Raw genomic sequence first — 55296 nt, forward strand, 5'->3', positions numbered from 1 at the left:
CAGGTCCGCCATCGCTACCTCCAGGCCGCAAAACGGCCGCCTGGAATCACAAAACGACAAACCCTGCAACGCCTTGGTTCGGTTCACACCCTAGGGCGTCGTCCGAAAAGCGGGAGAGGCCGGTGGCTGCCCCCGGCCCGCGTGAACCGCAATTTAGTCGACAGGACCCGGACTTTGGCCCGGTATGCCGGCCCGGACACGGTTCCACGGTCGACGCGAATGAGAGTCCTGGCACCGTCTTTCGTGCTCGTGGTCGCGGCCGGTGCGGCGGTGGCGCTGCCCGCCGCGGAGACGGCGCGGTCGTCGGAGGCGCGCCCCCTCGCCGATGCCGTCTTCGTTCGGCCGCTCTACGGCGCGTACCGGCATTGCGGCGGATCCTGCCTGAAGAGCGGCGCGCTCTCGTGGTTCTGCTTCGCGAAGCAGAGCTGCCATCTGAGCTGCGCGACCGCCCCGCCTCTGATGAAATGCGCGGCCCCATGAGGCCCCGATGATCAGCGGACCTGCGTGCTGAAATTCGGCTGGGGCCTCAGGCTCCCGTTCTCGCTCTGATCGGCGACGGCGGCGGGCAGGAACTCCGCGAGCACGGTGGGAACGCGCGCGTCCGGCACGCCGAGATCGTAGGCGAGGCGCTCGGTCACCGCCTCCGGCAGGCAGGCCGCCAGCGCAGAGGCCGGAACCGGCTGCCGCGTGCCCGGCGAGAGCCACGAATCGACGGCCGCGCCGTGTCCGGTCTCCCTCAGGCGGTCGAGGAAGGCCGCGAGGCCGCCGGGATAGAATTTCGCGAGCGCCAGGGCGAGCTTGCCGCTACCGGTCTCCTCAAAGGCCCGGTCGGCCGCCGCGACCACGTCGCCGATCAGGTTCTTCGCACCGTCGAGCAGTCCCATCGTTCTCCACCGTCGCGCTTCTTCGTCACAGGAGAAGTCGGGCGCGACGCGGCGGCGGCAAGCGCGTGCGGCAATTGCGCGGCGAACCCGTTAGGATCGCCCCGTGGCGAGGGGGAGTCGTTCATGGAACGCGTGCGGGCCGGCGTGCTGGACATCGCCTATCGGGAATTCGGTCCGCCGGACGGGCCGCCCGCCGTGCTGCTCCACGGCTTCCCCTACGATATCCAGGCCTGCGAGGCGGCGGCCCTGCGTCTCGCCGCCGACGGGGTGCGCTGCCTCGTCCCGTACCTGCGCGGCTACGGGCCGACCCGGTTCCTGGACCCCGCCACGCCGCGCTCGGGCGAGCAGGCGGCCCTCGGGGCCGACCTGCTCGCCTTCCTCGACGCCCTCGGCATCGGGCGCGCCGTGCTCGCCGGCTACGATTGGGGCGGCCGGGCCGCCTGCGTGGTGGCGGCGCTCTGGCCGGACCGGGCCCGGGGCCTCGTGAGCTGCGGCGTCGGCTACAACATCCAGAACATCCCGGCCGCCGGGCGGCCGGTCGCGCCGGAGACCGAGCACCGTCTCTGGTACCAGTACTACCTCCACGGCGAGCGCGGCCGCGCCGGCCTCGCCGAGAACCGGGACGCCTTCTGCCGCCTGCTCTGGCGGCTCTGGTCGCCGACCTGGGCGTTCGACGCGGAGACCTTCGCGCAGACCGCCCGCGCCTTCGACAATCCCGATTTCGTCGACGTGGTGGTGCATTCCTACCGCCACCGCTTCGGGCTCGTGCCGAGCGATCCGGCGCTGGTGGAGATCGAGGCGCGGCTCGCCGCCCAGCCGGCGATCGCCGTCCCGACGGTCGTGCTGCTCGGGGCCGATGACGGCGTCGGGCCGCCGCCCGCCACCGATACGGACGCCCGCCACTTCACGGGACCGTACCGGCGTGAGATCGTCGCGGGGGTCGGGCACAACTTTCCCCAGGAGGCGCCGGAGGCCTTCGCGGCGGCGATCCGCGCCCTGCTGTGAGCGCGCCGCATCGGCCTGTCGCTTCGACGTTGCTTTCGGGTAGCCCCTGGCTATAGTCCGCGCGCTTTTCGACAGGTCTGCGGGCGCCTCATCCGGCGGCAGACCTGCATGCCATTCGCAGGAGACGCTCGTTGATCACCCCCGCCTTCGCGCAAGGGGCCGGTGCGGCCGCTGGCGGAGCGGAGATCGCCTTTCAGGTGGTCCCGTTCGTTCTGATCTTCGTGATCATGTACTTCCTGATCCTGCGGCCGCAGCAGAAGCGGGTCAAGGACCACCAGGCGCTGCTGAAGTCCGTGCGCCGGGACGATACGGTCGTCACCAACGGCGGCCTCGTCGGACGCGTGACCAAGGCGTCGGACGACCAGCCCGAGATCGAGGTCGAGATCGCCCCGAACGTGCGCGTTCGGGTGGTCCGGTCGATGATCTCCGAGGTCCGCGCCAAGGGCACGGTGAAAGCCGCCTGAGTTCCCGGTTGAACCGGCCGGCGTCGTGCGCCGGCCCAAAAGAGAAAAAGACGGCCGATGCTGCGCTTCTCCCGTGCGAAGATCATCGCGACACTGGGCTTGATCCTGGTGGGGCTGATGCTCGCCGTGCCGAGCTTCTTCTCGCCCGAGCAGCGCAAGGGCTTCGTCGCCAGCCTGCCCACGTGGTTCCCGAGCTGGATCGTGCCGACCCGCGCCATCGTGCTCGGCCTCGACCTGCAGGGCGGCTCGCAGCTCCTGCTTGAGGTCGACCAGAACGAGCTGGTCGCCTCCCAGGCCAAGGCCCTGCGCGACGACGTGCGCCGCGTGCTCCAGCAGGAGAATGTCCGCGCCGACGGCGGCATCGGCCTCCTGCCGCGCGGCGTCCAGGTGAAGATCGACGACGCCGCCGCCCGGGCCAAGGTCCTGCCGAAGCTTCAGGAACTGTCGCAGCCGATCACCACCTCGATAGGCCAGACGGCGGCCCGCACCCTCGACATCTCCGAGCAGCCGGGCGGCGTGATCCGCCTCATGTTGACCGATGCCGGCATCACCGACCGGACCCGCCGGGCCGTGAGCCAGGGCATCGAGGTCATCCGGCGCCGCCTCGACTCCACCGGCACCACCGAGCCGTCGATCCAGCAGCAGGGCGCCGACCGCATTCTGATCCAGGTGCCGGGCGAGCAGAATCCCGAGCGGCTGGAAAAGCTCCTCGGCTCGACCGCCAAGCTCGAGTTCCGCATGCTCGCCGACAGCCCCTCGGGCGACGTCGACATGCTGCCCTCCAAGGACGAGAAGGGCGCCAAGGTCCCGGTGGAGCGCCGGGTCATGGCCGATGGCGGCGAGCTGACCGACGCGCAGCCCGCCTTCGACCAGCAGTCCCACGAGCCGATGGTGAGCTTCAAGTTCAACCTGCGCGGCGCGCAGCGGTTCGGGCAGGCGACCTCGGAGAATATCGGCCGGCGCATGGCGATTGTGCTCGACAACGAGGTCGTCTCCGCCCCCGTGATCCGCTCGGCGATCACCGGCGGTTCGGGCCAGATCACCGGCAACTTCACCGTCCAGCAGGCCAACGACCTGGCGGTCCTGCTCCGGGCCGGCGCGCTGCCGGCCAAGTTCACCGTGGTCGAGCGCCGCGTCGTCGGCCCGGGCCTCGGCCGCGACTCCATCGAGGCCGGCAAGCTCGCGACCCTGGTGGCGGCGGGCCTCGTGGTGGCCTTCATGTTCGCGACCTACGGGACGTTCGGCTTCATCGCCAACATCGCACTGATCGTCCACGTCGGGCTGATCCTGGGCCTGATGTCGGTGCTGGAGGCCACCATGACGCTGCCGGGCATCGCCGGCATCGTGCTCACCATCGGCACCGCGGTGGATTCGAACGTCCTGATCTACGAGCGCATGCGCGAGGAGAGCCATGCCGGCCGCTCGCTGATCTCGGCGCTGCAGGCGGGCTTCGACCGGGCCTTCGCCACCATCATCGACTCGAACTCGACCATGGCGATCGCCGCCCTGATCCTGTTCTTCCTCGGCTCGGGCCCGGTGAAGGGCTTCGCCGTGGTCTTCATCCTCGGCATCCTGACGACGGTCATCACCGCGGTGACGCTGACCCGGATGATGATCGCGGTGTGGTACAAGACCTTCCGGCCGAAGACCCTGCCGTTCTGAACGAGTTCACTTTCGGGAGACGCATCACCGGCGGAAGAAGGCCGCTCCAGACCCTCACCTCATCCTGAGGTGCCCGCGTCAGCGGGCCTCGAAGGGGCCCTCCAGACGGCGCTGCGATCCCTGGAGCCCTCCTTCGAGGCCTCCGCTTCGCTCCGGCGCCTCAGGTCGAGGGTGAGGGTGGGACGAGCGGACCGGTGCTGAGATCTCCCAAACGTTAGGTCCGTTTCCATGCGCCTGCTCCGCCTCTGGCCCGATGAATCGCATTTCGACTTCATGCGATTCCGGCGCTTCACCTTCCCGCTCTCGGCGGTGCTGTCGCTCGTCACGGTGGCGCTGTTCCTGACGATCGGGCTGAACTTCGGCATCGACTTCAAGGGCGGGACCCTGGTCGAATTGCAGGCGAAATCCGGCACCGCGGATGTCGCGGCGATCCGCCATACGGCGGCGGGCTTCGGCTTCGGTGAGCCGGAGGTGCAGGAACTGGGCAACCAGGGTACCGTGCTGGTCCGCCTGCCGCTCCAGCCCGGCGAGCAGGGCCAGACCGCGGTGATGAACAAGGCGCACGCCGCCTTCGACAAGGATTACGAGTTCCGCCGCACCGAGACCGTCGGCCCGCGCGTCTCCGGCGAACTCGTGCAGTCCGGCACGCTGGGCGTCGTGCTCTCCGTCGTGGCGGTGCTGCTCTACCTCTGGTTCCGGTTCGAGCGGGAACTGGCGCTCGGCGCCATCGTCGGCACGCTCCACGACATCGTGCTGACGGTGGGCGTGTTCATCATCACCCGGATCGAGTTCAACATGACCTCGATCGCGGCGATCCTGACCATCGTGGGCTACTCGCTCAACGAGACGGTCGTGGTGTTCGACCGGACCCGCGAGCTGATGCGGCGGTACAAGACCATCCCCACCGTCGACCTGCTGAACCTGTCGATCAACTCGACCATGTCGCGCACGGTGATGACGTCGATCTCGTCCTCCCTGTCGCTGCTGGCGCTGGTCCTGTTCGGCGGCGAGGCGATCAAGGGCTTCGCCGTGGTGATGCTCTGCGGCGTCCTGATCTGCACCTACTCGGCGATCTTCATCTCGACTCCGGTGTTGATCTATCTGGGCCTGATGCTCTCGGGCGCCCGCGCCGCGTCCGAGCGGTCCGGCGTCCCGCAACCGGCGGAGTAGTCTTTTTTCCGAGATGGCCGATCAGCCAAGTCCGAAGACCTTCGACTCCGGCTTCGTGCCGGGTCGCCACATCATCGACACCTACGGCAATGGCGGCTTCCGCTTCGCCGGGATGTCGCATCGCGGCTCGATCCTGCTGCTGCCCTCGGGGGTTCGGGCCTGGGAGGTGACGGAGCCGAGGGCGATCGACCGGACGGCCCTGCGGCCGGTCCAGGCGGAATCGGAGGGGATCGAGCTGCTGCTCGTCGGCACCGGCCTCGACATCGCCGCCATCGACCCCGCCTTGCGGGGCTGGCTCAAGGATTTCGGCGTCGGCCTCGACGTGATGCAGACCGGGGCCGCGGCCCGGACCTACAACATCCTGGTGGCCGAGAACCGCAAGGTCGCGGCCGCGCTGATCGCGGTGGCCTGATGCCGGAGGTCGAGGGCAGGACCACCGAGACCGGGCTCGCCTTCGCGCAATCCCATTGCGAGGATCTCGTGCGGACCGGCGATCCGGACCGCTACTACGCCACCCTGTTCGCCCCGGCCGCCGCCCGTCCGCATCTCTTCGCCCTCTACGCCTTCAGCCTGACCATCGCGCGGGTGCGCGAGGCGGCCTCGAACCCCCTGGCCGGCGAGATCCGCCTGCAATGGTGGCGCGACGCCCTCCAGGGGGAGGCCCGGGGCGACGTGCGCGCCAATCCGGTGGCGGCGGCCCTGGAGGAGGCGATCCGGGTCAACCGCCTCGGTCGCCAGCCCTTCGTCGACCTGATCGACGCACGGGTATTCGATCTCTACGAGGACCCGATGCCCCGGGTGAACGACCTGGAGGGCTATTGCGGCGAGACCGCCTCGGCCCTGTTCCGGCTGGCGAGCCTCGTGATCGGCAACGGCACAGAGCCGGGCGGCGCGGGGGCGGCCGGCCATGCCGGGGTTGCCTACGGGATCACAGGACTCCTGCGTGCCCTGCCCTGGCACGCCCGCTCGGGGCAGGTCTACCTGCCGGCGGACATCCTCGGCCGCTACGGCGTCACCCGCGAGGACATCGTCACGGGCCGCGGCGGTCCGGGCCTGCGCCGGGCCTGTGCCGACCTGCGCGACCTCGCCCGGCAGCACCTCAAGGCCTTCGAGGCGGCGCGTCCGACCATCGCCCCCTCGGCGGGCGCCGCCTTCCTGCCCACGGCCCTGGTGGAACCCTACCTCGCCGCCATGGAGCGGGCCTCCTACGACCCGCTCAACACGCCCGTCGAACTGCCGCGCTGGCGCCGGCTGTGGCGCCTGTGGCGGGCGGCGCGGCGGGTGGGCTAAGGGTCGCTCCACCGTCCTCGCGAGGGGGCAATCCAGCGGCGCCGCGCTCGCAAATGTCGCCCGGCCCTCGGTCGCTTCGCGGCGCGCGCTCTGTCGGCTCGGCGTCAGAGAACCCGCGCCAGTCCCGGCATCAGCGCCGTCAGCCGCACCGGCGCCCCCGGTTCCGGCTCGGCCTCCGGCGTCGGCAGCACCGCGACCCGGCAGCCGCCCTCGCCCCTGAGGCCCGTCACCAGCCGTCCGCCGGGTTCGAGGGCCGCGCGCCAGTGCTGCGGGATCGCCGCGACGCTGCCGTGGACCAAGATCCGGTCGAACCCCCCGTCCGGCAGGTCCGGGGCCAGCCCGTCCGCCCGGACGACATGCACCTCGGACAGGGCCGCGAGCCGCCGCGTCGCCGCCCCGGCCAGGGAGGTGTAGCGTTCCAGGCTGAGCACCGCCCCGGCCCCGAGCTGGGCGAGCAGGGCGGTCACGTAGCCCGAGCCCGTGCCGATCTCCAGGACGCGCTGGCCCGGCTCGAGCCGAAGCAGCGCCAGCATCACCGCCACGGTGGAGGGGGCCGTCATCGACGCCCCGCAGGACAGCGGCAGGGCGATGTCCCGCCGCGCATGCTCCCGATGCTGCGGCGGCGCGAAGGTGTCCCGGGGCACCTGTTCCATGGCCCGCAGCACCGCGGTGTCCCGCAGGCCCCGGCCCCGGAGCGCCATGACGAAGGCCGCGTTGCCGGCAGCCTCTTCCAGGCTGCCCAGATCGATCACTCGGCGAAGGCCTGCGCGAAGCGCGTCAGCGTCGGCTCGTCCGTGAGATCGAGGCGCAGGGGCGTCACCGAGATCCGCTTCTCGGCGATGGCTTTCAGATCCGAACCGTGGCCCGGCTCGAACCGGGCCTTGGCGAAGGCCAGCCAGAAATACGGATTGCCGCGCCCGTCGACCCGGGCGTCGATGGACAGCAGCGCCTGATTGCGGAAGCCCTGCGCGGCCACCGCGATGCCCTGCACGTCGGCCGGTTCGCAATCCGGAAAATTCACGTTGACCAGGATGCCGGGTTCGATCCCGGTCTCCAGGATCTTCCGGACGACCTTCGCCCCGTGCGTCCGGGCACAGTCCCACTTGAGGGCGCCGCGTCCGCCCACCCCGTAGGCTTGGCTCAGCGCGATCGAGCGGATGCCGAGGATCGTCCCCTCCATGGCGGCCGCGATCGTGCCCGAATAGGTCACGTCCTCGGCGACGTTCTGGCCGCGGTTGACCCCCGACAGGACGAGGTCCGGCCCGTGGTCGCCCAGGATGTGGCGCACGCCCAGGATCACGCAGTCCGACGGCGTCCCCTTCACGGCGAAACGCTGTTCCGAGACCTGCCGCAGGCGCAGCGGGTCGTTGAGCGACAGCGAGTGCGACACGCCGGACTGGTCGCTCTCCGGCGCCACCACCCAGACGTCGTCCGACAGCTCCCGGGCGATCTCCTCCAGGGTACTGAGCCCCGGCGCGTGGATGCCGTCGTCGTTGGTGACCAGGATGCGCATCAGCGGGTGCCCTCGATCCGGTTGAGCCCGCCCATGTAGGGGTGGAGCACCGACGGGATCGTGATGCTCCCGTCCGGGTTCTGGTAGTTCTCCATCACGGCGATGAGCGCGCGGCCGACCGCCACGCCCGAGCCGTTGAGGGTGTGGACGTAGGCCGGCTTGCCGTCCTTGCCCCGGTAGCGGGCGTTCATCCGCCGGGCCTGGAAGTCGCCGCAGACCGAGCACGACGAGATCTCGCGGTGGGTGCGCTGGCCCGGCACCCAGACCTCGATGTCGTAGGTTTTTTGCGACGCGAAGCCCATGTCACCGGTGCAGAGGGTCATGACCCGGTAGGGCAGATCCAGCTTCTTCAGAACCGCCTCGGCGCAGGTGAGCATCCGTTCGTGCTCGGTGGCGGATTCCTCCGGCGTGGTGATCGAGACCAGCTCGACCTTGTTGAACTGGTGCTGGCGCAGCATGCCGCGGGTGTCGCGCCCCGCCGACCCGGCCTCGGCCCGGAAACAGGGCGTCAGCGCGGTGAAGCGCAGGGGCAGCTCCTCCTCGCGGAGGATCGACTCGCGGACGAGGTTCGTCAGCGGCACCTCGGCGGTGGGGACGAGCCAGAACTTCTCGGTGCTGCCGGAGGCCGGGTCCGCCGCGGAGTCCAGCGTCTTCACGGCGTCCAGCCCCTTGAACACCGAGAACTGATCGTCCTCGAACTTCGGCAGCTGCGCGGTGCCGAACATGGCGGCGTCGCGCACCAGAACCGGTGGCGCCACCTCCAGGTAGCCGTGCTCCTGGGTGTGCAGGTCGAGCATGAACTGGCCGAGCGCCCGCTCCAGCCGGGCGAGCTGACCTTTCAGCACCACGAAGCGCGCGCCGGACAGCTTGGCCGCCGCCTCGAAATCCATCAGGCCGGCGGCCTCGCCGAGTTCGAAATGCTCGCGGCCCTCGGTAAGCCGCTCGCGGGTCGCGGCGTGGCTGCGGTAGAGGACGTTGCCGTGCTCGTCGGCACCCTCGGGCACGTCGGGTTTCGGCCGGTTCGGGATCGCGGCGAGCTTGTCCGCCAGCGCCTTGTCGGCCGCGTCCTGCGCGGCCTTCAGTTCCGGCTCGGCGCCCTTCAGGGCCGCGACCTCCGCCATCAGGGCGGCGGCGCGGTCCTCGTCCTTGGCCTTCTTGGCGCCGCCGATCTCCTTGGCCAGGGCGTTGCGCCGCTCCTGGTTGGCCTGCGCGGCCGAGACCGACGCCTTCCGCGCCTCGTCCAGCGCGATCAGCGCGGCCGAGAGCGGCGCGAGGCCCCGGCGGGCGAGGTCGCTGTCGAAGGCGTCCGGGTTCTCCCGGATGGCGCGGATGTCGTGCATCGAGTCGGCTCGGGTCTTCTGCGCGGCGTCGAGCGCGCGGGCTCCGCTTTGCCGCATCGCGTCCGGTGGGACAAGCGCGGGGGCGCGTCCGGGCCGACGGTCAGGTCTTCGACGGCGCGATCTTGAGCTGGTCGATCGTCCAGAGCCACGTCCCGTCCGCCTGCTCCCGGGCGGCCTCCACCGACAGGGCGCCGTTCGGCAGCCGTGCGAAGGTCAGGGCGAGGGGGCCGTTGCGCAGGGGCGGCAGCGTCTCCGGGGCCGGGAAGTCGGATTTGCGCGCCAGCAGGTCGGCGTAGAAGCTCCGGATCTCGGCATGGCCCGTGGCGACGACCCGGCCGGCGGCCAGCACCGCGTCGGGCTCGTAGAGGGCGACGAGGCCCTCGACATCGCCGGCATTGGCGCGCTGGTTGAACAGGACGGCAAGGTCCTCGGGGGCGCGGGCGGGTTCTCGCGTCTGATCCGACATGGCGTCTCCTCGTCCGGCTCCGTCGGCCGGTTGGTGCTGCGGCAATGCGCCGGGCGGCCGATCTTTCCCCGGGGCGCCGGTCATTTCAGGCGCGTGCCGTCGCGATCGGCCACCGACACGGCAACCGGGATCCCGGCCTTCACGCTCTCCGAGACGGTGCAGAACCGCTCGAACTGCTCCAGCACCCGGTCGATCCGCGGCATGTCGGCCGCCGCCGCGCCGAGGCGGATCCGCACGTCGATCGCGGTGACGCGGAGCCGCCCCTCGGCATTGCGCTCCAGCCGGCAGGACGCCTCGGCGGCCACACCCCGCGCCTCCTGGCGGAATTTCCCCAGGGCGAAGACCAGGCTGGCGCAGAGGCAGTTCGCGACGCCGGAGATCAGCAGCTGCTCGGGGAACGGCCCGGTCCCGCCGCCGATCGGGGGCGCCTCGTCGGTGAGAAGCGTCGGCAGGGCCGCGCCGAAATCCACCGTGAAGACGTAATCGGCGACCTGGGTGATCCGGATCGTCGGTCCCGCGTCCATCATGCCCCCCGGCCGTTACGGCACCCGTGCTGCCGCGATGATCAACGCCCGATCCGGGTTCCCGTTCGGAAGGCCCGGGCCATGCATCCGGATACGGATGATTTCCCCGGATCTTCCCCGTAGAACCGGCCGCCTGACCGACCCGCACGCGAACCCCCCGATCCGATGACGAGCCCCGCGACCCTGGATACCCTGATGCCGCTCCTGGAGCGCATCGCCACCGCGCTGGAGCGGGCCGCGCCCGCCGCCCCGCCGGCCTTCGATCCCGACGCCGCCGACGCCTTCCTGTGGGGCCCCGAGCGCCGGCTGACCCCGGTGCCGCAGGTGGCGCGGGTGGAGATGGGCCTGCTCACCGGCATCGACCGGGCGCGCGACACCCTGGTGGAGAACACCGAACGCTTCGCCCGCGGCCTGCCGGCCAACAATGCCCTGCTGTGGGGGGCCCGCGGCATGGGCAAGTCGTCGCTGGTCAAAGCGGCCCATGCCGAGATCAACGCCCGCAGGCCCGCCGGCAGCCGGCCGATGAAGCTCGTGGAGATCCACCGCGAGGACATCGAGGCCCTGCCGGACCTGATGGCCCTGCTGCGGCCGGACCCGCACCGCTGGCTGGTCTATTGCGACGACCTCTCCTTCGACGCCGACGACACTTCGTACAAGTCGCTCAAGACCGCGCTCGATGGCGGCATCGAGGGGCGGCCGAACAACGTGCTGTTCTACGCCACCTCGAACCGCCGGCACCTGCTCGCCCGCGACATGGTGGAGAACGAGCGCTCCACGGCGATCAACCCCGGCGAGGCGGTCGAGGAGAAGGTCTCGCTCTCGGACCGGTTCGGCCTCTGGCTCGGCTTCCACAAGTGCAGCCAGGACGAGTACCTGGCGATGATCCGCGCCTATGCCGAGCGCTACGGCCTCGCCGTGCCGCCGGAGCAGCTGCGCGCCGAATGCCTCGAATGGGCCACCACCCGCGGCTCCCGCTCGGGCCGCACCGCCTTCCAGTTCATCCAGGATCTGGCGGGGCGGCTCGGCAAGACGCTCGACTGAGGGCGCCCCTACCGCCCGCTCGACCCGAACCCGCCCGACCCCCGCTCGGAGCCGGGGCCGGGCTCGCCCTCCAGCACGGTCAGGACCGGCCGGGTGATCCGCGTGAAGACCAGCTGGGCGATCCGCTCGCCCGGCTCGATCCGGACTGGCTCGGATTCGTCGCGGTTCCAGGCGGAAACCATCAGCGGCCCCTCGTAATCCGCGTCGATGACGCCGGTGCCGTTGCCCAGCACCAGACCCTCGCGGTGCCCGCGCCCCGAGCGCGGGAAGATCAGGCCGCACCAATCGGGATCGCGGATCAGGACGCTGAACCCCGCCGGGATCAGCGCCGGCTTGCCCTGGGGCTGGAGCACCAGCGGCGCGTCGAGGCAGGCGTGCAGGTCGAGGCCGGCCGCGGCCGACGAGCCCCAGCGCGGGAAGCCCCAGCCCGGCAGCCGCGGATCGAGCAGCCGCAGGCCGATCTCCGGCCGGTCGCTCACGCGCCGAGACGCGCGATCGCCTCGGCCATGGCGAGGGTCCGCCGGGCGGCCTCGACATGGAGGCGCTCGACCATCTTCCCATCCACCGCGATGACCCCGCGCGCCCGGTTCTCCGGCGCGTCGAAGACGTCCATCAACGACCGCGCCTGCGCGATCTCCGCGGCATCCGGGCCGAAGGCCGCGTTGGCCGGGCCGATCTGGCTCGGATGGATCAGCATCTTGCCGTCGAAGCCGAGGTCGCGCCCCTGGACGCACTCCGCCTCGAATCCGGCCGCGTCGGCGAGGTCGGTGAAGACGCCGTCGATCGCCTCGATCTCGTAGGCCCGGGCGGCGGCCAGCACGGTCATTAGCCAGGGCATCAGGGCAGCCCGCCCCGGGGGCCGGATCCGGGACGCTTTCAGCAGGTCGTTCGGGCCGATCACCAGGGCGGCGAGCCGCCCGTCCACGTCCCGGGCCGCGCCCGCGATCTCGGCGGCGTTCACCACCGCCATCGGCGTCTCGATCATCGCCCAGACCCGCGTCGCCAGGGGCGCGCCGAGCCGGCGCAGCCGGGATCCGACCGCGATCAGCGTGTCGGAGGTGCGCACCTTGGGCACCAGAATGGCATCCGGTGCGGCCGCAGCGAGCGCCACGAGATCGGCCTCGCCGTCCTCGGTCTCGGGCGCGTTGATGCGCACCACCACCTCGCGGGCGCCGAAGCCGCGCGCCGTGACCGCTGCGGCGACCTGGGCACGGGCGGCCGCCTTGACCTCCGGGGCCGTGCCGTCCTCAAGGTCGATCAGGATGACGTCGGCGGGGAGCGACCGCGCCTTTTCCAGCGCCCGGGCGTTGGAGCCCGGCATCGCCAGCACGCTGCGACGGGGACGGATCTCGCTCATCACGTTTCTCCCGGGCCGGCGGCGCCCTCGGCGACGCGGATAGCTTTCCCTGCGCATCCCGGCAAGAACGCCCGCCGCGCGTCGCGCGGGGAAGGAACGGCATGGCACGCTGGATCGCGGGACTGGACGGCTGCCGCGGAGCCTGGGCGGGCGCGCTCCTCGACCTCGACGATCCCGACCGGCACCGCTCTGCCCTGTTCCCCGACGTCGCCGCGCTGCTCGACGCCCCGGAGCGGCCCTGCATCGTCGGGATAGACGTGCCGATCGGCCTGCCGGACCGGATCATCGGCGGCGGACGTGCCGCCGACCGGGCGGCCCGCGCCCGGCTCGGGCCGGCGCGGGCATCGGTGTTTCCGATGCCGCCGCGGAGCGCGGTCTACGCCCCCGACTATGAAGCCGCGAAGGCCGCCTCGCGCGAGGCGAGCGACCCGCCCTTCGCGCCCTCGATCCAGGGTTACAACATCTTCCGCGCCGTCCGCGCGGTCGACACGCTCCTGCGGGAGCGGCCGGAGGTGCGGGCGCGGGTCCACGAGGTCCATCCCGAGGTGGCCTTCCACACCCTCAACGGCGGCCGGCCGCTCGGCCTGCCCAAGAAGGGCCGGCGCGCCCGGGAGGGGCTCGACCTGCGCCGGGCGCTCCTCGCGGCGGCGGGCCTGCCGGCCGCGCTGATCGAGGCCCGGGCGAAGGGCGTTCCGGAGGACGACCATCTGGATGCGCTGGCCGCCCTGGTGGTCGCCCGCGACATCCGCCTCGGATGCGCCGTGCCGCTGCCGGATCCGCCGGAGCGGGACGCTTTCGGGCTTCCCGTGGTGATCTGGGCCCCGGCCTTGCGCGCGCCGTCCTGAGCGGCCGTCCGCCCAAGGATCGCAACCGGCGCCGTGCTCGACCCAACGTGCTGTTTTGCACGCAGCCTCGCGCACAGGCGGTGTCCGTTCACCGCGCCCGCTCTAGCTCTCGCTGCATGAGCGCCGCGAACCCCCTGCCCGTCCGCCACATCGCCCGCGCGATCGTGCTCGATCCGCAGGATCGGATCCTGCTCATCGCCTACACGTCGGTCCATGCCAAAGGGCCGGACGGCGCGCCCCTGCGGTTCTGGTTCATGCCGGGGGGCGGCCTGGAGCCCGGCGAGGACCACATCACCGCCTGTCGCCGGGAGCTCGAGGAGGAGATCGGCCGCGGCGATGTCGCCATCGGCCCGCAGGTCGCCGCCTGCGACGGCCCGTTCCACCTGTTCCGGCAGGCGCGGGACGCCCGCGAGCGCTACTTCCTCGTCCGCCTGCCCGACGACCGGGTCGATACGAGCCGCCTCGCCGAGACCGAGGACAACCCGCTGATCGGGACACGCTGGTGGCCGATCGACGAATTGCGCGCCAGCGGCGAGCACTTCGAGCCGGCCGGTCTCGCCGATCTCGCCGCGGACCTCGCGAACGGGACTATTCCGGCCCACCCACGCGTTCTTGCCTGGCGAGAACTTTGAGTTCACTTCCTGCCGTCGCGGGATTGTCTAACTGGAGACGCCTTTATGTTCCCCGTCTACCTGACCGAAGGCTACCGGTCCTTCCTCCTCGACCGCTTCCCGACCGAGCGCCGGCGCTTCGCGCAGCTCGCCTCCACGCAGAACCCGGAGATCCTGGTCATCAGCTGCTGTGACAGCCGGGTGTCGCCCAGCGCGATCTTCAACGCCGGGCCGGGCGAGCTGTTCACGATCCGCAACGTCGCGAACCTCGTGCCGGTCTACCAGCCGGACGGTCAGTACCACGGCACCTCGGCGGCGCTGGAATTCGCCGTCCAGGCTCTGGAGGTGAAGCACATCGTCATTCTCGGCCACGCCACCTGCGGCGGCATCAAGGCCTACGCCAACAAGGCCAAGCCGCTCTCTCCCGGCGACTTCATCGGCAAGTGGGTCTCGCTCGTGGGTCAGGCCGAAGACAAGGCCGGCGATCCCGGCGCGCCGGACTACCTGACCAAGCTGGAGCATGCGGTGGTCGTCCAGAGCATGGAGAACCTGCTGACCTTCCCGTTCGTGAAGGAGCGGGTCGACGACGGCCGTCTGGAGATCCACGGCGCGCATTTCGGCGTGGCGAGCGGCTCCCTGCTGGTGCGCGACCCGGAGACGGGCGTGTTCAAGCCGCCGATCGACACGACGGGCCAGACCGTTCGCTCGGTCGCCGCCATCGCGTGCGATTGAGCGCGACGGGCACCGAAGAGCGGGGTCGGCTAACCGGCTCCGATCGGTAACTTTGCGGGAACGGCCGGCTGCGCATCGCGCACCGGCCGTTTTCGTTTGGGGCTCCGGTCGGCGCGCGGATCTCGGCAGTGCCTCTGCGCGGACCGTCCGTGGCGCAAACGGATGGCGCAACGTGCCGGCCCGTGAACGCGGCGCGCCCGCGGGTTCGCCGGTGGCCGGGGCGGAGGGGCCGGACATGAAAACGGCGGCGGGCTCGCACCCGCCGCCGGAGGTCTGGCCCGGCGGAAGCCGGGCCGTCCCTGACGATGACCCTTACATCGCGCCGGGGAGGCGCTGAGCCTGGTTGTAGTGCATCTGCAGGGCCGGAAGGGCCTGCTGGGCGTAGTTGCGCAGGGCCGGGTTCGGGCCGCCCTGGGCGTAGGCCTGCGTCATCGCGATGGTCATCTGATGCGCCTGGAGCTGCTGGCTGGCATAGAGGCGGTCGAAGCGCGGGCCGGCCGGGGTCGACGACAGCTCGGCCAGCATCGCCTGCTGCTCGGGGCTCGGCGCCACCATCGTGGAGGCGCCCGTGGCCATCATGTCCCCGCGCCCGATCTGACCGCCCGCGGCGGCGCCGCGCGCCGCACCGGCGCCGGCGCCCTCGAGGCCGCCGACCGGTCCGCCCGCGAGGGTGCCGCCGACCACGCCGGTCGCCGCGCCGACGCCGGCGCCCACGGCGCTGCCCGCCACCGCGATCGGCGCCGTGATCAGGCCGCCGACGCCCGGATCACCGGCCACGCCGTTCATCTGGCCGCCCGCCAGGGCGACGTTGGCGGCCCGGTGGTCGCGGAGGACCTCCTGGGCGTAGGAGCGGACCTTCGGGTTGCGCGACTTGGATAGGGCGATCTGCGAGGACTGGATTTCGAAGGCGTTCGCCTGCATCGACTGGAGGCGGAAGTCGTTGGCGCTCTGAGCCAGGGCCGGGGTCGACAGCGCCAGGACAAGCGCGGACGCGGCAGCATAGTTCTTCAGCATCGGGACCTCTGTTCGAAATGGATACGCGAACTCTGGCAGGTCGCATACGCAGCACGAAGGATCGGGCGCAGGCGGGTTCGCGAATTGGTCGGTCAACGAGGTTATGGGCTTATGGTTCCTGCCGTTTTCGCCCCGGACGGGGCGGTGGCCGAAGGGCGGCGGTCCGCGGGGTGAGCCGCCGGTCCGCAGACTCGGCCGCCGGACCGATCGCCGTCCGGCCCGCCTCCGACCCCGGCCGCAGCCGCGGCGGAACCGCATGCGCGCCCTGCTGGCGGGGCGCGGGGCGAGGCATGGTCGCCCGGTGATCTTCGTCCTGCTCCAGGTCCTGCGCGCCGCCGCCGCCCTGATGGTCGTCTGGCATCATGCGCGGCACGAGGCGGGGCTGCTGGCGGAGCGCGGCTTCGGCCACGCGCCCGCCCCGGAAACGCTCCTGCCCTGGTGGGGCGGGGTCGATCTGTTCTTCGTGATCTCCGGATTCGTCATCGTCCATACCGGGATCCGGCTGGCCGGCAGGCCGGGCGGGCGGGCCCGCTTCCTCGCCCATCGGATCGCCCGGGTGGTCCCGCTCTACTGGCTGGTGAGCCTCGTCTTCCTCGCCCTCGCGCTGGCCCGGCCGGATCTGCTCGGCGACGCGGCGGCCCTCCTCGGCGATCCCGCAGCCCTCGTGGCGAGCTTCCTGTTCTGGCCGGTGGCCCGGCCCGACGGCACCGTCCAACCGCTCTATGGCCTCGGTTGGACCCTGAACTACGAGGCCTTCTTCTACGCAGTCTTCGCGGCAGGGCTCGGCTTCGGCCGGCGCGGCGCCGTCGCCTGGCTGTGCGGGGGCCTTGTGCTCCTCGTGGCTGTCGGAGCCCTCGTGCCCGGTCTTCCGGTGCCGCTCCGCTTCTGGACGGATCCGATCGTGCTCGAATTCGTCGCCGGCGCCGGTCTCGCCCTCGCCTACCGCGAGGGTTTCCGGCCGGGCCTGCCCCTGCGGGTCGGTCTCACGGTTCTGGGCGGCGTCGGGCTCGTCCTGGCCGCGCGCGTGCTCGCCGGCCAAGGCGGGGCCGACGGATTTCTGCGGCCCCTCCTCGTCGGCGGCCCGGCCGCCCTGCTGGTGGCGGCCGCCCTCGGTCCGACGCGCGATGCCGCCCAGGTCGCGCGCCTTCCCGTCCCGGTGCGCGGGCTCGTCGGGCTGGGCGACGCCTCCTACGCCCTTTATCTCGTGCATCCCTTCGCGCTGCGCCTCGTGCGCGAGGGGCTGCTCCGGCTCGGGCTGGCGCCGGCCGTGCAGCCCTGGGGCAGCATGGTCCTGATGCTCGCCGGCAGCGTGGCGGCCGCGCTCGTGGTCCACCGCCTCGTCGAGGCGCCGCTGACCCGGATCCTGCGGGCGCGCCTCGATCCGCGCGGGCCGCAAAACCGTGTGCGCGCCGCGCTGGCCCCGGTTCCACCGGGCGGCCGGGCGGATTAGCCTCTCGGAACCGGGGAGATTGCCACCATGAAGACCCTGCTCGTACCCGTCGCGATGCACGACGCCCTGCCCTCCGTCTTCGAGACCACCCGGCTGGCGGCGACGCGCTTCGGCAGCCTGATCGAGGGCGTGTCCCTGCGCCCGGCCCTCGCCGAGTACGTCCCCGTCGACATGGTCGGCGGCATGACGTGGCTGCGCGACGAGGAGGCCGACCGGGCCGAGGCCGAAGAGGCGGGCGGCCGTTTCATCGCCTTCATGGACGGTGCCGGCATCCCGCGGCATGCCCGCGACGGCCTGTGCATTCCGGATCGCGTGCCGGATGCCGGCCCGCGCTACCGCTGGCGGCAGGACGTCCCCACCGGCGACGCGTTCCTCGGCCAGTATGCACGGCTCTTCTCGGCCACCGTGGTCGGGCGTCCGGGCACGACCGACAATGCCCCGCGCATGACCACCTTCGAGACGGCCCTGTTCGAGAGCGGCCGGCCGATCCTGCTGGCCCCGCCCAGCGCCCCGGCGAGCCTCGGCGACGCGGTGGTCATCGCCTGGAACGGCTCCACCGAGACCGCCCGGGCGGTGGCCTTCGCGATGCCGTTCCTGCGGCGGGCCGAGCGGGTGCTGGTGCTCAGCGTCGAGGGCGGCATGGTGCCGGGCCCGACCGCCCAGGATCTCGCCCAGGCGCTGGCCTGCGAGGGCGTGGACGCGTCGCACCGGGCGCTGCCGGCCGGCCGGCGGGTGCCCGGCGAGACCTTCCTGGCGGAGTCCAAGGCCTTCGGTTGCGACCTGCTGATCAAGGGCGCCTACACCCAGAGCCGCCTGCGCCAGATGATCTTCGGCGGCGTCACCAGCCATGTCCTGGCCCATGCCGACATGCCGGTGCTGATGGCCCATTGACCGCTGCGCGGACCGGGCCGGCGGCAACCTGGACCGCGCCGGGAACCGGCGCCGGCCCGTGGCGTTCGGCTCCCGCGTCCGGATGGTGCGACGCCGCGAAAGGAGTCCCGTGACGAGCCCCGTGAGACGCCTCTTCCTCGCCGGCCTTCTGGCGATCTCAGCCGTCGGCGCCGCCCGGGCGGAGCCGACGACGGTCCGGTTCCGCGGCACGGTGGTCCGGGCCGACTCGGAGCGCCTGGAGATCCGCCGCGCCAGCGGCGGCACCCTCACCGTGCGGATGGTCCCGCGCACCCGGATCTACGCGGTCAATGCCGCGAGCCTCCGCAACATCAAACCCGAGAGCTACGTCAGCGTCATCGGCGAGGCCGGCCCCGAGCCGCGGCAGGCGACCGCGGTGACCCTGTACTCGCCCTCGGAGCGCGGCTTCGAGGCGGGCAGCCAGCCCTGGGACACGGCGCAGGGCGCGAGCCTGACGGCCGGCTGGGTCGCCGACCTGCAGAGGGGGCCGCCGATGCGCGTGACGCTCGCCTACAAGGACGGGCAGGCGTCCTTCGCGATCCCGGACGGCGCGCCGGTGACGCAGTTCGCCCCGGGCGAGAAAGCCATGCTCCAGCCCGGCGCCGCCGTGACGATCTTCGCCCGCTCCCACCCGGAGGGCGGCCTCGTGGCCGGCACGATCGCGGTCGGCCGCCAGGGCGTCGTGCCGGGGCTCTGAGGCGGACGAGACCCGCGCCGCATCATCGGCGGCGCACCAAACCCGCGCGCCGATGCGGAAGCTGCGCTACATCGTGTCCCGATGACCGAGCCCGCCTTCACCCTCGACCCGCGCCTCTCCGCCGACACGGCGGAGGTGGGCGACCTCACCCTGTGCCGCGTGCTGCTGATGGACGATGCCCGGTTCCCCTGGCTGATCCTGGTGCCGCGCCGCCCGGACCTCTGCGAGATCACCGATCTCTCCGAGGCCGATGCCGCCGCGCTCTGGCAGGAGATCCGTCTCGCCACGGGGGTGATGCAGGCCCTGTCGAAGCCCGACAAGGTGAATGTCGGCGCCCTCGGCAACGTGGTGGCGCAGCTCCACGTCCACGTCATCGGCCGATTCCGGTCGGATCCGGCCTGGCCGGGTCCGGTCTGGGGGTTCGAGACCCGCAAGCCCTACCCGCCCCACGCCCGCGCCCAGCTCCTCGAGCGCGCCGGCGCCCTGTTCTCCGCGGCCTGACCCTGGCATGACCGATCCCCGCGACACCCTCGGATTCGTCCGCAACCGCCTCGACCGCCACTCGTCCGAGCAGCCCGAGGAGGCGGTGCCCGCCTTCGACGCGCCGGACGCGCGCCTCGTCCTGATCTGCGGCGACCGGATCGTGCTGCGCGGATCGACCGCGCTGATCGCCCCCGCCGAGGCCGCGGGCCTCGACGGCGGGACGCGCATCTTCCTAGGGCACCGGGACGGGCAGCCCGTCTTCGCCGCCGCAGCCCCCGCCGAGGCGGCCGAGCGGTTCGCCGAGGCGCCGGTCCGCACCCTCGACCTGCGGTCGATCGCCACCGAATCCGCCGTGGAGGCCGAGGAGCTCGGCCTGCTGGCCGTGGCCAAGTCGATGCTCGACTGGCACGCCCGCCACGGCTTCTGCGCCAAGTGCGGCACCGCCACGGTGGCGAAGGCCGGCGGCTTCCGGCGCGAATGCCCGGGTTGCGACGCCCACCACTTCCCCCGGGTCGATCCGGTGGTGATCATGCTCGTGCGCCGGGGCGACACCTGCCTGCTCGGCCGGGGACCGCATTTCAAGCCGGGCATGTTCTCGTGCCTCGCGGGCTTCCTGGAGCCCGGCGAGACGATCGAGGACGCGGTCCGCCGCGAGGTGTTCGAGGAGACGCGGATCCGCGTCGGCGCCGTTACCTACCGGACGTCGCAGCCCTGGCCGTTCCCGTCCTCACTGATGCTTGGCTGCGCCGCCGAGGCCCTCGACGCGGCCATCGTGACCGATCCGAACGAGCTGGAGGATGCCCGCTGGTTCGACCGGGACGCGGTCGCGGCGATGCTCGACGGGACGCATCCCGAGGGGATCCAGGCCCCGCCGCCCATGGCGATCGCGCACTACCTGATGCGCGCGTTCGTGGCGGGCGAGACCTGAGCCCCCCGCCCGTTTCTAGCCGGGCTTGCCGGCGTCCCGGCTCGGATCGTCGGCGGGGTTGATGTAGTTCAGCCCGAACGGCCCGGAGCCGTTGACCTGCAGTTCGACCGGCTCGTCGGTGGTCCACAGCGAATGCGGCATGTCCTCCGGCAGGTAGACGAAGCCGCCGGCCTTCAGCACCGAACCCTTGGTCTTGTCGAGGGTCCGCCCGTGCGCGTGATGGATCGAACCCGAGAGGATCGTCAGCGTCTCGGGCTTGGAATGGGTGTGCGGCGCGATCACCGTATTGGCCGGTACCTTCACCCGCAGCACGAAGGCGCCGGGCTTCGACGGATCGCCCGCGATCCGGCTGATCTGGGTCCCTCTGGGCAGGTTGGGCGGGCCGGGCTCGTAGGTGGCGGAGGCGCCATCCGGAACCACCACCAGCCCGGCGTGGTCGGCCGCCGAAGCCGGCCCGAAACCGCCGAGCATCGCCAGCGCCGCCGCGGCGCTGATCCATGACCGTGTCATTCCACCCTCCGTTTCTGCCCAAGGCCTGGGCCCACGGGCAGTTCTGGGTCCGGGCGGGCCGTTTCCCAGGCAGGGCAACCGTTTCAGATCGTCGCAAGCCGCGCGGGGCACGCGGGATCCGTGCGGTCAGACGACCATCCGGCTCTGCGCCCCGTCTTCCGTCACGGCGCTCCGCATCTCCGAGAAGGCCGTACCGACCATCAGCAGCGCCGGCCCTTCGAGCCCCGCCGCCTCCACCCGGTCGGCGAGGTCGGCGGCCGTGCCCCGCACGGCCTGCTGGTTCGGGCGCGTCGCGTTGAACACGAGCAGCGCCGGCGTCGACGGCGCCAGACCTTCCTCCACCGCGCGCGCCAGCAGCGCCCGCAGGGTCCGCTTGGGCATGTAGATCACCGTGGTGACGCTCGGATCGGCGAGCGCCCCCCAGTTCAGGTCGTCCGGCAGCGCCCCGCGGCGGTCGTGGCCGGTGACGAACTGGAGCCGGCGCGCGGCGTCCCGATGGGTCAGGGACACGCCGAGCGCCGCCGCTGCACCCTGCGCGGCCGAGACCCCGGGGACCACGGTGACCGGGATGCCGGCGGCCCGGCAGGCCTCGATCTCCTCGCCGGCCCGGCCGAAGACCAGCGGGTCGCCGGATTTCAGCCGCACCACCTGCTTGCCCGAGCGGGCGAGCTGGACCATCAGCGCGTTGATGTCGTCCTGGCGGCAGGACGGGCCGTGGCCGGTCTTGCCCACCAGCATGGTGCGCGCCTCGCGGCGGGCATAGTCGAGGATCTCCGGGGCGACGAGGTCGTCGTAGAGGATCACGTCGGCGTTGCGGAGCGCCCGCAGCGCCTTGAGGGTCAGAAGCTCCGCGTCGCCGGGGCCGGCCCCGACCAGGGTCACCGCTCCGCCCTTCGGGGCGGCTTCCGTCTCGCCGAGCAATTCCGCGAGATCCGTGTCGGAGGGGGCGCGGTCCGGCTCCGCGAAGGCCCGGTCGGTGAAGCGCTCCCAGAAGGCACGGCGCTCCGCGAAGCCGTGGAAGCGCGCCGTGACGCCGTCCCGCCAGTCGCGGGCGGCGCCGACCCAGCGGGCGAAGCCCCGGGGCAGCATCGCCTCGATCCGGGCGCGCACGGTCTGGCCGAAGACCGGGGCGGCGCCCTCCGTCGAGATGCCCACGACCAGCGGCGAGCGGTTGACGATGGCGCCGAACTTCACGTCGCAGAGATGCGGGCGGTCGACCGCGTTGACGATCGCCCCGGCTCCGCGGGCCGCCACCACGAAGGCGACGCACTCAGCCTCGTCCTCCAGGGCGCCGATGCAGAAGGCCGCGCCCCAGAGGTCGTCCGGCGTCCAGGCGCGCTCGTGCAGCGTGACGTGCCCATCGACGATCTCGCCCGGGACCGCGCGCAGCTCCTCGCCGGGATCGGGGGCGTAGACGTCCACATGGGCGCCGGCCGCCGCCAGGACCTTCACCTTCCACGGCGCCCCGCCGGAGGATCCGGCCAGAACCACCCGCTTGCCGCGCAGGGGCACGAAGACGGGCAGCACCGCCAGCGGCTCCAGGCCGGCGGCCTTGGTCTCGCGGGGGGCGCGGGCTGCGCGCAGGGGGGTCTCGGTCACGGGCCTGTCCTGAATCGTCTCGAACCGGCCTCTCCTGTCCACCCCCCCAGGATGAGGGGGTCCGGTTGGACGGGTCGGTCTGTCCTCGCCGGCAAGTGTATCAGAAAATCACGCGGCGCATGCGGTCTGCCCGGCCAGCATCTTGCGGATCTCCGGTATGCACGAGCCGCAATTCGTGCCGGCCTTGCAGGCGGCGCCCACCGCCTCGACGGAGGCGGCGCCCCCGGCGATGGTGGTGGCGATGACGTCGGCGCCGACGCCGTGGCAGGCGCAGACCACGGGCCCCGCCGAGGCCGTGGCCGCGCGGCCCGAGAGCAGCGCCCGTCGCTCGGCGGCGTCGGGCACCTCGGTGGCGAACAGGGCCTTGGCGGCCTCCCAGTCCGGCCGTTCCCCCGCGGGCGCGTAGGCGAGGCAGGCGACGAGGCGGTCGCCGTCATAGACCGCGCAGCGGTAGCGGTTGCGGGTGTGATCGGCATATTCCGCCAGCTCGCAGCCCGACAGGGCCTCGCTCTGGATCAGGCCGCGCACCATCAGCGCCACCGCCCGGGAGCTGTCGGCGGTGGCGAACTGCGCGCCCCAGCCGCCGGTGATCGCGGCGCGCGCCCACCACCAGCCCTCGGGCATCGCCACCTGCCGGCGCGTCAGCAGGAAGCCGCGGGCGCGGTAGCCGACGGACGCGATGGCCGCCGGGGTCGCCTTGAGTTCGGGCTGGCCCGAGACCGGGTCGGTCATGCCGCGCACCAGCGCGCCGACCCGGGCCTGCGACGCGAAGGCGCCGCCCCAGTGCATCGGCATGAACAGATTGCCCGGCACCACCGTGTCGGTGACCGTCACCTCCAGCTCGGCCGCGCCGTGCTCGGTCGTGAGCCGGGCGATGTCGCCCTCCGCGAGGCCGTGGGCCGCCGCGTCGTCCGGGTGGATTTCGACGAACGGGACGGCCCGGTGCGCCGAGAGGCGCTGGCTCTTCCCGGTACGCGTCATCGTGTGCCAGTGGTCGCGGACCCGGCCGGTGTTGAGCATGAGCGGGAACGTCGGCGAGGCCGCGAGCGCGAGGGCCGGCGGCTGCACCGCGACGAAGCGGGCGCGCCGGTCGAAGGTGTAGAACCGGCCGTCGCCGAACAGCCTGGCCTTGCCCTGCGGGGCGCCCCGGAAGCCGGAGCGCTTCGGGATGGGCCACTGCACCGGCAGGGTCACGTCGTAGGCGGCGTCGCTGATGTCCGCGAGCGCGCCGAGGTCGAAGTCGCGGGTGCCGTTGTTCTCGTAGGTCGAGAGCCCGGCATGCTCGCGGAAGATCGCGGCGGCGGAGTCGAACGCGAAGGCCTTTCCGTGCCCGAGGCGGCGGCCGACATCGGCCAGCGCCGCCCAGTCCGGCCGCGCCTCGCCGGGGCTCGCGAGGAAGCGGCGCTGGCGGGAAATCCGCCGCTCGGAATTGGTGACCGTGCCGTCCTTCTCGCCCCAGGCCTGGGCGGGCAGCAGCACCGTGGTCCTGCCGCAGCCTCGGGCGGTGTCGGAATCCGCCACCGCTTCGGACACCACGTAGAGGTCGAGGCCGGCGAGCGCCTCGCGGATCGCGTCGGCCCGCGGCATCGAGACCAGCGGGTTGGTGCCCATCACCCACAGCGCCTTGATCTTGCCCCGGGCGATCGCCTCGAACAGCGCCACCGCCTTCATGCCCTCGCCGGTGATGATCCGCGGGGCGCCCCAGTAGCGGCGCACCCGGTCCACCTCCTCGGGGGTGAAGTGCATGTGGGCGGCCAGCATGTTGGCCAGCCCCCCGACCTCGCGCCCGCCCATGGCGTTGGGCTGGCCGGTCAGGGAGAACGGCCCCATCCCGGTCTCGCCGATGCGGCCGGTGACGAGGTGGCAGTTGATGATGCTGTTGCCCTTGTCGGTGCCCTGCGCCGACTGGTTCACCCCCTGCGAGAAGGCCGTGACCACCCGGCGGGTGCCGGCGAACAGGGCGTAGAAGGCCGCGATGTCGGCCTCCGGCGCGCCGGTGACGGCGGCGACCGCCGCGACGTCCGGCGCGATCTGGCGGGCGCGGTCGAGGGCGCCGTCGAGGCCGGCCGTATGGGAATCGATGAAAGCGCGATCGCGGAAGCCGTTGTCGGACAGGTAGACCAGCAGGCCCGAGAACAGCGCGGTGTCGGTGCCTGGCCGGATGCCGAGGAACAGGTCGGATTCCTCCGCGGTTTGGGTCCGGCGGGGGTCGATGACCACGAACTTGGTCCCGCGGCGCGCCTTGGCGTCGGCCATGCGGCGGAACAGGATCGGGTGGCACCACGCGGTGTTGGAGCCGACCAGCACGATCAGGTCGGCCTCGTCGAGATCCTCGTAGCAGCCCGGCACCGTGTCGGAGCCGAAGGCCCGGCGATGGGCCGCCACCGCGCTCGACATGCACAGCCGGGAATTGGTGTCCACGTGCGGCGTGCCGATGAAGCCCTTCGCGAGCTTGTTGGCGACGTAATAATCCTCGGTGAGGAGCTGGCCCGACAGGTAGAAGGCGATCGCGTCCGGGCCGTGCTCCTCGGCCACCGCGCGGAGCTTGCCCGCCACGGTGTCGAGGGCCGCATCCCATGAGACCTGCGCGCCGTCGACCTGCGGGTGAAGCAGGCGGTTCTCCAGCGACAGGGTCTCGCCCAGCGCCGAGCCCTTCGAGCACAGGCGCCCGAAATTGGCCGGGTGGTCGGTGTCGCCCGCGATCGTGGCGCCGCCCTGCCCGTCCGGACTCGCGAGCACGCCGCACCCGACCCCGCAATAGGGGCAGGTGGTCCGCACCGTCGACGCCGCCACGGGCTGGGTCATGGCTGAAGTCCTCGAAGGTTCGCGCCGCGTCTCCCTCCCCCCTCTGCGGGGGAGGGTGGCCCCCGAAGGGGGTCGGGAGAGGGGAGCGACGCGTCCGGAAGGGGTGCAGCCTTCATGAAGGCCACAGCCCTCTTCTGCACCGTCGCTCCCCTCTCCCGCCCCGCATCCGCGGGGCACCCTCCCCCGCAGAGGGGGGTGGAGGGTTGGGCTGCTCAGTACACGTCGGCCTGATACCGCCCGGCCTTCTTCAGCGCGGCGAGGTAGGCCACCGCATCCTCGGGGCTCTTGCCCCCGAACTGCGCGGCCACGTCGATGATCGCCCGCTCGACGTCCTTGGCCATGCGCTTGGCGTCGCCGCAGACGTAGAAATGCGCGCCGCCCTCGAGCCACTTCCACAGCTCGGAGCCGTTCTCGCGCATCCGGTCCTGGACGTAGGTCTTCTCCTTGCCGTCCCGGGACCAAGCCAGGGACAGGCGGGTGAGCACCTTGTCGTCCTTCAGCTGGGTCAGCTCGTCCTTGTAGAAGAAGTCGCTGGCTTGGCGCTGGTGACCGTAGAACAGCCAGTTGCGGCCGGGCGCCTGCGTGGCGGCACGTTCCCGCAGGAACGCCCGGAACGGCGCGATGCCGGTGCCGGGGCCGCACATGATCACGTCCTTCGACAGATCGGCCGGCAGCCCGAAGCCGTGCGCCTTCTGAAGATAGACCTTGACCTTGGTCTGCTCGGGCAGGCGCTCGCCGAGATGGGTCGAGGCGACGCCGAGCCGCAGCCGCGAGCGGTGGTTGTAGCGCACCGCGTCCACCGTCAGGGACACGCGGCCGACATCCATCTTGGGCGAGGACGAGATCGAATAGAGCCGCGGCTGCAGCTCGTCCAAGGCCTCCAGGAAGACCTCGGCGTCGGGCCGCGCGCCCGGGAACTTGTGCAGGGCGCCGAGGACGTCGAGATAGGCGGCATCGCCGTCCGGATCCTCGCCGGAGGCCAGCGCCTGCGCCTTCTTGCGGGCTGGCCCCGAGGTGAGCAGCGACAGGAGCTGGTAGAGGTTGTCCGGCGCGGCACCCAGCGCGTAGTTGATCAGCAGGTGCTCGCGCAGGGTTTTCTCGCCGATCACCCGCTCGGGCCGGGCGCCGAGCTCCGCGATCACCGCGTCCACCAGCGCCGGGGCGTTAGCAGGGAACAGGCCGAGCGAGTCGCCGACCTCGTACTGGATCGGCGTACCGTCCAGCCCGATCTCGATGTGCCACGTCTCCTTCTCGCCGCCCGGATCGTTGAGGCGGCGGCGGGACAGGAACAGCGCCTCGACCGGGTTCTCGCGGCAGAAGCCGAGCGGCCCGAGGTCGGCGGCGGCCTTCGGGGCGTCATCGTCCGCCTTCGGCGCGTCCGGGGCGCCCCCGGCGGCGCCGAACTCCTCGTCCAGCTTCTTGAGCATGCGCAGGGTCTCTTTGCCGCCGGGCTGGCAAAGGTTCAGGCGCGCCTCGTTCTTCAGGAAGATCGCGTTGGCGTAGTCGGCGCAGTTGTAGCCGCACTGGCCGCAATCCTGCTGGGCCATGGCGGCCATCAGCTTCTGCGGCTCGGGCCGGTCCTTGGCCATCGCCATCCGGTCGCCGAGCGGCATCGACGGGTCGTGCCAGGGGGCGTCGTCGTTGTCGGCCAGTTTCGGCCCGGTCGCGGGGCCTTCGCCGGGCGCGAGCGCCGTGGCGCCCGCGACGGCGGGGCCGAGCAGGGCCGCGAAGTAGCCCGAGAGCCAGGCGCGCTGGTCCTCGTTGAAGGGCGCGGTCTCGGGGATCAGGACGAGGGGGGGCGAGACGTGCTGGGTCATGCGGCGGCCTTCAGAGCGGGCTGGTCCTCGGCGGCGTCGCGGAGCGCCTCCGCGCCGGTGCGGCTGGTGAAGGCCTGGAAGCTCTCCTCGGGGCCCTGGCGGAGGGCGAGGTAGGCGCGCAGCAGCGCCTCGACGCGGGAGGGCGCATCCTCGGCCTTCACGGCCTGCCAGATCTCGGTGCCGATCTTCGGGTTCTCGGCGAAGCCGCCGCCGACCACGACGTCGTAACCTTCGACGGTGTCGCCCTCCTCCGAGACGACGACCTTGGCGCCGATCAGCCCGATATCGCCGATGTAGTGCTGGGCGCAGCTGTGGTGGCAGCCGGTGAGGTGGACGTTCACCGGCACGTCGAGGTTCGGCACGGCTTTCTCGACATGGTCGGCGATGATCAGCGCGTGGCCCTTGGTGTCGGAGGCCGCGAACTTGCAGCCTTTGGCGCCCGTGCAGGCCACGAGGCCGGAGCGGATGCCGGCGGCCTTGGTGGTGAGGCCGAGCGCGTCCACGCGGGCTTCCACCTCGGCGACCTTCGCGTCCGGAACACCGGAAAAAATGAAGTTCTGCCAGACGGTGAGGCGGATCTGGCCGTCCCCGCACTCCGCGGCGATCTTGGCGAGCGCCCGCACCTGATCGCTCGTCATCTTGCCGACCGGCAGGACCACGCCGACCCAGTTGAGGCCGGGCTGCTTCTGGGCGTGGACGCCCACATGGGCGTAGCGGTCGGTGGCTTTACGCGGCGCCACGTGCTCGGGCGCGACCCGGTCGAGCTTGCGGCCGAGCTTGTCCTCGACGGCGGCGAGGTACTTGTCGAAGCCCCAGGCGTCGAGGACGTACTTCATCCGGCTCTTGTTGCGGTTCGTCCGGTCGCCGTTCTCGATGAATACCCGGATGATCGCGTCGGCGACGGTGTTGCAGTCTTCCGGCTTCAGGACGATGCCGGTGTCGCGGGCGAGGTCGCGGTGGCCCGAGATGCCGCCGAGCACGAGGCGCATGTAGATCCCCGGAGGCACCGAAGCGCCGTCGAGAACCTCCACCGCCTGGAAGCCGATGTCGTTGGTCTCCTCCAGGGTCGGCATCACGCCGCTGCCGTCGAAGGCGACGTTGAACTTGCGCGGCAGGCCGTAGAGGGAGCGGTCGTTCAGGATCCAGTTGTGCCAGGACTTGGCGAGCGGGCGCGTGTCCAGCAGTTCCTGGGCGTCGATGCCGGCGGTCGACGAACCGGTGACGTTGCGGATGTTGTCGGCGCCCGCCCCCCGGGCCGTGAGGCCGATATCGGTGAGCCCGTCGAGGAAGGGCTGGGCGTGCTCGGGGCCGATCTCCCGCACCTGGAGGTTCGCCCGGGTGGTGACGTGGACGTAGCCGCCGCCATGCTCGTCGGCGAGGTCGGCGACGCCCGCGAACTGCCAATGGTGCAGGATCCCGTTGGGGATCCGCAGCCGGCACATGTACGAGACCTGGTTCGGCGCGACCCAGAACAGGCCGTGGTAGCGCCAGCGGAAATTGTCCTCGGGCTTCGGCTGCTTGCCGGCGGCGGCCTCCTGGATCAGGCGGTTGTGGCCGTCGAACGGGTTCTCGGCGCGCTTCCACTTCTCCTGGTCGCAGAGCTTGCCGCCCGCCTTGACGGTCTTGTCCTGCGCCTTGATGTGGATCGCGTCCGGGCCCGTGGGCTCGGCGGGCGGCGCGGCCGCCCCGGCCCCGCCCGCGGCGAGGCCGCCGGTCATGCGGACGGCGGCGATGCCGGAGGCGAAGCCCTCGAGGTAGCGCTTCTGCTCGGCCTCGAACGCGCCTGCGGCGCTCTGGGTGGTGGTCTCGGACATCCGCGCCTCCTCAAGCAGCCAGCGGCTCGGGCACGGGGCGCCCGAACATCAAGTCGTCCACGTTCTCGATCGGGTCGCCGGAGCGGATCAGGCCCTTGCAGGCGCCCTGTTCGGCGATGTCGCCGACGAACACCGCGCCGATCAGCTTTCCATCGCGCACCAGAAGCTTGCGATAGAGGCCGGCTCCGGGGTCGGAGAGCACGATCGCCTCCGCATCGTCGGGCGTGTCCACGATCCCGGCCGAGAAGACCGGCAGGCCCGATACCTTCAGGCTCGTGGACAGGGCCGTGCCCCGGTACTCGGCCGGCTCGCCGGCGAGGTGGCGGGCGAGCGTCTCGGCGTGCTCGTAGGCGGGCTCGACCAGGCCGTAGATCTGGCCGCGGTGCTCGGCGCACTCGCCGAGCGCGAAAATCCGCGGGTCCGAGGTGGTCATCCGGTCGTCGACCGTGATGCCCCGGCCGACCGCCAGTCCCGCGGCCTGCGCCAGCGCCACCGAGGGGCGCACGCCCACCGACATCACCACGAGGTCGGCCGGGAGCGCGGTGCCGTCCGCCAGGACGAGGCGCTCGACGCGGCCGTCTCCTTCGAGGCGGGCGGTATCCGCCTTGAGGATCACCCGAACCCCCCGCGCTTCCATGGCACGCTTCACGAGCGCGGCGGCATGGTGGTCGAGCTGGCGCTCCATCAGCCGGTCCATGACGTGGAGCAGCGTGGTCTCGACGCCGAGGCGCGCGAGCCCGACCGCCGCCTCCAGGCCGAGAAGGCCGCCGCCGATGACGATCGCCCGGGCGTGCTGCACGGCGGCTTTCCGGATCGCCGCCACGTCGGCGAGGTCGCGGAAGGTGATGACGCCGGGGAGATCCATGCCGGGCTTCGGCAGGCGGATCGGCAGGGAGCCGACCGCGAGGACCAACCTGTCGAAGGGCAGGACGTGGGTCTCGCCCACGCGGACGTACCCGTTCTCCCGGTCGATCCGGGTCGCCGGCGCGCCGGTGATCAGGCGGATGCCGTGATCCGCGTACCAGTCGAGGCCCCGGAAGGCGCAGGCGGCCTCGTCGACCTCGCCGCCGAGCAGCGAGGAGAGCAGGACCCGGTTGTAGGCGACCGTCGGCTCGGCGCCGATGCAGGTGATGTCGTAACGGCCGGGCGCGATCTCCGTGAGCCGCTCCAGGAATCGCAGGGAGGCCATGCCGTTGCCGACGACGACCAATGTCTCGCGCGGGAGGCCGCTCTCGGCGCGCGCGTCGTGTCCGCGTGTGTCTTTAGGGGATGTCGCCATCGCTCGATCGTGTCTGGAACCTCGATTGCAGGGTCGTTGGCGGACCGCCCACGAAAAAGCCGCTGCCGGTCGTCTCCCGGCAGGCTTCAGCCCCAGGAGAACCGGATCAGCGGCCTCGCTGACGGCGCTGTCCGTCGCCGTTGACGGACGCGGCTCGCCACGCAGGTTCCGTGCCAATCGAAATGCGCCGCACGGCGCGCGCGGACGCTGACGCCGGGGCGAGGCCTGCAGAACGGAGGTGCCCCAGGGGCCGCCCGTCTGCGCTGCACAAAATCTGTGCGGCTCGTCGCAAAAGCGATCACGCGCCAGCGGCGCGGTGGGGCGAGCTGCGGAGGATTAAGGATGTCTTCCGGACTGACGGAGGGTCGGGTTGACGCTCACCGTCGTCGGATCACGACACGGGCAAACTGGAGAGCGAGCAAAAGTCGGTCGAGAATACTTCGACGACGAAATATCGAACTTATATGTGAACAACTTCCGTATTTGAACGGCATTCTACCTGTAACGAATGTCGAAGTCTGTCCTTTTGGACAGCGCGGGCACTCAGCCCCCACTCTCGCTGGACGATAACCAGTCCAATTGATGTGGGAGCTACAGCAGCTGCGACAGCATCGCCAGGAGGCCCAGGGTCGGCATCGCGCCGGCCGCCAGCACCCAGTACCAAGCGTGGCGCGCACCGGCCCGCCGGTTGTCGTTGCAGGCGCGGGGGACGCGGCCGCCCCGGCATACGTAGCGTCGAAGTTCGACCCGCCCGCGCGGATGCGACATCAACGATCCAGTTTCGAGTTTGCGACATCCAGGCATGGCGTAGGCACAACGGGCGAGCCCGCCCGACGTTCCGCGGCTGTTCGCGCCGGCGTTGCGGGTCGATGACGAATGGCTCGAAGTGTCGCGGGCCTCAGATGTCGGCGACCGCCTGCCGGTAAAGGTCGGGTCTGTAGACGGTCGTGATCGCCGCCGGGATGTCGAAAGGCCCGGGGATCTGCTGCGCGGCGCGCATCTGCTCCAGCACCCAGCGGGCCTGCGCCGCGCGCGGCTCCTCGATCGCCGCGCCGAAGCGGAGACGCGCACCCGTCCCGGCCATGACGTCCGGACCGTCGGAAAAGGTCCGCGCGACCAACGCCGGATCGAGATTCAGATAGGTCCGGCGTGCGAGGCGATGGATCAGCTCGGTCCGGTTCTCCGGATCCGCGCACCAGCGTCCCGCCCGGGCGACCGCCCGCACCAGCGGCAGGATCGCGCCGTCGAGCCGTGCGGAGACGGCCAGGACCTTCTCGGTCGCGTTCGGCGCGAGGGCGCTGCCGTGGACGGCGATGCGCCCATGCCCGGCCTCGGCCGCCACGTCGTTCCAGGGTGCGCCGGCGCAGAATCCGTCGACCAGGCCGCGGGCCAGGGCCTCCACGCAATGTTGCGGGGGGACCACGACCGTGCGGAACGCGGCAGGGTCGAGGCTCCCGGCTTCGGCGAACAGCCGTAGCTGGTAGCTGTGGCACGAGAAGGGATGCACGGTGCCGAGGGTGAGCGGGTCTCCGGCGCGGTGCCGCATCTCCGCGACGCCCGCGAAGGCGCGGGCGACATCCGGCAGGGCCTCGCTGTCGGGGGCCATCGCCGCCCAGAGGGTGCGGGACAGCGTGAGGGCATTGCCGTCGGTGCTGAGCTGGAGCGGCACGATCAGGTCGGAGGGCGGCCCGGACAAGGCGAGCCGGCTCGCCAACGCCAGCGGCGCCAGCATGTGCGCGCCGTCGAGGTGCCCCAGCGCCAGCCGGTCGCGCAGGGTCGCCCAGGAGGGCTCGGCGGTGAGGTCGAGGTCGAGCCCCTCGGCCCGGGCGAAGCCCAGTTCATGGGCCGCGATCAGGGGGGCCGCATCGCAGAGCGGGACGTAGCCGAGCTGGAGCCTCATCCGAGCAGGTCCGCGGTGGTGACGATCGCCCGGGCGATGTCGACGATCTTGCGCTTCTCGTTCATGGCCTTGCGGCGCAGCTGCTTGTACGCCTCGTCCTCGGACAGGCCCTTCATGGTCATCAGGATGCCCTTCGCCCGCTCGATCAGCTTGCGGTCGGCGAGTTCGCTGCGCGCCTCCGTCAGCTCGCGCTGGAGGCGCGCGAAGGCGTTGAAGCGCAGGATCGCGATGTCGAGGATCGACTTGATCCGTTCCGCCCGCAGCCCGTCCACCACGTAGGCGGAGATCCCGGCATCGACGGCGGCCTGCATCATGGTCGAATCCGAGCGGTCGACGAACATCGCCACCGGCCGCTCGACCTGCCGGGAAACGCCCGACATCTGCTCCAGGATGTCCCGGCTCGGGCTCTCCAGATGGATCACCACCACGTCGGGCTTCAGCGCGGCCACGCGTTCCATGAGGTCGGCGGTATCGGGAATCACCACCACACGCCCGATTCCGGCGGCGCGCAGGCCCTCCTCCAGAATGGCCGCGCGGGCGCGGCTCGGATCGATCACGGCGACGGTGAGATTGGATTCGGTCATCTTGGCCCGGGACGGGGCGGGTCTTCTTCTGGAGGACGGCCCGGTTCGGGCCGCCGCGAACTAAGCAAGGCCCGTGCCCGCGTCGGGGCCCGTCGCGGACGAATCCGCGCAATCCCAATGTACGATGCCGGTAACCGCCGCGCAAAGAAACGGTCCAGCTTCCGCCGCAATGCTGGCCGCATTCTCTTCGCCTCACGGTGGTCAGGGAGATCGGTGATTCGGATGCGCAGGCCAGATCAGCCCGCCCTGACGGACGCCGCGAATGGCCGCGTGTCCATGCCCTTCCTGCCGACGCTGGCCGTCGTGGCGCTCTTGGGTGTGGCCTCGCTCTACTGCCCGTCGTCCAATCCGGTGCCCCCCGGTGCCCGGGCGGGCGGATCCCCCGCTCTCGGACCCACGGATTTCGCACCGGTCGCCGCGGTGGTGTCGCCGATCCGGCCGCCGGCCGCGATCGCGTTCGCCGAGCTGTACCCTCTGGACGCTGCGGTCTCGCGGACGGGGGCCCTGCCCGTCCGTCCGGCGACGACGGCGCGGGCGACGTCCCATGTGGCGGTGGCGGGTCGACGTACCTGCCCGGGACGGCGCTGCCCCGAGGCGCCCCGCAGCCCGATCGATCCCATGGCGCCCGGACGCGCGGAAGCCGCCGAACCGGCCGAGGATGCGCTGCTCCCTGGGCGGGCCCTGCCGTTTGCCACCTCGGTGGTCGAGACGCTGGTCCCTGCGGCCCGGGCGGTCGGCGATGCCGCGGACTTCGTGCGCAAAGGTGCTGCGTCGGTTCAGGGCTCGGTGGCCCTGGCGGTGGCCGACTGCCTGCGCTGACCGCATCCGCGGGCCGGCCCCAAACCTCTGGATCTCGTGGACGGACGTCCTAGGTGCGTCGCAGCGGATGGACCGAGCTTCCGTCCGCGGACCGGAGCCGGGGCCGGATGGCTGCACGCATCGAGGATTACGCGCTCGTCGGGGATTGCCGCAGCGCCGCGCTGATCAGCCGGCAGGGCAGCGTCGATTGGTTGTGCTGGCCGCGCTTCGACGCGGCCGCCCTGTTCACCAGCCTGCTGGGCACCGAGGCGCACGGCTTCTGGAAGATCTTCCCCGAGGCGGAGCACGTCGAGACACGGTGGTCCTACCGCCCGGGCAGCCTCGTCCTGGAGACGCGGCACACCACGCGGCTCGGCGAGGTCCTGGTCACGGACTTCATGCCCGTCGGCGACGGATCGCATCTCGTGCGCCTCGTCGAGGGCGTGCACGGGCGGGTCGCCATGCGGATGGAGATGGCGGTCCGGTTCGATTACGGCTCGGCCGTGCCCTGGGTGTCGCGCTCCGAGCTGGGCGACCTGCGCGCCGTCTCGGGACCGCACAAAGTCGTGCTGCGCTCCGATGTCCATCTCAAGGGATCGGAGGCGCAGACCACCGTGGCCGAGTTCACGGTCCATGCCGGCGACCAGCACCGGTTCGTCCTGAGCTACGGGGCCTCCCACGAGGACGATCCGCCCCCGATCGAGCCGCGCAAGGTTCTCGAAGCCACGGATCAGCACTGGCGGGATTGGGCGTGCCGCTGCGCGGGCGGCGCCCCCTGGGACCGGATGCTCCAGCGCTCCCTGCTGACCCTCAAGGCGCTGATCTACGAACCCACCGGCGGCATCGTGGCGGCGCCCACGGCGTCCCTGCCGGAGGGGCTCGGCGGGATCCGCAACTGGGATTACCGGTTCTGCTGGCTGCGCGATTCGACCCTGACCCTGATCGCCCTGATGGATGCGGGCTATATCGACGAGGCCCGGGACTGGCTGGGCTGGCTGCTTCGGGCCGTGGCCGGCAATCCCGAGCAGGCGCACATCCTCTACGGGATCGGCGGCGAGCGGCTGCTGCCCGAGATCGAGCTCGACTGGCTGCCGGGCTACGAGAATTCGAGGCCCGTGCGAATCGGCAACGCCGCCGCCAGCCAATTCCAGATCGACGTCTACGGCGAGCTGTTCGACGCGCTCTATCAGGCTCATGCCCGCGGATTGCCGGTGAGCCAGGACGGCCTGCGGGTCGGCCTCGCGATCCTCGGCCACTTGGAACAGGCATGGCGCGAGCCCGACGAGGGGATCTGGGAGGTGCGCGGCGGGCGGCGCCACTTCACCCATTCCAAGGTCATGGCCTGGGTGGCGTTCGACCGGGCCCTGCGCATGCACGAGATGCACGAATCGGGCGCCACCGAGGAACATGCCAAGCGCTGGCGCGCCATCAAGGACGAGATCCACGCCGAGGTCTGCGCCAAGGGCTTCGACCCCGCGCTCAACAGCTTCGTCCAGTCCTATGGCTCGAAGGCGTTGGACGCGAGCCTGCTGCTCATCGCCCATACCGGCTTCCTGCCGCAGGACGACCCCCGGGTGATCGGCACCGTCGAGGCGATCGGCAAGGGGCTGATGCGGGACGGGTTCATCCTCCGCTACGAGACCGAGGGCCAGACGACCGACGGCCTGACGGGCAGCGAGGGGGCTTTCCTGCCCTGCACCTTCTGGTACGCCGACAACCTCATCGGCCTGGGGCGCCGCGACGAAGCGGGGGTGCTGATCGAGCGCCTGATCGGCATCTGCACCGATCTCGGCCTGGTCAGCGAGGAATACGACGTGCAAGCCAAGCGTCTTGTGGGTAACTTCCCTCAGGCGTTCACGCACGTCGCGCTCGTCAACACGCTGCTCAGCTATACGCGCGGCGAAGGGCCGGCGGATCGGCAGGGTGGTAAGGCCAACGGAGCCCCTCCCGCCGTCCTACGGCAGCGCGAAGCCGCGAAACGGACCGCGCGAGGCGAACTGGAAGACGCGACATCATGAGCGGTGCTGACACTCCCGCCAAGGCGGACCTCGCTGAGATCGATACGCTCAGCATCAACACGATCCGGACGCTCGCGATCGACGCGGTGCAGAAGGCCAATTCCGGCCATGCCGGTGCGCCCATGGCGCTGGCGCCGGTCGCCTACACCCTGTGGAACCGCTACCTGCGCTACGACCCGGCCCATCCGCACTGGCCGAACCGCGACCGCTTCGTGCTGTCCTGCGGCCACGCCTCGATGCTGCTCTACGGGCTGCTGCATCTCGCGGGCGTCGCGCAGAGCGACGGCGGCAACGCGCCGGCGGTGTCGCTGGACGACATCAAGAAGTTCCGCCAGCTGGACAGCCGGACCCCGGGCCATCCCGAGTACCACTTCACCACCGGCGTCGAGACCACCACCGGCCCGCTCGGCCAGGGTGTGGCCAACTCGGTCGGCATGGCCATGGGCAGCCGCTTCCTCGGCCAGCACCTGAACAGGCCGAACCTGCCGCTCTTCGACTACAACGTCTACGCGATGTGCTCGGACGGCGACCTGATGGAGGGCGTGGCCTCGGAGGCTGCGTCCCTCGCCGGTCACCTCCGGCTCGCGAACCTCTGCTGGATCTACGACGACAACACCATCACCATCGAGGGCCACACCGAGCTGGCCTTCGGCGAGGAGGTGGCCACCCGGTTCCTCGCTTACGGCTGGCAGGTTCTGCGCGTTGCGGACGCCAACGACGTGCACGCGCTCGCCGGCTCGATCGAGACCTTCCTCGCCACCAACGACCGGCCGACCCTGATCATCGTCAAGTCGGTGATCGGCTACGGGGCGCCGAAGAAGCAGGGCACGTCCAAGGCCCACTCGGACGCGCTGGGCGAAGACGAGGTCAAGGGGGCCAAGCGCGCCTACGGCTGGCCGGAGGACGCGCAGTTCCTCGTCCCGGACGGCGTCCGCGAGAATTTCCGCGATGGGATCGGCAAGCGCGGCGCCGGCCTCTACGACGCGTGGCAGGGCCTGCTGAGCCAGGCCAAGGCGGCGGATGCCGCCCACGCCGAGGACCTGAACGCCTTCCTGGAAGGCCGGCTGCCGCACGGCTGGGACAAGGACATCCCGGTCTTCGAGGCCGACGCCAAGGGCCTCGCCACCCGGGAATCCTCCGGCAAGGTGCTGAACGCCATCGCCCAGCACGTGCCGTTCCTGCTCGGCGGCTCGGCGGATCTGGCGCCGTCCAACAAGTCGAACCTGACCTTCGAGGGCGCGGGCTCGTTCGGCCCGTTCTCGCCGGGCGGTCGCAACCTGCATTTCGGCGTCCGCGAACACGCCATGGGCTCGATCGTGAACGGCCTCGGGCTGTCGGGTCTGCGGGCCTATGGCGCGACCTTCCTGGTCTTCGCCGATTACATGCGCCCGCCGATCCGTCTCGCCGCCCTGATGGAGCTGCCGGTCTTCCACATCTTCACGCACGATTCGATCGGCGTGGGCGAGGACGGGCCGACCCACCAGCCCGTCGAGCAGCTGCTGTCGCTGCGCTGCATCCCGGGCCTCGTGACCCTGCGCCCGGCCGATGCCAACGAAGTGGCCGAGGCCTACCGGGTGATCTTCTCGCTGAGGAACCAGCCGGCCGTGCTCGCGCTCTCCCGCCAGCCGCTGCCGACCCTCGACCGGACCCGGTACGGCGCGGCCTCCGGCACCGCCAAGGGCGGCTACGTGCTCGCCGATTGCGACGGCACGCCCGACGTCATCCTGCTGGGCTCGGGTTCCGAGGTGCAGCTCTGCGTCGGCGCCTACGAGGCGCTGAAGGCCGAGGGCGTGAAGGCCCGGGTGGTGTCGATGCCGTGCTGGGACCTGTTCGAGCGGCAGGATCAGGCCTACCGCGACTCGGTGCTGCCGCCCGCCGTCAAGGCACGGGTGGCCGTCGAGCAGGGCAGTGTCATCGGCTGGGACCGCTACGCCGGCTCCGAGGGCGCGATCATCGGCATGCACACCTTCGGCGCCTCGGCGCCGATCAAGGATCTCCAGACCAAATTCGGCTTCACCCCCGACAAGGTCTTGGAGGCCGCGAAGGCGCAGATGGCCAAGCATAAGCGGTAACAGCTGATGCGCGACGCCTCCCTCCCCCCTCTGCGGGGGAGGGAGGCCCCGAAGGGGGTCGGGAGAGGGGAGCGACGGTGCACAGGACGGTGCCGTCCTTATATGAAGGCCGCGACCTTCCCTGAGCCCGGGTCCCCCTCTCCCGACCCTCGCTGACGCGAGGGCCACCCTCCCCCGCAGAGGGGTGAGGGAGAGCGCCCGGCAAGTAGCGGCACGCGAGACGAGGAACCGACATGAACGCGCTCAAGGCCCTGCACGACGAACAGGATCAGGCGGTCTGGCTCGACTTCGTGGCCCGCGGCTTCATCCAGAAAGGCGAACTGAAGCAGCTCGTCGAGCGCGACGGCCTGCGCGGCGTCACCTCCAACCCGTCGATCTTCGAGAAGGCGATCGGGCACTCGGACGAGTACGACGACAGCCTGAAGGCCGTTCAGGTGACCGGGGACAGCCGCGTCATCGACCTCTACGAGGGTCTCGCCATCGCCGACATCCAGGCGGCCGCCGACGTGCTCCGCCCGGTCTACGAGGCGAGCGACGGGGCCGACGGCTATGTCAGCCTGGAGGTCTCGCCCTACCTCGCCCTCGACACCGAGGAGACGCTGGCCGAAGCCCGGCGCCTGCACAAGGCGGTCGCACGCGACAACCTGATGGTGAAGGTGCCGGCCACACCGGAGGGTATCCCGGCGATCCGGCAGCTCACCAGCGAGGGCATCTCGATCAACGTCACCCTCCTGTTCTCGCAGGAGGCCTACGAGGCCGTGGCCCGCGCCTTCATCGACGGGCTGGACGCGCGCGCGAAGGCCGGCCACGACGTCTCGAAGGTCGCCAGCGTGGCGAGCTTCTTCATCAGCCGCATCGACGTCCTGGTCGACAAGCGCCTCGACGAGAAGATCGCCGAGGCCAACGATCCCGACGAGAAATTCGCCCTGGAGCAGCTGAAGGGGAAGGTGGCGATCGCCAACGCCAAGCTCGCCTACCAGCGCTACAAGCGGATCTTCGCGGAGTCCAAGTGGACGGCCCTGGCCGAGAAGGGCGCCAAGGCGCAGCGCCTGCTCTGGGCCTCCACCGGCACGAAGAACAAGGCCTATTCGGACGTCCTCTACGTCGAGGAACTGATCGGGCCGAACACCGTCAACACCATGCCGCCCGCCACCATGGACGCGTTCCGCGACCACGGCGTGGTGCGGGCGACGATCGAGGAGGACGTGCCCGGCGCCGAGGCCGTGATGGCCAAGCTCGCGCGGTCCGGCATCGACATCGAGGCCGTCGCCGAGCAGCTGGTGAAGGAGGGCGTGCAGCTCTTCATCGACGCCGCCGACAATCTGCTCGGCGCCGTGGCGGGCAAGCGCACCGCGCTCCTGGGGCATCGGCTGGACGGCCAGAGCCTCGTGATGGACGACACCCTCGCGGCCGAGGCCAAGAAGACCGTCGAATCCTGGCGCGCGAGCGGTTCGATCCGTCGGCTCTGGGCGGGCGACGCCTCGGTCTGGTCCGGCCATGACGAGGCGAACTGGCTCGGCTGGCTGCACATCGTCGAGGAGGAACTGGAGAAGGCCGCCGACTACGCGGCTTTCTCGGACTGGGTGAAGGCGGAAGGCTTCACCGACGTCGTCGTGTTGGGCATGGGCGGATCGAGCCTCGGCCCGGAGGTTCTGAGCCTGACCTACGGCCAGCGCGAAGGCTTCCCGAAGCTTCAGATCCTCGACTCGACCCACCCGGATCAGGTGCGCGCCCTGGAAGCGAGCATCGATCTGGCGAAGACGCTGTTCATCGTCGCGTCGAAATCCGGCTCGACGCTGGAGCCGAACGTCTTCCGCGACTACTTCCTGGCGCGCGCCAAGGACGTGCTCGGCGACCGGGCCGGCGACCACTTCGTGGCCGTCACCGACCCCGGCTCCGATATGGAGCGGGCCGCGAAGGCGGACGGGTTCAAGCGCATCTTCTACGGCGTGAAGCAGATCGGCGGGCGCTACTCGGTGCTCTCGGCCTTCGGCCTCGTGCCGGCGGCCGCCATGGGCCTCGACGTCAAGGCGGTTCTGGAGACGGCCCGCATCATGGTCCGTTCCTGCGGCCCGGCGGTGCCTCCGGCCCAGAACCCGGGCGTGCTGCTCGGGACCGCCATGGGCGCGGCGGCGCTGGCCGGCCGCGACAAGGTGACGATCGTCGCCTCCCCGGCGATCGCGAGCTTCGGCGCCTGGGCCGAACAGCTGATCGCGGAATCGACCGGCAAGCAGGGCAAGGGCTTGGTTCCCGTGGACGGCGAGCCGGTGGGCGTTCCGGCGGTCTACGGGCACGATCGGTTCTTCATCTATCTCCGCCTCGACGGCAACGCCGAGGCCGCGCAGGACGAGGCCCTGCGGGCCCTGGAGCGGGACGGCCACCCGATCGCCCGCATCACCCTCGATTCGGTCGAGCAGCTGCCGCAGGAATTCTACCGGCTGGAGATGGCCACCGCCGTGGCCGGCGCGGTGATCGGCATCAACCCGTTCGACCAGCCCGACGTCGAGGCCAGCAAGGTCGAGACCAAGAAGCTGTTCGCCGAGGCCGAGGCGAGCGGCGCCCTCCCCGCGGAGACGCCGCTCTTCTCGGATGATGCGATCGCCCTCTACGCCGACCCGCAGAACGCGGACGGGTTGAAGCAGGCGACCGACGGCCTGGAGCCTGCGCTCAAGGCGCAGATCGCCCGGCTGAAGGACGGCGATTACCTCGGGTTGCTCGCCTACGTGCCGCGCAACGCCGAGGCCGCCGGCATCCTCCAGGAGGCACGGATCGCCGTACGCGACACCCGCAAGGTGGCGACCTGCCTGGAGTTCGGGCCCCGGTTCCTGCACTCCACCGGTCAGGCCTACAAGGGCGGCCCGGATACCGGCGTGTTCCTGCAGATCACCGCGGATCCGTCGCAGGACCTGCCGATCCCGGGCCGCTCCCTCGGCTTCGCCACCGTCGTGGCCGCGCAGGCGCGGGGTGATTTCGCCGTGCTGGCCGAGCGGGGCCGGCGGGCGCTGCGGGTCCACATCAAGGGCGACCTCGAGGCCGGGCTGAAGCGCATCGCTGCGGCCCTCAAGGCCGCCGTGGCGTAGGCGCCGGAGGTGGGGGCGATTCCCGATGAGGCTCAGCGGTCCCGTCTGCACCACCCCCACCCCTGACCCCTCCCCGCACGGGGGAGGAAAACCCCCGAGGAGATGACGGCAATGCAACTCGGCATGATCGGCCTCGGCCGGATGGGCGGCAACATCGTCCGGCGTCTCCTGCGCGACGGACACACGGCCGTGGTGTTCGACCAGAACCCGGAGGCCGTCGCGGCGCTGGTGGAGGCCGGCGCGGTCGGCGCATCGAGCCTGGAGGATCTGGTCTCCAAGCTGGAGGTGCCGCGCGCGGCCTGGGTGATGTTGCCGGCCGGCGCGATCACCGAGCAGGCGGTCCAGACGCTGTCGGGCCTGATGCAGGCGGGCGACTGCGTCATCGACGGCGGCAATTCCTTCTACGGTGACGATGTCCGCCGTGGGCTCGCTCTGAAGGAGAAGGGCCTGCACTACGTGGATGTCGGCACCTCGGGCGGCGTCTGGGGCCTGGAGCGCGGCTACTGCATGATGATCGGCGGCGATACCGAGACCGTCGACCGCCTCGACCCGATCTTCAAGACCCTGGCGCCGGGCGTCGGCGACATCCCCAAGACGCCGAACCGCGAGGGGCGCGACCCGCGCGCCGAGCAGGGCTACATCCATGCCGGGCCGACCGGTGCCGGCCACTTCGTCAAGATGGTCCATAACGGCATCGAGTACGGGCTGATGCAGGCCTATGCCGAGGGTTTCGACATCCTCCGCCACGCCAATGCCCAGGAGCTGCCGGCCGAGCGCCGCTTCGACCTGAACATGGGCGACATCGCCGAGGTCTGGCGGCGCGGCAGCGTCGTCTCGTCGTGGCTCCTCGACCTGACCGCCCAGGCGCTGGCGGGCGACGAGCAGCTCACCGACTTCTCCGGCTACGTGGAGGATTCGGGCGAGGGCCGCTGGACCATCAACGCCGCCGTCGAGGAAGGCGTCCCGGCGACGGTGCTCTCCGCCGCCCTCTACCGCCGCTTCCGCTCCCGGGAGCACGCGAGCTACGCCGACAAGCTGCTCTCGGCGATGCGCAAGGGCTTCGGCGGCCACCAGGAGCCGAAGGGCTGAGCCGGCCGCCTCGGGCCGCCCGCCGACCGACCCGTCCGACCCCCGGAGCCGCAGGGCCGTCACCCATGAGCCTTCCCGTCGGAAGCCACATCCTGAAGGATCCGGAGGCGGTCGCCCGCGCGGCGGCCGAGCGGCTCATCGAGGCCTGCGGCGAGAGCCGGTCCGAGCGGATCGCGATCTGCCTCTCGGGCGGTTCGACGCCCAAGGTGCTGTACGGCCTGCTCTCGGGGCCGGACTACGCGACCCGACTCCCCTGGGCGCGAATCCACTGGTTCTTCGGGGATGATCGCGCGGTGCCGTGGGACGACCCGCGCAGCAATGTCCGGATGGTCCGGGAGGCGTTCGGGCACGGTGCCCCGATCCCGCCGACGCACCTCCACTTCATCCCGTCCGACGCAGACCCGGACGCGGGCGCCCGCGCCTATGAGCGGACGCTTCTCGACTTCTACGGCGCCGAGCGCCTCGATCCGGCACGGCCGCTGTTCGATCTCGTTCTGCTCGGCCTCGGCGAGGACGGGCACACCGCCTCGCTGTTTCCCGGCACGCCTGCCGCCGACGAGGCCCGGCGACTCGTCGTCCCCGTGCCCGAGGCCGGCCTGGAGCCGTTCGTCCCGCGGATCAGCCTGACGCTGCCGGCGCTCGCCTCCTCGCGGCACGTGCTGTTTCTGGTCACCGGCGCCGGCAAGCGGGCGCCCCTCGCCCGGCTCGCCGCGGGCGAGAGCCTGCCCGCCGGCCGTGTGACCAGCACGGGCGCCGTGGCGTGGCTGCTCGACGAGGCCGCGGCCGGCTGACACCCTCGGTGGTTCTCGCCGGCGTCATCGCGGGCTCATCCGCCGCCTTTTCCCGGCAGGAACCGATCCCCGGAGAGCTATGGCGTCGGGACGGCCGGACGTTCGCCGACGGCACGCCCGGTTCCGTCACGACGGCATCGGCTTCGCCGGGATAGCGGAGGGCGCGCAACGGGATTTCGTCCGATCGCCGAATGGCGCAATCCCATTGCTCGCTCGGGCGACATCGCGGTCAAGAACGCAACCCCGCGCCGTCGGGCCTGCGGTATGCTTCGCGCAGCCTCGTGAAGGGCGCCGCGTGAAGGGCGCCGAAGGAGACCCGCCGATGCCGCAGACGACCATCCCGACCGATGTCGAGGCGATGATGGCGAGCCTCGCCCGTTCCGCGGGCCGCTCGCCGGAGGCCTATCTGGCCGCGGCCCGGGCCACGCTGGTCCGCATCCTGACCCAGCCGGATCTCCTCGACCCGTCGCGGCTGGTCGGCCGCGGTCCGGGCCTGAGCCGCAATCTGCTGTTCGGCACCGAGGCGATCAGCGTCTGGGCGATGGTGTGGGCGCCGGGCGCGGCGACGCCGGTCCACGACCATCACTGCTCGTGCTGCTTCGGGCTGCTGCGCGGCCGGCTGCGGGAAACGTGGTACCGCCCGATCAGCGAGACCCACGCGGTGGCGACGCAGGACGTCGTCCGCGAGCCCGGCTTCGTCGCCTGCATGATGCCGTCGGGACCGAACCTGCACCGGATCGCCAATGACGGGCCGGACGCGGCCGTCTCGATCCACGTCTACGGCTACGACCACCGGGCGCAGGATTCGTCGATCCACCGGACCTACGCGGTCGCGGCGGGCTGAGTCGCGCCGCGGAGCGACCGCGTCACGCCACGTAGATCGTCGGGACCGCGGTCGTGTACTTCATCTCCTCCATGGCGATGGAGGAGGACAGGTTCGAGAAGTCGAGCTTGGCGATGAGGCGCTGGTAGACCGCGTCGTAGGCCTCGATGTCCGGCACCACGATCCGCAAAAGGTAGTCGATCTCGCCGGTCAGGCGCCACGCCTCGACGATCTCCGGGAAGCCGGCGACGACCCGCCGGAACGCGTCGGACCAGTCGGCGGCGTGACGGGGCGCCTTCACGGCCACGAACACCGTGGTGGGGACGTTGACCTTGCGGCGATCCACCAGGGCGACCCGGCGCCGGATCACGCCGGAGGCCTCCAGCTTCTTCACCCGGCGCCAGCAGGGGGCCGCGCTGATCCCGACCTGCTCGGCGAGTTCGGCCACCGGGAGGGTCGCGTCCTGCTGGAGGAGGTCCAGGATCTTCCGGTCCACCGCGTCCATGCGAACGATGCTCCCGTCGACGGCTCCGGGCCGGATTACAACGCGAAGTGCTTCGAGAGCTTGAGGCCCTGGGCCTGGTAGTTCGACCCCGCCCCCGCCCCGTAGAGCGTCTCCGGGAGGTCGAGCATGCGCTCGTAGACGAGGCGGCCGACGATCTGCCCGTCCTCCAGCAGGAACGGCACGTCGCGGGAGCGGACTTCCAGGACGGCCCGCGCCCCCTCCCCGCCGGCTCCGGCATAGCCGAAGCCCGGATCGAAGAAGCCGGCGTAGTGGACCCGGAACTCGCCCACCAGCGGATCGAACGGCACCATCTCGGCGGCGTGGTCCGGCGGGACCTGGACCGCTTCCTTGGAGGCCAGGATGTAGAATTGCCCGGGATCGAGGATCAGGCTGCCCGATCCGTCGGCCGCCAGGGGCTCCCAGAAATCCGCGGCGCGATGACGGCCGGGGGCGTCCACGTCCACGAGGCCGGTATGGCGCTTCGCCCGATAGCCGACGAGGCCGTCGAAGCCGGAGAGGTCCACCGAGACCGCCACACCGCCCTGAAGGGACGGACTGCCCACGTCGACCAGCGCCGAGCGGGCATGGAGCAGGCCGAGCTCGGCCTCGGTCAGCCGTGGCGCCCCGCGGCGGAAGCGGATCTGCGACAGGCGCGAGCCGGTCCGCACGAGGACCGGGAAGGTGCGCGGCGAGATCTCCGCGTAGAGCGGCCCGTCATAGCCGGGCTCCACCTGATCGAAGGCCTCGCCCCGGTCGGTGATGACTCGGGTGAAGACGTCGATGCGCCCGGTCGAACTTTTGGGGTTGGCCGCCGCCGCGAGGTCGCCCGGCAAGGCGAGGCTCTCCTGCAGCTCGGCGATGTAGACGCAGCCCGTCTCCAGGACGGCACCCGGTCGCAGGTCGACGGCGTGCAGCGACAGCCGGTCGACGCAGGCCTGGACCGTCCGGCCGGAGCCCGGCAGGAAGCTCGTCCGCACCCGGTAGGCCTTGGCGCCCAGGCGCAGGTCGAGGCTCGCGGGCTGGATCTGGTCGGGCGCGAAGGGCGTCGCGGCGCGGATCCCGCCCGCCCTGGCCAGGGCGGCGATCGCCTGGGCCGGCAGAATGCCGGACCGGCCATCCGCGCCCGAATCGGCGGCTCCCGTGGCTGCGCCCGCGTTCATCGCGCCCATGACTCCTTCGCGCGCCCGGCAGGTCCGCGTCGGCGAGCGTTGTCGGCCGGGACCCGCTAACGCGGGCTTAACCGCTTCCGAGGGCCGCGTCATGTCGGCGCCGCGACCCGGCCGGTCGCGGCGCCCGGCCCGCGGCCGGGATCGGGACGACGCGAGGTAGTCCGCCGCAATTGACGGCGATTCCGCCGCCTACTACGACCGGCCAGGAAGCGCGTTCCTTTCGGCTTCTGCGAATCGCACAGTCCGAAGAAGGGCCAAATAGGGCGATGTACAAGGCCGAGACGCGGGGAATTAGTGTGACCGTGCAATCTCGCTTCGTCGAGGAGGAATCCTCGCCGAATGAGAGCCGTTACTTCTTCGCCTACACGGTCGAGATCGTGAACAACGGCAGCGAGCAGGTTCAGCTGCGCTCGCGGCATTGGCGCATCATCGACGGCCACGGCGCCTGCCAGGAGGTGCGCGGCACCGGCGTGGTCGGGAAGCAGCCCGTGCTGGAGCCGGGCGAGTCCTTCTGCTACACCAGCGGCTGTCCCCTCAACACGCCCGACGGGTTGATGGCCGGCAGCTACACCATGGCGACGGTGGCCGGCGAGAGCTTCGAGGCCGAGATCCCCGCCTTCTCCCTCGACAGCCCGCACGTCCGCCGCAGCCTGCACTGAGGTCCCGGCCCGGGGCCTCGCCCCGGAGGAATCCATGTCCGCGACCGGCGAGCGGCTCAGCCCGCTCGACATGCTCGCCCGCCTCGTGTCCTTCGACACGGAGAGCGACAAGTCCAACCTCCCGCTGATCGAGGCCGTCTGCGATTATCTGGGCGGCTGGAACGTCCCGTATCTGCATCTGCCGAACCCTGGGGGCGACAAGGCGGCCGTCCTCGCCACGATCGGGCCGATGGTCGACGGCGGCGTCGTCCTGTCCGGACATACCGACGTGGTGCCGGTGACGGGGCAGGCCTGGACCAGCGACCCGTTCACGCTGCGCCTTGCCGACGGCCGGGCCTACGGACGGGGCGCGGTCGACATGAAGGGTTTCGACGCGCTGGCCCTGGCCCTGGTGCCCGACATGCTCGCCGCCGGCCTGAAGCGGCCGATCCACATCCTGCTCTCCTACGATGAGGAGACGACCTGTCTCGGATCCATGGACGGGATCGCGCGGTTCGGCGCCGACCTGCCGCGGCCCGCCGCGGTGATCGTCGGCGAGCCCACCGGCATGGAGGTGGCGGACGCCCACAAGAGCATCGTCACCTGCCTCACCACGGTTCACGGCCATGAGGCCCATTCGGCCCGTCCCGCCCTCGGGGCGAACGCCGTCTCGGCCGCCTGCGATCTCGTGGCCGGCCTCAACCGGATCGCCGATCTGATGATCGAGCGCGGCGACCCGTCCGGGCGGTTCGACCCGGCCTCGACCACGGTCCATGTGGGGACGATCCAAGGCGGGACCGCCCGGAACATCCTGGCCAAGGAGTGCCGCTTCTTCTGGGAGTATCGCGGCCTCCCGGATCTCGACCCGGCCGAGATTCCGCGCCTCTTCGCCCAGGAGGTCGATCGGGTCACCCGCGAGCGCCTGAACCGCTACGGCGCGTATGGGCGGATCGAGACCCTTGAGGAGGTGGACATCCCGGGCTTGGCCCCCGAGCCGGGCTCGGAGGCCGAGCGGCTCTGCCTGCGTCTCGCCGGACGCAACCATACCGTCGCCGTCCCCTACGCCACCGAGGCCGGACGGTTCCAGGCGGCGGGCCTCCCGACGGTGGTCTGCGGCCCCGGCGACATCGCCCAGGCGCACCAGCCCGACGAGTTCATCACCCTCGACGCCCTCGGCCAGGGTGAGCGGTTCCTGCGCAACCTGATCGAGGCGTGTGCGTCATGAACGCGATGAGCGGAATCACCATCAAGCTGCGACCGCTGGAGCGGGAGGACCTGCGTTTCGTCCACCAGCTCAACAACAACGACAGCATCATGCGCTACTGGTTCGAGGAGGCCTACGAGTCCTTCGCCGAACTCCAGCAGCTCTACGAGCGCAACATCCACAATCAGACCGAGCGCCGTTTCATCGTCGCCGATCCGAGCGGAGAACCGGCCGGACTGATCGAGCTGGTCGAGATCAACCACCTGCACCGGCGCTGCGAGTTCCAGATCGCGATCCATCCGAGCTTCCAGGGGCGCGGCTACGCGTGGCAGGCCACCCGGATCGCCATGGATTACGCCTTCAGCGTGCTCAACATCCACAAGCTCTACCTGCACGTCGACCGGGACAATGCCCGGGCCGTGCGGATCTACGAGCGCTGCGGCTTCCATCCCGAGGGCGTGCTCAAGGACGAGTTCTTCGTGAACGGGCGCTACCGCGACGCCGTGCGGATGTGCCTGTTCCAGCCCGAATATCTCAGGGCCCGCGGCGGGGGCGGCGACATCGCGGAGCCCGTCCTGAAGGCGTGAGACCGTTCGGCCGGAGGGCCGGGGACGAGGCAGCCCCTCGCATCAGCCGCGACGCCGTCGAGCATTGTCGCCGAGTCAATCCCGCACGTCCGGGCTCGCGAGGCCGGACGGCGGATGTTCACCGACCGGCCTCGCTCCGCGTCCTGAGACGGGGCATCAGGCCCTCGACCGAGACAGAAGGGGGGAGGAGCGCCACGGCTCCTCCCCCTGATCGTCGCCGTCAGTTGCGGCCGGCACCCGCCTGACCGCCCGACCGGCCCGCACCCTGCGCGCCGTCCATGCCGGCCTTGCCGCCGTTCATGCCGCCACGCTCGGCGCCGCCCATCCGGCCGCCTTCGGCGCCGGACTTCATACCGCCCGCCTGGCCGCCGCGATCCGACGCGTTGCGGATGCCGTCCTGCTGGCCGCCGCGCATGTCGCTGTTGCGCATGCCGTCCGTCTTGCCGCCCGTCTTGCCGTCCATCTTGCCGTCCCGACCGGCGGCCCGATCCATGCCGCGATCCTGGCCGCGGTCGTTGCGGTCCGTCCGGTTGTCGTTGCGACCCTCGGTCCGCGAGACGTCGCGGATGCCGTCCCGGCCGCCGCGGTTGTCGAAGCGCGCGCCGGCCCGCTGCTCGGAGCGGAAGCTCGCGCTGACCGCGCCGCCGCCGCTGAGACGGCGATATTCCGCGGAGCCGTAGCGCACCCGCTGACCGCGGATTGTCACGAAGCGATCCTCCTGGACCGAGACGAGGCGACGGTACTCGGGCGAACCGTAGAGGACGCGCTGGCCGCGGACGACGACGTATCGCGCGCGGGGTCCGGTCTCGCGGATGCTGACGAGACGACGGTACTCGGGCGAACCGTAGAGGACGCGCTGGCCGCGAATGACGACATAGCGGACGCGCGGGCCACGGTTCTCGGTGACGATCAGGCGCCGATACTCGGGGGAGCCGTACACGACGCGGCGGCCACCGATGAACACGTAGCGCCCCTCACGGCGGAAGCCGCCTTCGAAGCGCTCGGACCGGACATCGGTACGGCTCACATCCGTCCGACCGCGGAAATCAGCACGGTCGCCACGCCGCTCACCATGACGATCGCCATGTCGATCACCGTGCCGGTCGCCGCGCTCGGCGCGGTCGCCGGTGCGATCGCCGCGCTCATTCCGCTCGGCGCGGTCGCCATCCCGACCGCCACGCTCGGCACCGGCCCGATCCTTGTCCTGGGCCATGCGACCCTCGCCGCCGGCCTCACGGCCCTGTGCGGACCGGCCCGTCTCGGCGGCCCCGCGCTCGGAGCCCGCCTGCCGGCCGGCCTTCATGTCGCCCTGCGCGCCACCTTGAGCGCCACCCTGCATCCCGCCGCGCTCGCCGCCGCCGGCCTTCATGCTGGACTCGGCAGCTCCCTGACCGCCACGTCCGCCCATCTCGGCGCCACCCTGCTGGGCATAGGCCGAGGTGCTGATCAGCAGCGCAGCCAAACCAATCGACATCTTCCGCATGGCGAAACCTCCAATGTTGAATCTGCCACGCAACGTCGAAGGTCGCGAAACGGTTCAGACTGGAGGATCCAAAAATTCACGCAACGAATACCGAACTTCGTGCGTTTCGCGCGGAAAAGCTTGGCCATAAGCACGGGTCTGCGGATCCGTGCTTGCGCCGATCGGCGCTCTACTGGGTCGGCTGTCCGGCAACCTCCGCCTCGACCTCCTGGGGATCGAGATCGTAGCGCCGGGAGCAGAACTCGCAGGTGATGACGATGCGTCCGTCATCCGCCACCATGTCGTGGCGCTCCTGCGGGGAGAACGAGCGGATCATGCCCATCACGCGCTCGCGCGAGCAGCGGCAGGTCTCCCGGACCGGCTGGCGGTCGAACACCCGCACCCCGCGCTGGTGAAACAGCCTGTAGAGCAGCCGCTCGCTGGAGACATGCGGATCGACGAGTTCGTGGTCCTCGATCGTGGCGACCAGCGAGCGGGCCTCGACCCAGGCATCGTCCTCCGGTGCCTCGCCCGAGAGATGCCTGTGCCCCTCCGGGATGTCGCCCGGCGGCAGATCGGCGAGGCGCGCCCGGTCCACCGACTGCGGCAGGAACTGCACGAGCAGCCCGCCGGCCCGCCAGCGTCCGGCCCCCTCCTCCACGGCCTCGGCCACGGCGAGGCGCACCTGCGTGGGGATCTGTTCCGACTGCCGGAAGTACTGATACGCGGCCTCCTCCAGGCTCTGGCCCTCGAGGGCCACGACGCCCTGGTAGCGGCTGGCGGCCGTGCCCTGGTCGATGGTCATGGCCAGATGGCCGGTGCCGATCAGGTCGGAATCCGCGAGCGGGCCGGTGCCGAGGGCGGCCACGCGCGCCGGGTCGAACCGCGCGGTGGCGCGCAGCCGGTCCGGAGCCTCGAAATCGACCACGATCATCGCGACCGGACCGTCGGTCTTGGTCTGGAGCTGGAACCGGCCCTCGAACTTGAGGGAGGAGCCGAGCAGCACCGTCAGCGCCGCCGCCTCGCCGAGGAGGCGTGCCACCGGGTCCGGATAGCCGTGGCGGCGCAGGATCGTATCCACGGCGGGACCGAGCCGCACGACGCGTCCGCGCACGTCCAGCGCCTCGACGGCGAAGGGCAGCACGGCATCGTCCGCCCCTGCCTGGCCGTTGCCGGCATTCTCGGGCTGCGACGGGGAATGAGACGGGGAATGCGACTGGGTTCCTGAGGTCATGCCCTCTCCGATCGATGCGTCCGGCGTGTCGTGCCGGCGAGGCGTGGATCCGTCCTCCCGGCGGACCGGGCGGCGTGAGGCGATGACCTTGGCGGAGCGATCGGATCCCTCACCCCGACCGGCCCGGAGTCGGAGCCGCCGCGCTGCGCGCGCCGTCCGTCGCCGGGATGCCGCCTGACGGCAGCCATGATGGGGAGGCGGACGGCATCGGCCGACCGCTCACGCCCATATGGTGCACCGACCCCGCCAGCGCGAGGCCGGTGACATCGACCGGATCAGAGCCCGTTCGCGCCCAGGCACCACGCCAGGATGCCCTTCTGCGCGTGCAGGCGATTCTCGGCCTCGTCGAACACCACCGAGCGCGGGCCGTCCATCACGTCGGCCGTCACCTCCTCGCCGCGATGGGCCGGGAGACAGTGCATGAAGATCGCGTCCGGATTCGCCGCCGCCATCAGCTTGGCGTTGACTTGATAGGGGCTGAGCAGGTTGTGCCGGTGAGCCTCGTCGTCGTCGCCCATCGACACCCAGCAATCGGTGACCACGGCATCGACGCCCTCCACCGCCGCGAAGGCGTCGGTGGTGACGTGGATGTCGGCGCCCTCCTGCTGCGCCCAGGCGAGGAGCGCGGGGGGCGGGGCCAGCTCGGGCGGGCTCGCGATGTTGAGCGTGAAGTCGAACCGCGCGGCCGCATGGACCCAGCTCGCCAGCACATTGTTGGCATCGCCGGACCAAGCCACTTTGCGGCCCTTGATCGGTCCGCAATGCTCCTCGAAGGTCAGCACGTCGGCCATGATCTGACAGGGATGCGAGACCTTGGTCAGGGCGTTGATCACCGGGACGGTGGCGTACTCGGCCAGTTCCAGCATCTGACCGTGGTCGAGGATGCGGATCATGATCGCGTCGACGAAGCGGGACAGCACCTGCGCGGTGTCGCCGATGGTCTCGCCGCGCCCGAGCTGCATCTCCGAGCCGGTGAGCATCAAGGTCTCGCCGCCGAGCTCGCGCATCGCCACGTCGAAGGACACGCGGGTGCGGGTCGAGGGCCGGTCGAACACCATCGCCAGGGTCTTGCCCGTGAGGGGGCGCTCCGCGGCCAGTTCGCCCTTCCGACGGCGCCCCTTGATGGCGGCGCTGGCATCGAGGACCCGGCGCAGCTCTGCTCCGGAAAAGTCCTTCAGATCGAGGAAATGACGAGGGCCGGCACCGTTCAGGTGCCTGGCCGGGGCCTGTGCCCGGCCGTCAATCTGGGCTTTCATCGCGTCACAATAACTAGAGTCTGCTCAACGATCACCTGATCATGAACCGCACTCTACCTCCTGGCAGGGGCATCTCCGTCAGGCGCGGCGGGATCGACCGCGCCCGGAAATGCTTCGGGCCGCCCCCCGGCATCCGGAGGGCGGTGTTCTGAAACTCTCGGATCGGTCCTACTCGGCCGCGCCGCGCACGGCCTCGAAGCTGGACGCCGCCGCGTCCAGGCGCCGGACCGCCTCGTCGATCTCGGTCTCGCCGATGGTCAGCGGCGGCAGCAGGCGGACGATGTTGTCGCCCGCCGGGATCACCAGCAGGTGCGCGTCCCGCGCGGCGGCGGCGAAATCCGTGTTCGGCACGCCGAGCTTGAGGCCGAGCATCAGCCCCTCGCCGCGGATCTCCTCGATGACGTGCGGATGGCGATCGCGCAACGCCGCGAGCTTCTGCTTGAGCAGCAGGCCGGAGCGGGCGACGCGATCGAGGAAGCCCTCCTTCAGCACGACGTCCAGCACGGCGTTGCCCACCGCCATGGCGAGGGGGTTGCCGCCGAAGGTGGTGCCGTGCGTGCCGGCGGTCATGCCGCGGGCCGCCTCGCGGGTGGCGAGGCAGGCGCCGAGGGGAAAGCCGCCGCCGATGCCCTTGGCCGCGCTCATGATGTCCGGCGTGATGCCGGACCATTCATGGGCGAACAGCCGGCCGGTGCGGCCGACGCCGGTCTGGACCTCGTCCATGATCAGAAGCAGGCCCTTCGCGTCGCAGATCTCGCGCAGCCGGCGCAGGTCCGCGTGGGGAATCACCCGCACGCCGCCCTCGCCCTGGATCGGCTCGATCATCAGTGCCGCCGTCTCCGGCCCGATCACCGCCTCCAGCGCCGCCCAGTCGCCGGCCGGGACCTGATCGAACCCCTCGACCTTCGGCCCGAACCCCTCGATGTACTTCTGCTGGCCGCCGGCCGCGAGAGTCGCCAGGGTCCGCCCGTGGAAGGCGCCCGCGAAGGTGACGATCCGGTACCGCTCCGGATGGCCGTCGGCCGCGTGGTACTTGCGGGCGATCTTGATCGCCGCCTCGTTGGCTTCCGCGCCCGAGTTGCAGAAGAACACCACGTCCGCGAAGGTCGCATCGACGAGCCGCTGCCCGAGGCGTTCGCCGCCGGGGATCTGGAACAGGTTCGAGGTGTGCCAGATCTTGCCCGCCTGCTCGGTGAGCGCGCCGACGAGGTGCGGATGGGCGTGGCCGAGGCCGTTCACCGCGATGCCGGCGCCGAAATCGAGGTATCGCTCGCCGCCCTCCGTCACGAGCCAGGCGCCCTCGCCGCGCTCGAAGGCGAGCGGCGCGCGGACGTAGGTCGGCAGAAGGGCTGACGTCACGGGTCCCATCTCCGTTTCATGCAGGATCCGGGAGCCAGCGTTGAGCCGGCTCCAAATGAAAGTGCCGCCTCAGTCCTGGGCGGCACGCGCGCGATTACTATGAAAGAGCCGGCTCCTGTCAACGTTTCAATGTCAGGTGGGCCCGCCGGGCAGGCCTGCACGGAGCACGGACAGAGCTGATCTCTGGGACGAATCCGCGGCTTTGCCGTGCGCCGTCGGCGAATCGCGAGCCCGCGAAACGGAGGCTGGACGGCCGCCGCCGCGGCCGGTCATCGAGGCCGCGATCCGAGCCTTCGCGGCGCGCGGCCCTTGCGCCGCGGGGCGCGGCCGTGCTCCTGCTCCCGCGGATTCGCAGGAACCAGGGAGAACCCGATGAGCTCGATCAAGGAACGCCTGGAGGCGCTGGGCCTGACCCTGCCCAAGGCGGCCGCGCCCGTCGCCAACTACGTGCCGTTCGTGCGCACCCGCAACCTCGTGGTGATCTCCGGCCAGGTCTGCTTCGGCGCGGACGGCGCCATCGCGGCCGAGCACAAGGGCAAGGTCGGCGGCGGGGTCTCGGCGGAGGCCGGCAAGGCGGCCGCCCGCCTGTGCGCCCTCAACGTCCTCGCCCAGCTCGAGGCCGCGGTCGGCGACCTCGACCACGCGGTGGTGCAATGCGTGCGGCTCGGCGGCTTCATCAACGCGGCGCCGGGCTTCTCGGCGGTGGCCGGGGTGATGAACGGCGCCTCCGACCTGATGGTCGAGCTGCTCGGCGACCGCGGGCGCCATGCCCGCTCCACCGTCGGCGTTGCGGAGCTGCCCCTCGACGCCGCCGTCGAGGTCGAGGCGATGTTCGAGGTCCGCTGACGGTGGGCGCCCCCGATTGGCTCACCGCGCGGCCGATCGCCCATCGCGGCCTTCACGACCGGGCGGCGGGCCGGCCGGAGAACACGCTGGCGGCGGCCCGGGCGGCGGTCGCGGGCGGCTTCGCCATCGAGTGCGACGTCCAGTTGAGTGCCGACGGCGAGGCGATGGTGTTCCACGACGCCGCCCTCGGCCGCCTCACGACGGCGCGCGAGGCGGTGGCCGAACGGTCGGCCGCCGAACTCGGGACGCTCAAAGTCGCCGGGTCCGCGGAGACGATCCCGACGCTGCCGGCCTTCCTGGCGGCGGTGGCCGGGGTCGTGCCGGTGGTGATCGAGGTGAAGTCCCGCTACGACGGCGACCTGCGGCTCGCGACCCGCACCGCGGAGGTCGCCGCGGCCTATGCCGGGCCGGTGGCGCTGAAATCCTTCGACCCGCAGGTGGTCGCGGCCCTGCGCGATCTCTGCCCTGCCACGATCCCGCGAGGCATCGTGGCGGAGACCACGCAGGACGATCCCGCCTACGCGGCGCTGACGCCCTCGCTCCGCCGGTCGCTCTCCGACCTGCTGCACTTCGCCGAGACCCGGCCCGACTTCCTGTCCTGGCGGGTGGACGACCTGCCCTGCGCGCCGACCTATCTCTGCCGGCTGCTCGGACGGGTCCCGGTGATGACCTGGACGGTCCGGACCGAGGAGCAGCGCGCCCGGGCCGCCGCACACGCGGACCAGATGGTGTTCGAGGGATTCGTCCCGTAAATTTTCCTAAGACCCGTCCGATTCGTCACGACGAAGACCGCCATGACCGTTTCGAGTGAATCGCGCGCACGGTTCGTGCGGCTCTGCGGCGGGCTCGCCCTCGCCGCGACCCTGCTCTCCTCGGTGCCCGCCGCTGCGGCCGACCCGTGCGAGGGCACGACCCAGGCGGATCTCAACGCCTGCGCGGGTGCCGATTACCGGACCGCCGATACGGCGTTGAACGCCGTCTATGGGCAGTTGATGAAGAAGGTCGGTCCGAAGACGAAGGACGCCCTGCGGGGCGCCCAGAAGGCCTGGCTGTCGTACCGGGACGCGACCTGCTTCCTTGAGACCATGGGTTTCGACGGGGGCTCGGCCTACGCGATGGAGTACAACGGCTGCCTGAAGGGCCTGACCGACGCGCGGACCAAGATCCTGAAGGGATATCTCGACTGCAAGCCGGAGGACGTGTCCTGCGTGGGCCGGCTCGGGGAGTGAGCGCGGGCCGCGACGGCGGCGTCCCGTTCGGGGCTCAGGCCCGTTTCCGCGCCGTCGCGCACGCCGTCGATCAAGCCGTCGAGGAAGCGCGCGACGGCGGGTCCGGCGCGCGCAGCGGGTGACGGCGGCGGCCATCTGACAAGGCAGCCATGGCTGCCGTGCGCATCCGCCCGCTTGCTCCCTGCGGGGCACAGGCTAGATTCCGGCCCATGAAGCAAGCACCCGGGCCGACGCCGGAGACCGCCGCACTCACCGTGCGGGCGCTTCCCGGATTGAAGGAGATCGGCGCCGCGGATTGGGATGCCTGCGCCTTCTCGGCCGAGACGCTGGCGGCGGGCGACGAGACCCACAATCCCTTCCTGTCGCACGCCTTCCTGTCGGCGCTGGAGGATTCGGGCTGCGTCTCCCGCAGGACCGGCTGGCTGCCGCTCCACATCTCGGTC

54 protein-coding genes (1 of these 54 only partly in view) are annotated in these 55296 nt (G+C 71.2%); 30 read left to right on the forward strand and 24 right to left on the reverse strand.

Features of this window, described 5'->3' with window-relative positions; all coding sequences use genetic code 11:
• Positions 1–219 precede the first annotated feature (219 nt).
• On the forward strand, positions 220–480 hold the full coding sequence (locus ABIC70_RS22645; RefSeq protein ID WP_043350912.1) for a hypothetical protein: 261 nt from the start codon (positions 220–222) through the stop codon (positions 478–480).
• Positions 481–491: 11 nt separating this feature from the next.
• On the opposite strand, the gene ABIC70_RS22650 is transcribed toward ABIC70_RS22645, so the two are convergent.
• Complete coding sequence (locus ABIC70_RS22650; RefSeq protein ID WP_043757497.1) at positions 492–884, reverse strand: YidB family protein; 393 nt, start codon at positions 882–884, stop codon at positions 492–494.
• Between the two features lie 123 nt (positions 885–1007).
• Here ABIC70_RS22650 and ABIC70_RS22655 point away from each other — a divergent pair, with 123 nt between their 5' ends.
• From ABIC70_RS22655 to ABIC70_RS22680, 6 genes are all read left to right on the forward strand, one after another.
• Positions 1008–1889, forward strand: coding sequence for an alpha/beta fold hydrolase (locus ABIC70_RS22655; RefSeq protein WP_053608352.1), 882 nt, complete (start codon positions 1008–1010; stop codon positions 1887–1889).
• Between the two features lie 131 nt (positions 1890–2020).
• Positions 2021–2353: a preprotein translocase subunit YajC gene (yajC, locus tag ABIC70_RS22660; protein WP_012319243.1), complete on the forward strand. Its 333-nt coding sequence runs from the start codon at positions 2021–2023 to the stop codon at positions 2351–2353.
• A gap of 57 nt (positions 2354–2410) precedes the next feature.
• Complete coding sequence (secD, locus tag ABIC70_RS22665) at positions 2411–4015, forward strand: protein translocase subunit SecD (RefSeq protein WP_043350919.1); 1605 nt, start codon at positions 2411–2413, stop codon at positions 4013–4015.
• A 228-nt stretch (positions 4016–4243) separates the two neighbouring features.
• The gene (gene secF, locus ABIC70_RS22670; RefSeq protein WP_043757501.1) at positions 4244–5185 is read left to right on the forward strand and encodes a protein translocase subunit SecF; all 942 of its coding nucleotides are present in this window, start codon (positions 4244–4246) and stop codon (positions 5183–5185) included.
• 13 nt (positions 5186–5198) lie between these two features.
• A complete protein-coding gene (locus ABIC70_RS22675; protein WP_043384961.1) occupies positions 5199–5597 on the forward strand; it encodes an Mth938-like domain-containing protein in 399 nt (132 codons plus the stop codon).
• Positions 5597–6475: a phytoene/squalene synthase family protein gene (locus ABIC70_RS22680; RefSeq protein WP_043757506.1), complete on the forward strand. Its 879-nt coding sequence runs from the start codon at positions 5597–5599 to the stop codon at positions 6473–6475. The genes ABIC70_RS22675 and ABIC70_RS22680 overlap by 1 nt, the downstream gene beginning before the upstream one ends.
• Positions 6476–6579: 104 nt before the next feature.
• Here the strand turns inward: ABIC70_RS22680 and ABIC70_RS22685 are convergent, their stop codons facing one another.
• The 5 genes from ABIC70_RS22685 to ABIC70_RS22705 form a co-directional block, all read right to left on the reverse strand.
• A complete protein-coding gene (locus ABIC70_RS22685) occupies positions 6580–7227 on the reverse strand; it encodes a protein-L-isoaspartate O-methyltransferase family protein (protein ID WP_043346673.1) in 648 nt (215 codons plus the stop codon).
• Complete coding sequence (gene surE / locus ABIC70_RS22690) at positions 7224–7988, reverse strand: 5'/3'-nucleotidase SurE (RefSeq protein WP_043346675.1); 765 nt, start codon at positions 7986–7988, stop codon at positions 7224–7226. The genes ABIC70_RS22685 and surE overlap by 4 nt, the downstream gene beginning before the upstream one ends.
• Positions 7988–9328 (reverse strand): serine--tRNA ligase, encoded by a 1341-nt coding sequence (gene serS, locus ABIC70_RS22695; RefSeq protein WP_075381907.1) that lies wholly within the window; start codon positions 9326–9328, stop codon positions 7988–7990. Before serS ends, surE begins: the two co-directional genes overlap by 1 nt.
• A gap of 100 nt (positions 9329–9428) precedes the next feature.
• Complete coding sequence (locus ABIC70_RS22700) at positions 9429–9794, reverse strand: YybH family protein (RefSeq protein ID WP_354441237.1); 366 nt, start codon at positions 9792–9794, stop codon at positions 9429–9431.
• Between the two features lie 80 nt (positions 9795–9874).
• Positions 9875–10318: an OsmC family protein gene (locus ABIC70_RS22705; protein WP_354441329.1), complete on the reverse strand. Its 444-nt coding sequence runs from the start codon at positions 10316–10318 to the stop codon at positions 9875–9877.
• Positions 10319–10483: 165 nt separating this feature from the next.
• On the opposite strand from ABIC70_RS22705, the gene ABIC70_RS22710 reads away from it, so the two are divergent.
• Positions 10484–11359, forward strand: a complete 876-nt coding sequence (locus ABIC70_RS22710) for an ATP-binding protein (RefSeq protein ID WP_043384970.1) — start codon at positions 10484–10486, stop codon at positions 11357–11359.
• 8 nt (positions 11360–11367) lie between these two features.
• Here ABIC70_RS22710 and dut read toward each other — a convergent pair whose 3' ends face one another.
• Positions 11368–11838 (reverse strand): dUTP diphosphatase, encoded by a 471-nt coding sequence (gene dut, locus ABIC70_RS22715; RefSeq protein ID WP_354441239.1) that lies wholly within the window; start codon positions 11836–11838, stop codon positions 11368–11370.
• Positions 11835–12716 (reverse strand): HpcH/HpaI aldolase/citrate lyase family protein, encoded by an 882-nt coding sequence (locus tag ABIC70_RS22720; RefSeq protein ID WP_053608356.1) that lies wholly within the window; start codon positions 12714–12716, stop codon positions 11835–11837. The genes dut and ABIC70_RS22720 overlap by 4 nt, the downstream gene beginning before the upstream one ends.
• Positions 12717–12817: 101 nt before the next feature.
• Here ABIC70_RS22720 and ABIC70_RS22725 point away from each other — a divergent pair, with 101 nt between their 5' ends.
• From ABIC70_RS22725 to ABIC70_RS22735, 3 genes are all read left to right on the forward strand, one after another.
• On the forward strand, positions 12818–13561 hold the full coding sequence (locus tag ABIC70_RS22725) for a DUF429 domain-containing protein (protein ID WP_354441241.1): 744 nt from the start codon (positions 12818–12820) through the stop codon (positions 13559–13561).
• A 116-nt stretch (positions 13562–13677) separates the two neighbouring features.
• Positions 13678–14193: an NUDIX hydrolase gene (locus ABIC70_RS22730; RefSeq protein WP_354441243.1), complete on the forward strand. Its 516-nt coding sequence runs from the start codon at positions 13678–13680 to the stop codon at positions 14191–14193.
• A 45-nt stretch (positions 14194–14238) separates the two neighbouring features.
• Positions 14239–14904, forward strand: a complete 666-nt coding sequence (locus tag ABIC70_RS22735; protein WP_043351772.1) for a carbonic anhydrase — start codon at positions 14239–14241, stop codon at positions 14902–14904.
• Positions 14905–15216: 312 nt separating this feature from the next.
• Here ABIC70_RS22735 and ABIC70_RS22740 read toward each other — a convergent pair whose 3' ends face one another.
• Positions 15217–15918, reverse strand: coding sequence for a DUF4142 domain-containing protein (locus ABIC70_RS22740; RefSeq protein ID WP_043384982.1), 702 nt, complete (start codon positions 15916–15918; stop codon positions 15217–15219).
• A gap of 256 nt (positions 15919–16174) precedes the next feature.
• Here ABIC70_RS22740 and ABIC70_RS22745 point away from each other — a divergent pair, with 256 nt between their 5' ends.
• The 5 genes from ABIC70_RS22745 to nudC all read left to right on the forward strand — a co-directional run bounded on the left by ABIC70_RS22745 (position 16175) and on the right by nudC (position 20385).
• On the forward strand, positions 16175–17368 hold the full coding sequence (locus ABIC70_RS22745) for an acyltransferase family protein (protein ID WP_354441245.1): 1194 nt from the start codon (positions 16175–16177) through the stop codon (positions 17366–17368).
• 27 nt (positions 17369–17395) lie between these two features.
• On the forward strand, positions 17396–18259 hold the full coding sequence (locus ABIC70_RS22750; protein ID WP_179696660.1) for a universal stress protein: 864 nt from the start codon (positions 17396–17398) through the stop codon (positions 18257–18259).
• Between the two features lie 121 nt (positions 18260–18380).
• Complete coding sequence (locus ABIC70_RS22755) at positions 18381–18974, forward strand: hypothetical protein (RefSeq protein ID WP_236952938.1); 594 nt, start codon at positions 18381–18383, stop codon at positions 18972–18974.
• An 81-nt stretch (positions 18975–19055) separates the two neighbouring features.
• Positions 19056–19475 (forward strand): HIT domain-containing protein, encoded by a 420-nt coding sequence (locus tag ABIC70_RS22760; RefSeq protein ID WP_354441248.1) that lies wholly within the window; start codon positions 19056–19058, stop codon positions 19473–19475.
• A gap of 7 nt (positions 19476–19482) precedes the next feature.
• Positions 19483–20385 carry an NAD(+) diphosphatase gene (gene nudC / locus ABIC70_RS22765; RefSeq protein ID WP_043351766.1) on the forward strand — a complete coding sequence of 301 codons (903 nt, stop codon included), beginning with the start codon at positions 19483–19485 and terminating at the stop codon, positions 20383–20385.
• A gap of 15 nt (positions 20386–20400) precedes the next feature.
• On the opposite strand, the gene ABIC70_RS22770 is transcribed toward nudC, so the two are convergent.
• The 9 genes from ABIC70_RS22770 to ABIC70_RS22810 all read right to left on the reverse strand — a co-directional run bounded on the left by ABIC70_RS22770 (position 20401) and on the right by ABIC70_RS22810 (position 32693).
• Positions 20401–20895, reverse strand: coding sequence for a cupin domain-containing protein (locus ABIC70_RS22770; protein ID WP_043757527.1), 495 nt, complete (start codon positions 20893–20895; stop codon positions 20401–20403).
• Positions 20896–21021: 126 nt separating this feature from the next.
• Positions 21022–22494 (reverse strand): siroheme synthase CysG, encoded by a 1473-nt coding sequence (gene cysG / locus ABIC70_RS22775; protein WP_354441250.1) that lies wholly within the window; start codon positions 22492–22494, stop codon positions 21022–21024.
• Positions 22495–22602: 108 nt separating this feature from the next.
• Positions 22603–25299, reverse strand: coding sequence for a nitrate reductase (locus ABIC70_RS22780; protein WP_354441252.1), 2697 nt, complete (start codon positions 25297–25299; stop codon positions 22603–22605).
• Positions 25300–25511: 212 nt separating this feature from the next.
• Positions 25512–27116, reverse strand: coding sequence for a sulfite reductase subunit alpha (locus tag ABIC70_RS22785; RefSeq protein ID WP_354441253.1), 1605 nt, complete (start codon positions 27114–27116; stop codon positions 25512–25514).
• Positions 27113–28930, reverse strand: coding sequence for a NirA family protein (locus ABIC70_RS22790; RefSeq protein ID WP_354441254.1), 1818 nt, complete (start codon positions 28928–28930; stop codon positions 27113–27115). The genes ABIC70_RS22785 and ABIC70_RS22790 overlap by 4 nt, the downstream gene beginning before the upstream one ends.
• Before the next feature lie 10 nt (positions 28931–28940).
• Positions 28941–30209, reverse strand: coding sequence for an NAD(P)/FAD-dependent oxidoreductase (locus ABIC70_RS22795; RefSeq protein ID WP_354441255.1), 1269 nt, complete (start codon positions 30207–30209; stop codon positions 28941–28943).
• Between the two features lie 591 nt (positions 30210–30800).
• Complete coding sequence (locus ABIC70_RS22800; protein ID WP_158498452.1) at positions 30801–30977, reverse strand: hypothetical protein; 177 nt, start codon at positions 30975–30977, stop codon at positions 30801–30803.
• A gap of 130 nt (positions 30978–31107) precedes the next feature.
• Positions 31108–32109 (reverse strand): CmpA/NrtA family ABC transporter substrate-binding protein, encoded by a 1002-nt coding sequence (locus ABIC70_RS22805; protein ID WP_345820029.1) that lies wholly within the window; start codon positions 32107–32109, stop codon positions 31108–31110.
• Positions 32106–32693: an ANTAR domain-containing response regulator gene (locus tag ABIC70_RS22810; protein ID WP_043353887.1), complete on the reverse strand. Its 588-nt coding sequence runs from the start codon at positions 32691–32693 to the stop codon at positions 32106–32108. The genes ABIC70_RS22805 and ABIC70_RS22810 overlap by 4 nt, the downstream gene beginning before the upstream one ends.
• A 222-nt stretch (positions 32694–32915) precedes the next feature.
• Here ABIC70_RS22810 and ABIC70_RS22815 point away from each other — a divergent pair, with 222 nt between their 5' ends.
• From ABIC70_RS22815 to ABIC70_RS22845, 7 genes are all read left to right on the forward strand, one after another.
• Entirely contained in the window at positions 32916–33512 is a 597-nt protein-coding gene (locus ABIC70_RS22815; RefSeq protein WP_354441257.1) for a hypothetical protein, read from the forward strand.
• A gap of 107 nt (positions 33513–33619) precedes the next feature.
• A complete protein-coding gene (locus tag ABIC70_RS22820; protein WP_043385017.1) occupies positions 33620–35509 on the forward strand; it encodes a glycoside hydrolase family 15 protein in 1890 nt (629 codons plus the stop codon).
• Positions 35506–37581: a transketolase gene (tkt, locus tag ABIC70_RS22825; protein WP_354441259.1), complete on the forward strand. Its 2076-nt coding sequence runs from the start codon at positions 35506–35508 to the stop codon at positions 37579–37581. The genes ABIC70_RS22820 and tkt overlap by 4 nt, the downstream gene beginning before the upstream one ends.
• A gap of 233 nt (positions 37582–37814) precedes the next feature.
• A complete protein-coding gene (locus tag ABIC70_RS22830) occupies positions 37815–40661 on the forward strand; it encodes a bifunctional transaldolase/phosoglucose isomerase (protein WP_354441261.1) in 2847 nt (948 codons plus the stop codon).
• 111 nt (positions 40662–40772) lie between these two features.
• Entirely contained in the window at positions 40773–41750 is a 978-nt protein-coding gene (gene gnd / locus ABIC70_RS22835) for a phosphogluconate dehydrogenase (NAD(+)-dependent, decarboxylating) (protein WP_043384168.1), read from the forward strand.
• A 65-nt stretch (positions 41751–41815) separates the two neighbouring features.
• Positions 41816–42541, forward strand: a complete 726-nt coding sequence (gene pgl / locus ABIC70_RS22840) for a 6-phosphogluconolactonase (protein ID WP_354441263.1) — start codon at positions 41816–41818, stop codon at positions 42539–42541.
• 322 nt (positions 42542–42863) lie between these two features.
• Positions 42864–43385, forward strand: coding sequence for a cysteine dioxygenase (locus tag ABIC70_RS22845; protein WP_274927266.1), 522 nt, complete (start codon positions 42864–42866; stop codon positions 43383–43385).
• Between the two features lie 22 nt (positions 43386–43407).
• On the opposite strand, the gene ABIC70_RS22850 is transcribed toward ABIC70_RS22845, so the two are convergent.
• Both ABIC70_RS22850 and ABIC70_RS22855 read right to left on the reverse strand, forming a co-directional pair.
• Positions 43408–43869 carry an Lrp/AsnC family transcriptional regulator gene (locus ABIC70_RS22850; protein ID WP_012319278.1) on the reverse strand — a complete coding sequence of 154 codons (462 nt, stop codon included), beginning with the start codon at positions 43867–43869 and terminating at the stop codon, positions 43408–43410.
• A gap of 35 nt (positions 43870–43904) precedes the next feature.
• Positions 43905–45029 (reverse strand): 2'-deoxycytidine 5'-triphosphate deaminase, encoded by a 1125-nt coding sequence (locus ABIC70_RS22855; RefSeq protein ID WP_043355214.1) that lies wholly within the window; start codon positions 45027–45029, stop codon positions 43905–43907.
• A gap of 275 nt (positions 45030–45304) precedes the next feature.
• Here ABIC70_RS22855 and apaG point away from each other — a divergent pair, with 275 nt between their 5' ends.
• From apaG to speG, 3 genes are read left to right on the forward strand one after another with little or no spacing between them, the layout of a single operon-like run.
• Positions 45305–45697 carry a Co2+/Mg2+ efflux facilitator ApaG/CorD gene (gene apaG, locus ABIC70_RS22860; protein WP_043355208.1) on the forward strand — a complete coding sequence of 131 codons (393 nt, stop codon included), beginning with the start codon at positions 45305–45307 and terminating at the stop codon, positions 45695–45697.
• 34 nt (positions 45698–45731) lie between these two features.
• Positions 45732–46901 carry an acetylornithine deacetylase gene (gene argE / locus ABIC70_RS22865; protein WP_354441266.1) on the forward strand — a complete coding sequence of 390 codons (1170 nt, stop codon included), beginning with the start codon at positions 45732–45734 and terminating at the stop codon, positions 46899–46901.
• Positions 46898–47467 (forward strand): spermidine N1-acetyltransferase, encoded by a 570-nt coding sequence (gene speG / locus ABIC70_RS22870; protein ID WP_078946951.1) that lies wholly within the window; start codon positions 46898–46900, stop codon positions 47465–47467. The genes argE and speG overlap by 4 nt, the downstream gene beginning before the upstream one ends.
• Positions 47468–47687: 220 nt before the next feature.
• Here the strand turns inward: speG and ABIC70_RS22875 are convergent, their stop codons facing one another.
• The 4 genes from ABIC70_RS22875 to ABIC70_RS22890 all read right to left on the reverse strand — a co-directional run bounded on the left by ABIC70_RS22875 (position 47688) and on the right by ABIC70_RS22890 (position 52778).
• Positions 47688–48950, reverse strand: coding sequence for a hypothetical protein (locus tag ABIC70_RS22875; RefSeq protein ID WP_287089443.1), 1263 nt, complete (start codon positions 48948–48950; stop codon positions 47688–47690).
• 169 nt (positions 48951–49119) lie between these two features.
• Positions 49120–50163, reverse strand: a complete 1044-nt coding sequence (locus ABIC70_RS22880) for an Hsp33 family molecular chaperone (protein ID WP_043355216.1) — start codon at positions 50161–50163, stop codon at positions 49120–49122.
• A gap of 275 nt (positions 50164–50438) precedes the next feature.
• Complete coding sequence (gene argF / locus ABIC70_RS22885) at positions 50439–51419, reverse strand: ornithine carbamoyltransferase (protein ID WP_051045020.1); 981 nt, start codon at positions 51417–51419, stop codon at positions 50439–50441.
• Between the two features lie 168 nt (positions 51420–51587).
• Positions 51588–52778 carry an aspartate aminotransferase family protein gene (locus tag ABIC70_RS22890; RefSeq protein ID WP_354441269.1) on the reverse strand — a complete coding sequence of 397 codons (1191 nt, stop codon included), beginning with the start codon at positions 52776–52778 and terminating at the stop codon, positions 51588–51590.
• Positions 52779–53150: 372 nt separating this feature from the next.
• Here ABIC70_RS22890 and ABIC70_RS22895 point away from each other — a divergent pair, with 372 nt between their 5' ends.
• The 4 genes from ABIC70_RS22895 to ABIC70_RS22910 all read left to right on the forward strand — a co-directional run.
• Positions 53151–53624: a RidA family protein gene (locus tag ABIC70_RS22895; RefSeq protein WP_053608372.1), complete on the forward strand. Its 474-nt coding sequence runs from the start codon at positions 53151–53153 to the stop codon at positions 53622–53624.
• 2 nt (positions 53625–53626) lie between these two features.
• On the forward strand, positions 53627–54376 hold the full coding sequence (locus ABIC70_RS22900; RefSeq protein ID WP_053608373.1) for a glycerophosphodiester phosphodiesterase family protein: 750 nt from the start codon (positions 53627–53629) through the stop codon (positions 54374–54376).
• 42 nt (positions 54377–54418) lie between these two features.
• Positions 54419–54853, forward strand: a complete 435-nt coding sequence (locus ABIC70_RS22905; protein WP_053608374.1) for a lysozyme inhibitor LprI family protein — start codon at positions 54419–54421, stop codon at positions 54851–54853.
• 209 nt (positions 54854–55062) lie between these two features.
• Positions 55063–55296 carry the 5' portion of a GNAT family N-acetyltransferase gene (locus tag ABIC70_RS22910; protein ID WP_053608375.1) on the forward strand. Its footprint extends 1044 nt past the window's final position, so 234 of the gene's 1278 nt are visible here — the first part of the coding sequence; it begins with the start codon at positions 55063–55065; the stop codon falls past the right edge of the window.

The sequence above is a fragment of the Methylobacterium sp. 1973 genome (genome assembly GCF_040545035.1).
GTDB classification, from domain to species: domain Bacteria; phylum Pseudomonadota; class Alphaproteobacteria; order Rhizobiales; family Beijerinckiaceae; genus Methylobacterium; species Methylobacterium fujisawaense.

Excerpts from the sequence above, each read along its gene's own strand:
- ABIC70_RS22770 (WP_043757527.1), bottom strand. The coding sequence starts at position 20,895 with ATGACACGGTCATGGATCAGCGCCGCGGCGGCGCTGGCGATGCTCGGC.
- argE (WP_354441266.1), top strand. The coding sequence starts at position 45,732 with ATGTCCGCGACCGGCGAGCGGCTCAGCCCGCTCGACATGCTCGCCCGC.
- ABIC70_RS22730 (WP_354441243.1), top strand. The coding sequence starts at position 13,678 with ATGAGCGCCGCGAACCCCCTGCCCGTCCGCCACATCGCCCGCGCGATC.
- ABIC70_RS22850 (WP_012319278.1), bottom strand. The coding sequence starts at position 43,869 with ATGGACGCGGTGGACCGGAAGATCCTGGACCTCCTCCAGCAGGACGCG.
- ABIC70_RS22895 (WP_053608372.1), top strand. The coding sequence starts at position 53,151 with ATGAGCTCGATCAAGGAACGCCTGGAGGCGCTGGGCCTGACCCTGCCC.
- ABIC70_RS22740 (WP_043384982.1), bottom strand. The coding sequence starts at position 15,918 with ATGCTGAAGAACTATGCTGCCGCGTCCGCGCTTGTCCTGGCGCTGTCG.
- secF (WP_043757501.1), top strand. The coding sequence starts at position 4,244 with ATGCGCCTGCTCCGCCTCTGGCCCGATGAATCGCATTTCGACTTCATG.
- ABIC70_RS22735 (WP_043351772.1), top strand. The coding sequence starts at position 14,239 with ATGTTCCCCGTCTACCTGACCGAAGGCTACCGGTCCTTCCTCCTCGAC.
- ABIC70_RS22645 (WP_043350912.1), top strand. The coding sequence starts at position 220 with ATGAGAGTCCTGGCACCGTCTTTCGTGCTCGTGGTCGCGGCCGGTGCG.
- ABIC70_RS22780 (WP_354441252.1), bottom strand. The coding sequence starts at position 25,299 with ATGACCCAGCCCGTGGCGGCGTCGACGGTGCGGACCACCTGCCCCTAT.
- ABIC70_RS22785 (WP_354441253.1), bottom strand. The coding sequence starts at position 27,116 with ATGACCCAGCACGTCTCGCCCCCCCTCGTCCTGATCCCCGAGACCGCG.
- ABIC70_RS22680 (WP_043757506.1), top strand. The coding sequence starts at position 5,597 with ATGCCGGAGGTCGAGGGCAGGACCACCGAGACCGGGCTCGCCTTCGCG.
- tkt (WP_354441259.1), top strand. The coding sequence starts at position 35,506 with ATGAGCGGTGCTGACACTCCCGCCAAGGCGGACCTCGCTGAGATCGAT.
- gnd (WP_043384168.1), top strand. The coding sequence starts at position 40,773 with ATGCAACTCGGCATGATCGGCCTCGGCCGGATGGGCGGCAACATCGTC.
- ABIC70_RS22875 (WP_287089443.1), bottom strand. The coding sequence starts at position 48,950 with ATGCGGAAGATGTCGATTGGTTTGGCTGCGCTGCTGATCAGCACCTCG.
- surE (WP_043346675.1), bottom strand. The coding sequence starts at position 7,988 with ATGCGCATCCTGGTCACCAACGACGACGGCATCCACGCGCCGGGGCTC.
- ABIC70_RS22750 (WP_179696660.1), top strand. The coding sequence starts at position 17,396 with ATGAAGACCCTGCTCGTACCCGTCGCGATGCACGACGCCCTGCCCTCC.
- ABIC70_RS22905 (WP_053608374.1), top strand. The coding sequence starts at position 54,419 with ATGACCGTTTCGAGTGAATCGCGCGCACGGTTCGTGCGGCTCTGCGGC.
- secD (WP_043350919.1), top strand. The coding sequence starts at position 2,411 with ATGCTGCGCTTCTCCCGTGCGAAGATCATCGCGACACTGGGCTTGATC.
- speG (WP_078946951.1), top strand. The coding sequence starts at position 46,898 with ATGAACGCGATGAGCGGAATCACCATCAAGCTGCGACCGCTGGAGCGG.
- ABIC70_RS22700 (WP_354441237.1), bottom strand. The coding sequence starts at position 9,794 with ATGTCGGATCAGACGCGAGAACCCGCCCGCGCCCCCGAGGACCTTGCC.
- ABIC70_RS22655 (WP_053608352.1), top strand. The coding sequence starts at position 1,008 with ATGGAACGCGTGCGGGCCGGCGTGCTGGACATCGCCTATCGGGAATTC.
- ABIC70_RS22725 (WP_354441241.1), top strand. The coding sequence starts at position 12,818 with ATGGCACGCTGGATCGCGGGACTGGACGGCTGCCGCGGAGCCTGGGCG.
- ABIC70_RS22855 (WP_043355214.1), bottom strand. The coding sequence starts at position 45,029 with ATGAACGCGGGCGCAGCCACGGGAGCCGCCGATTCGGGCGCGGATGGC.
- ABIC70_RS22710 (WP_043384970.1), top strand. The coding sequence starts at position 10,484 with ATGACGAGCCCCGCGACCCTGGATACCCTGATGCCGCTCCTGGAGCGC.
- ABIC70_RS22650 (WP_043757497.1), bottom strand. The coding sequence starts at position 884 with ATGGGACTGCTCGACGGTGCGAAGAACCTGATCGGCGACGTGGTCGCG.
- ABIC70_RS22800 (WP_158498452.1), bottom strand. The coding sequence starts at position 30,977 with ATGTCGCATCCGCGCGGGCGGGTCGAACTTCGACGCTACGTATGCCGG.
- apaG (WP_043355208.1), top strand. The coding sequence starts at position 45,305 with ATGTACAAGGCCGAGACGCGGGGAATTAGTGTGACCGTGCAATCTCGC.
- ABIC70_RS22830 (WP_354441261.1), top strand. The coding sequence starts at position 37,815 with ATGAACGCGCTCAAGGCCCTGCACGACGAACAGGATCAGGCGGTCTGG.
- ABIC70_RS22820 (WP_043385017.1), top strand. The coding sequence starts at position 33,620 with ATGGCTGCACGCATCGAGGATTACGCGCTCGTCGGGGATTGCCGCAGC.
- ABIC70_RS22880 (WP_043355216.1), bottom strand. The coding sequence starts at position 50,163 with ATGACCTCAGGAACCCAGTCGCATTCCCCGTCTCATTCCCCGTCGCAG.
- serS (WP_075381907.1), bottom strand. The coding sequence starts at position 9,328 with ATGCACGACATCCGCGCCATCCGGGAGAACCCGGACGCCTTCGACAGC.
- ABIC70_RS22810 (WP_043353887.1), bottom strand. The coding sequence starts at position 32,693 with ATGACCGAATCCAATCTCACCGTCGCCGTGATCGATCCGAGCCGCGCC.
- ABIC70_RS22845 (WP_274927266.1), top strand. The coding sequence starts at position 42,864 with ATGCCGCAGACGACCATCCCGACCGATGTCGAGGCGATGATGGCGAGC.
- ABIC70_RS22745 (WP_354441245.1), top strand. The coding sequence starts at position 16,175 with ATGCGCGCCCTGCTGGCGGGGCGCGGGGCGAGGCATGGTCGCCCGGTG.
- pgl (WP_354441263.1), top strand. The coding sequence starts at position 41,816 with ATGAGCCTTCCCGTCGGAAGCCACATCCTGAAGGATCCGGAGGCGGTC.
- nudC (WP_043351766.1), top strand. The coding sequence starts at position 19,483 with ATGACCGATCCCCGCGACACCCTCGGATTCGTCCGCAACCGCCTCGAC.
- argF (WP_051045020.1), bottom strand. The coding sequence starts at position 51,419 with ATGAAAGCCCAGATTGACGGCCGGGCACAGGCCCCGGCCAGGCACCTG.
- ABIC70_RS22760 (WP_354441248.1), top strand. The coding sequence starts at position 19,056 with ATGACCGAGCCCGCCTTCACCCTCGACCCGCGCCTCTCCGCCGACACG.
- ABIC70_RS22795 (WP_354441255.1), bottom strand. The coding sequence starts at position 30,209 with ATGGCGACATCCCCTAAAGACACACGCGGACACGACGCGCGCGCCGAG.
- ABIC70_RS22720 (WP_053608356.1), bottom strand. The coding sequence starts at position 12,716 with ATGAGCGAGATCCGTCCCCGTCGCAGCGTGCTGGCGATGCCGGGCTCC.
- ABIC70_RS22705 (WP_354441329.1), bottom strand. The coding sequence starts at position 10,318 with ATGGACGCGGGACCGACGATCCGGATCACCCAGGTCGCCGATTACGTC.
- ABIC70_RS22815 (WP_354441257.1), top strand. The coding sequence starts at position 32,916 with ATGCGCAGGCCAGATCAGCCCGCCCTGACGGACGCCGCGAATGGCCGC.
- ABIC70_RS22790 (WP_354441254.1), bottom strand. The coding sequence starts at position 28,930 with ATGTCCGAGACCACCACCCAGAGCGCCGCAGGCGCGTTCGAGGCCGAG.
- ABIC70_RS22805 (WP_345820029.1), bottom strand. The coding sequence starts at position 32,109 with ATGAGGCTCCAGCTCGGCTACGTCCCGCTCTGCGATGCGGCCCCCCTG.
- ABIC70_RS22675 (WP_043384961.1), top strand. The coding sequence starts at position 5,199 with ATGGCCGATCAGCCAAGTCCGAAGACCTTCGACTCCGGCTTCGTGCCG.